43 protein-coding genes, 2 tRNA genes, 1 pseudogene and 1 CRISPR repeat array (1 of these 47 running past the window's edge) are annotated in these 57671 nt (G+C 65.3%); of the genes and pseudogenes, 16 read left to right on the top strand and 30 right to left on the bottom strand.

Features of this window, described 5'->3' with window-relative positions; translation table 11 throughout:
• Positions 1–779: pseudogene (locus tag ZAL01S_RS08375) on the bottom strand (hypothetical protein); the annotation flags it as partial.
• Positions 780–1296: 517 nt separating this feature from the next.
• Between ZAL01S_RS08375 and ZAL01S_RS08380 the strand changes: the two are divergent.
• The 4 genes from ZAL01S_RS08380 to trpS are packed head-to-tail and all read left to right on the top strand — an operon-like array spanning position 1297 to position 4938.
• Positions 1297–2670, top strand: coding sequence for a DUF6177 family protein (locus ZAL01S_RS08380; RefSeq protein WP_066082183.1), 1374 nt, complete (start codon positions 1297–1299; stop codon positions 2668–2670).
• Positions 2670–3038, top strand: a complete 369-nt coding sequence (locus ZAL01S_RS08385; protein WP_066082185.1) for a hypothetical protein — start codon at positions 2670–2672, stop codon at positions 3036–3038. Before ZAL01S_RS08380 ends, ZAL01S_RS08385 begins: the two co-directional genes overlap by 1 nt.
• 29 nt (positions 3039–3067) lie before the next feature.
• A complete protein-coding gene (locus ZAL01S_RS08390) occupies positions 3068–3913 on the top strand; it encodes an exodeoxyribonuclease III (protein ID WP_066082187.1) in 846 nt (281 codons plus the stop codon).
• Between the two features lie 14 nt (positions 3914–3927).
• Positions 3928–4938, top strand: coding sequence for a tryptophan--tRNA ligase (gene trpS, locus ZAL01S_RS08395; RefSeq protein ID WP_066082189.1), 1011 nt, complete (start codon positions 3928–3930; stop codon positions 4936–4938).
• Between the two features lie 250 nt (positions 4939–5188).
• Here the strand turns inward: trpS and ZAL01S_RS08400 are convergent, their stop codons facing one another.
• The gene (locus ZAL01S_RS08400) at positions 5189–6052 is read right to left on the bottom strand and encodes a type IV toxin-antitoxin system AbiEi family antitoxin domain-containing protein (RefSeq protein ID WP_110467157.1); all 864 of its coding nucleotides are present in this window, start codon (positions 6050–6052) and stop codon (positions 5189–5191) included.
• Positions 6053–6318: 266 nt separating this feature from the next.
• Here ZAL01S_RS08400 and ZAL01S_RS08405 point away from each other — a divergent pair, with 266 nt between their 5' ends.
• The 3 genes from ZAL01S_RS08405 to ZAL01S_RS08415 are packed head-to-tail and all read left to right on the top strand — an operon-like array spanning position 6319 to position 8101.
• Complete coding sequence (locus ZAL01S_RS08405) at positions 6319–7065, top strand: polyprenol monophosphomannose synthase (protein WP_066082193.1); 747 nt, start codon at positions 6319–6321, stop codon at positions 7063–7065.
• Positions 7062–7712 carry a GTP cyclohydrolase II gene (gene ribA, locus ZAL01S_RS08410; protein ID WP_066082195.1) on the top strand — a complete coding sequence of 217 codons (651 nt, stop codon included), beginning with the start codon at positions 7062–7064 and terminating at the stop codon, positions 7710–7712. Before ZAL01S_RS08405 ends, ribA begins: the two co-directional genes overlap by 4 nt.
• Before the next feature lie 32 nt (positions 7713–7744).
• On the top strand, positions 7745–8101 hold the full coding sequence (locus ZAL01S_RS08415; protein ID WP_066082197.1) for a hypothetical protein: 357 nt from the start codon (positions 7745–7747) through the stop codon (positions 8099–8101).
• 29 nt (positions 8102–8130) lie between these two features.
• Here ZAL01S_RS08415 and ZAL01S_RS08420 read toward each other — a convergent pair whose 3' ends face one another.
• Positions 8131–8802 carry an FMN reductase gene (locus ZAL01S_RS08420; protein ID WP_241179829.1) on the bottom strand — a complete coding sequence of 224 codons (672 nt, stop codon included), beginning with the start codon at positions 8800–8802 and terminating at the stop codon, positions 8131–8133.
• Positions 8803–8837: 35 nt separating this feature from the next.
• Positions 8838–10037 carry an LLM class flavin-dependent oxidoreductase gene (locus tag ZAL01S_RS08425; RefSeq protein ID WP_066082201.1) on the bottom strand — a complete coding sequence of 400 codons (1200 nt, stop codon included), beginning with the start codon at positions 10035–10037 and terminating at the stop codon, positions 8838–8840.
• A 429-nt stretch (positions 10038–10466) separates the two neighbouring features.
• Between ZAL01S_RS08425 and ZAL01S_RS08430 the strand changes: the two genes are divergently transcribed.
• Positions 10467–12479 (top strand): ABC transporter ATP-binding protein, encoded by a 2013-nt coding sequence (locus tag ZAL01S_RS08430; protein ID WP_066082203.1) that lies wholly within the window; start codon positions 10467–10469, stop codon positions 12477–12479.
• Positions 12480–12490: 11 nt separating this feature from the next.
• Here the strand turns inward: ZAL01S_RS08430 and ZAL01S_RS08435 are convergent, their stop codons facing one another.
• Both ZAL01S_RS08435 and ZAL01S_RS08440 read right to left on the bottom strand, forming a co-directional pair.
• Positions 12491–13090, bottom strand: a complete 600-nt coding sequence (locus tag ZAL01S_RS08435; protein ID WP_066082205.1) for an isochorismatase family protein — start codon at positions 13088–13090, stop codon at positions 12491–12493.
• 36 nt (positions 13091–13126) lie between these two features.
• A complete protein-coding gene (locus tag ZAL01S_RS08440) occupies positions 13127–14635 on the bottom strand; it encodes a D-alanyl-D-alanine carboxypeptidase/D-alanyl-D-alanine-endopeptidase (RefSeq protein WP_066082207.1) in 1509 nt (502 codons plus the stop codon).
• Between the two features lie 79 nt (positions 14636–14714).
• Here ZAL01S_RS08440 and ZAL01S_RS08445 point away from each other — a divergent pair, with 79 nt between their 5' ends.
• Complete coding sequence (locus tag ZAL01S_RS08445) at positions 14715–15227, top strand: pyrimidine dimer DNA glycosylase/endonuclease V (RefSeq protein WP_066082209.1); 513 nt, start codon at positions 14715–14717, stop codon at positions 15225–15227.
• A 505-nt stretch (positions 15228–15732) separates the two neighbouring features.
• On the opposite strand, the gene ZAL01S_RS10135 is transcribed toward ZAL01S_RS08445, so the two are convergent.
• The 9 genes from ZAL01S_RS10135 to ZAL01S_RS08485 form a co-directional block, all read right to left on the bottom strand.
• Complete coding sequence (locus ZAL01S_RS10135; protein ID WP_066082211.1) at positions 15733–24018, bottom strand: putative Ig domain-containing protein; 8286 nt, start codon at positions 24016–24018, stop codon at positions 15733–15735.
• A 735-nt stretch (positions 24019–24753) separates the two neighbouring features.
• Positions 24754–26733: a CRISPR direct-repeat array (repeat unit 28 nt; unit sequence GGATCACCCCCGCTCGCGCGGGGAGCAC).
• Between the two features lie 40 nt (positions 26734–26773).
• A complete protein-coding gene (gene cas2e, locus ZAL01S_RS09930) occupies positions 26774–27121 on the bottom strand; it encodes a type I-E CRISPR-associated endoribonuclease Cas2e (protein ID WP_083523209.1) in 348 nt (115 codons plus the stop codon).
• Positions 27118–28101 carry a type I-E CRISPR-associated endonuclease Cas1e gene (gene cas1e, locus ZAL01S_RS08455; protein WP_066082213.1) on the bottom strand — a complete coding sequence of 328 codons (984 nt, stop codon included), beginning with the start codon at positions 28099–28101 and terminating at the stop codon, positions 27118–27120. The genes cas2e and cas1e overlap by 4 nt, the downstream gene beginning before the upstream one ends.
• A gap of 7 nt (positions 28102–28108) precedes the next feature.
• Positions 28109–28786, bottom strand: a complete 678-nt coding sequence (cas6e, locus tag ZAL01S_RS08460; RefSeq protein ID WP_066082215.1) for a type I-E CRISPR-associated protein Cas6/Cse3/CasE — start codon at positions 28784–28786, stop codon at positions 28109–28111.
• A gap of 2 nt (positions 28787–28788) precedes the next feature.
• Complete coding sequence (gene cas5e, locus ZAL01S_RS08465) at positions 28789–29487, bottom strand: type I-E CRISPR-associated protein Cas5/CasD (RefSeq protein WP_066082217.1); 699 nt, start codon at positions 29485–29487, stop codon at positions 28789–28791.
• On the bottom strand, positions 29487–30611 hold the full coding sequence (gene cas7e, locus ZAL01S_RS08470; protein ID WP_066082219.1) for a type I-E CRISPR-associated protein Cas7/Cse4/CasC: 1125 nt from the start codon (positions 30609–30611) through the stop codon (positions 29487–29489). Before cas7e ends, cas5e begins: the two co-directional genes overlap by 1 nt.
• A 39-nt stretch (positions 30612–30650) precedes the next feature.
• Complete coding sequence (gene casB, locus ZAL01S_RS08475; protein WP_066082221.1) at positions 30651–31289, bottom strand: type I-E CRISPR-associated protein Cse2/CasB; 639 nt, start codon at positions 31287–31289, stop codon at positions 30651–30653.
• On the bottom strand, positions 31282–32967 hold the full coding sequence (casA, locus tag ZAL01S_RS08480; RefSeq protein ID WP_066082223.1) for a type I-E CRISPR-associated protein Cse1/CasA: 1686 nt from the start codon (positions 32965–32967) through the stop codon (positions 31282–31284). The genes casB and casA overlap by 8 nt, the downstream gene beginning before the upstream one ends.
• Positions 32964–35834, bottom strand: coding sequence for a CRISPR-associated helicase/endonuclease Cas3 (locus tag ZAL01S_RS08485; RefSeq protein WP_066082225.1), 2871 nt, complete (start codon positions 35832–35834; stop codon positions 32964–32966). The genes casA and ZAL01S_RS08485 overlap by 4 nt, the downstream gene beginning before the upstream one ends.
• 245 nt (positions 35835–36079) lie before the next feature.
• On the opposite strand from ZAL01S_RS08485, the gene ZAL01S_RS08490 reads away from it, so the two are divergent.
• On the top strand, positions 36080–36583 hold the full coding sequence (locus tag ZAL01S_RS08490) for a pyrimidine dimer DNA glycosylase/endonuclease V (protein ID WP_083523211.1): 504 nt from the start codon (positions 36080–36082) through the stop codon (positions 36581–36583).
• A 33-nt stretch (positions 36584–36616) separates the two neighbouring features.
• On the opposite strand, the gene ZAL01S_RS08495 is transcribed toward ZAL01S_RS08490, so the two are convergent.
• The 12 genes from ZAL01S_RS08495 to ZAL01S_RS10435 form a co-directional block, all read right to left on the bottom strand.
• Positions 36617–36689 (bottom strand) — tRNA-Thr (locus ZAL01S_RS08495).
• A 75-nt stretch (positions 36690–36764) separates the two neighbouring features.
• A complete protein-coding gene (locus ZAL01S_RS08500) occupies positions 36765–38348 on the bottom strand; it encodes an alpha/beta hydrolase (RefSeq protein WP_066082227.1) in 1584 nt (527 codons plus the stop codon).
• Positions 38349–38357: 9 nt separating this feature from the next.
• A complete protein-coding gene (locus ZAL01S_RS08505; protein WP_066082229.1) occupies positions 38358–39515 on the bottom strand; it encodes a DNA polymerase III subunit delta' in 1158 nt (385 codons plus the stop codon).
• Between the two features lie 6 nt (positions 39516–39521).
• Positions 39522–40157: a dTMP kinase gene (gene tmk / locus ZAL01S_RS08510; protein WP_066082231.1), complete on the bottom strand. Its 636-nt coding sequence runs from the start codon at positions 40155–40157 to the stop codon at positions 39522–39524.
• 3 nt (positions 40158–40160) lie between these two features.
• Positions 40161–42968, bottom strand: coding sequence for a type I DNA topoisomerase (gene topA / locus ZAL01S_RS08515; protein WP_066082233.1), 2808 nt, complete (start codon positions 42966–42968; stop codon positions 40161–40163).
• A gap of 178 nt (positions 42969–43146) precedes the next feature.
• Positions 43147–43509 carry an Rv3654c family TadE-like protein gene (locus ZAL01S_RS08520; RefSeq protein ID WP_066082235.1) on the bottom strand — a complete coding sequence of 121 codons (363 nt, stop codon included), beginning with the start codon at positions 43507–43509 and terminating at the stop codon, positions 43147–43149.
• Entirely contained in the window at positions 43506–43889 is a 384-nt protein-coding gene (locus tag ZAL01S_RS08525) for a TadE family type IV pilus minor pilin (protein WP_066082236.1), read from the bottom strand. The genes ZAL01S_RS08520 and ZAL01S_RS08525 overlap by 4 nt, the downstream gene beginning before the upstream one ends.
• A gap of 29 nt (positions 43890–43918) precedes the next feature.
• Positions 43919–44164: a DUF4244 domain-containing protein gene (locus ZAL01S_RS08530; RefSeq protein ID WP_083523212.1), complete on the bottom strand. Its 246-nt coding sequence runs from the start codon at positions 44162–44164 to the stop codon at positions 43919–43921.
• 134 nt (positions 44165–44298) lie between these two features.
• Positions 44299–45252: a type II secretion system F family protein gene (locus tag ZAL01S_RS08535; RefSeq protein ID WP_066082238.1), complete on the bottom strand. Its 954-nt coding sequence runs from the start codon at positions 45250–45252 to the stop codon at positions 44299–44301.
• Entirely contained in the window at positions 45249–46370 is a 1122-nt protein-coding gene (locus ZAL01S_RS08540) for a TadA family conjugal transfer-associated ATPase (RefSeq protein ID WP_083523213.1), read from the bottom strand. Before ZAL01S_RS08540 ends, ZAL01S_RS08535 begins: the two co-directional genes overlap by 4 nt.
• A gap of 680 nt (positions 46371–47050) precedes the next feature.
• The gene (locus tag ZAL01S_RS08550) at positions 47051–47524 is read right to left on the bottom strand and encodes a RidA family protein (protein WP_066082241.1); all 474 of its coding nucleotides are present in this window, start codon (positions 47522–47524) and stop codon (positions 47051–47053) included.
• Between the two features lie 3 nt (positions 47525–47527).
• A complete protein-coding gene (locus tag ZAL01S_RS10435) occupies positions 47528–47692 on the bottom strand; it encodes a hypothetical protein (RefSeq protein ID WP_169793686.1) in 165 nt (54 codons plus the stop codon).
• A 103-nt stretch (positions 47693–47795) separates the two neighbouring features.
• Between ZAL01S_RS10435 and ZAL01S_RS08555 the strand changes: the two genes are divergently transcribed.
• The 3 genes from ZAL01S_RS08555 (at position 47796) to ZAL01S_RS08565 (ending at position 51547) form a co-directional block, all read left to right on the top strand.
• Positions 47796–50300: a transglycosylase domain-containing protein gene (locus tag ZAL01S_RS08555; protein ID WP_066082243.1), complete on the top strand. Its 2505-nt coding sequence runs from the start codon at positions 47796–47798 to the stop codon at positions 50298–50300.
• An 11-nt stretch (positions 50301–50311) separates the two neighbouring features.
• Complete coding sequence (locus tag ZAL01S_RS08560) at positions 50312–51451, top strand: metallophosphoesterase (protein ID WP_159421656.1); 1140 nt, start codon at positions 50312–50314, stop codon at positions 51449–51451.
• 19 nt (positions 51452–51470) lie between these two features.
• Positions 51471–51547 (top strand) — tRNA-Pro (locus tag ZAL01S_RS08565).
• A 94-nt stretch (positions 51548–51641) separates the two neighbouring features.
• Here the strand turns inward: ZAL01S_RS08565 and ZAL01S_RS08570 are convergent.
• A complete protein-coding gene (locus ZAL01S_RS08570) occupies positions 51642–52256 on the bottom strand; it encodes a thymidine kinase (protein WP_066082247.1) in 615 nt (204 codons plus the stop codon).
• A 174-nt stretch (positions 52257–52430) separates the two neighbouring features.
• Here ZAL01S_RS08570 and ZAL01S_RS08575 point away from each other — a divergent pair, with 174 nt between their 5' ends.
• The 3 genes from ZAL01S_RS08575 to ZAL01S_RS08585 all read left to right on the top strand — a co-directional run bounded on the left by ZAL01S_RS08575 (position 52431) and on the right by ZAL01S_RS08585 (position 55298).
• Positions 52431–53273, top strand: coding sequence for an APC family permease (locus ZAL01S_RS08575; protein WP_066082248.1), 843 nt, complete (start codon positions 52431–52433; stop codon positions 53271–53273).
• A gap of 243 nt (positions 53274–53516) precedes the next feature.
• On the top strand, positions 53517–55100 hold the full coding sequence (locus ZAL01S_RS08580) for an MFS transporter (protein WP_083523214.1): 1584 nt from the start codon (positions 53517–53519) through the stop codon (positions 55098–55100).
• Between the two features lie 3 nt (positions 55101–55103).
• Positions 55104–55298: a hypothetical protein gene (locus tag ZAL01S_RS08585; RefSeq protein WP_066082250.1), complete on the top strand. Its 195-nt coding sequence runs from the start codon at positions 55104–55106 to the stop codon at positions 55296–55298.
• Between the two features lie 339 nt (positions 55299–55637).
• Here ZAL01S_RS08585 and ZAL01S_RS08590 read toward each other — a convergent pair whose 3' ends face one another.
• Positions 55638–57116: a malate:quinone oxidoreductase gene (locus ZAL01S_RS08590; RefSeq protein WP_083523215.1), complete on the bottom strand. Its 1479-nt coding sequence runs from the start codon at positions 57114–57116 to the stop codon at positions 55638–55640.
• A 170-nt stretch (positions 57117–57286) separates the two neighbouring features.
• On the bottom strand, positions 57287–57671 hold the end of the coding sequence (locus ZAL01S_RS08595; protein ID WP_066082252.1) for an aspartate-semialdehyde dehydrogenase. 674 nt of this gene lie beyond the right edge of the window; 385 of the gene's 1059 nt are visible here — the last part of the coding sequence; its start codon lies off the right edge, out of view — the gene reads right to left on this strand; the stop codon is at positions 57287–57289.

The following is a 57671-nucleotide window of genomic DNA, read 5'->3' on the forward strand; positions in this document are numbered from 1 at the left end:
CGACCCGCATCCGCGGCAGCATCCGCAACGTCAGCAAGCCGGCCAGCGTCAGCGGCGACATCGGCCACACGCCCCGCATCCGCCGCGACATTCGCCACCCGACCGGCGTCCGACACAGCGCCGGCCTTCGCGAGCATCTTCGCTTCACCAACACCGATGAACATCGAGCCGATGTTCCACGTCACCTTGCCCAGTGCCGCCGCCGGATCCGTCTTCCACATATCCCACGCCAGGAAGTCCTTCCCAACTTCCTTCCACGTGTTCCCAAGCGTGCCAAGCGACCAGTTGCCGTCCTGGTCAAACCCAACAAGACCACCCATGCCCCGCCAGGTGTTCTTCATGGTCTCCCACGACCAGCCGTTCTCGTCAATGCCCACGAGCGCACCGAGACCCTTGATGTCTTCCCAGATGCCGTCAACAAGAAGACCCTTGAAGAAGCCACCGATGGCGTTGCCGGCGTTCTTCAGACCATTCCCGATCGAGTTTGCGCAGCCTTCATTGCCATTGCCCGGCTGGCTCGCGTCCTCCTGGTCACCGGCCTGACGGTCAAGATCCGTATTGACGATCTCGAGTACGCCGCCGAGCTCGCTCAACTGACTCGGAAGAACCGTCCCCCAATTCGCCCGGTACAGCATCGCGTCCGGACCAAGCCACCGAACACCAGCGATCTCCGACCCCACCGTCGCAGCACTGGAGTCGAGGAGCCCCGCGGCCACACCAAACTCACCACCAACAGCACGAAGCTCGTCCGGGTGAGCACCAAACATTCCCGTCGCCATGTTCTGCATCCCCCTCAATCAACGACTCAAGCCGACCTCACATCGGTACCTGAGGAAGCCTAAGGACTCCCCCGAGAAAACTCATTGGGGAGAAGTCCCCATCCAGCGGAGCGTGGTCCCCGATGACCGGGGAATTCTCCCCAATGGCGCGTCGAGCGTGGCGTCGCACCTACCGACGGACGGCGTTGTCACCCCTCGTGACCGCTCCCCGGCTGGCTCGCGTCCTCCTGGTCACCGGCCTGACGGTCGAACTCCAGATGTCGCACCAAACTCACCACCGATGACGCGGAGTTCATCGGAGTTAGCGCCAAACATTCCAGTAGCCATGTTGCCCGCAGTCGCACCCTGATGTCTTCGACGATGGGCAGGCAGAGAGGAATTGCCAGGGAGCAGAAGTCCCCACGACCCAGGCGGGGACTTCTCCCCATCCAGGTGAACGAGAACGTCGCTTGAACGTTGCCTGAAGTCGCTACGATGCGCGCACAAGTGCCACACCGACCATGCAGGAGGACAGCCAATGAGTGACGAATCGCGAGCCAAGTCACTCGTGGATCCTCTGCTCAGCCCGCTCGTTGACCGCGTCGGCGAGGGTTACGTCGTCACTGAGAGCACGCGCAAGGTGCTTTATCTCGACCGCTCGCGTCGGCACCTGCTCGGCCAGTGCCTGCAGAAGAAGCAGCGCTGCATCCTCGTCACCGGCGAGCACACGGCCCTCACTCGCGCCTACCTCGAAGCGATGAACATGGCCGGCGCTCAGTGGGTCGTGCGTTCACGCCACGGCCTGCGCGATGCGCTCACCGGCCGCCGCCTTCACCGCGTCTCCGAAGTGCTCGAGGCGCCCGAAGCGCTCGAGCTCGCTGACGAGCACGCCCGCGAAACCGGCTTCGAATCCACCATCCTCGAACTCCACATTTCGCTGCGTCAGCGCAATGTCGAAACCGCCGACTACGGCGCCTCGATCGAAGTCATCGCCGAAGAACTCCTCGACGAACCCGAGCTCTCGTGGGGTTCGAACGAGCCCGCCATGGTGCCGTGGGATGGCGAAGAACTCGCCAACTGGACGCGTGGCCGCCTCGTCACCGTGCCGCACATCATCGCGAACGCCGTCGGTCAGGATGGCCGCCGCCTGAACGCCACGATGCAGGTGCGCCCCACCCAGCAGGGCTCCGAGGAGATCCTCTCGATCGCGGTCGACCTTGGCCCGACGGATGGCCCGGAGACCGCCGAGCGCCTCGAGTCCGCGCCCGACATCCTCGGCCTCGTTGCCGAAGAGACGACGCCGCTCATGGCCACCGCGCACGCCCGATATGGCCGCGCCGACCTGCTCAAGGGCTCGACGCTCGAGATGCCGCTCGTGCCGATGGCCCTCATGATTGGTGCGCCCGGTGTTTCGAGCTTCCAGATCGACTCGAGCCGCCTCGTCGAAGACTTCGACGCCTTCACCGTGGGCGAACCGCGCATGCCGGGCCTCGTCATCGGCCTTGGTTCGACGATCGACCCGGCGAACTTCCAGGAGCTTCGCGAAGCGATGGCAGAGCTTGGCCCCGAGAAGATCGCCGCCGAGTTTGGCGACGACTTCCTCGACTCGCTCCTCGGCCCCGGCTGGAGTGACTCGCTCGAGAAGGAAGCCAAGCAGCGCCGTGAAGAAGCAACAGCCGAGGGCAAGGCTGAGGGCGACGCGGCGGACGCATCCGGCGAGGATGCCGCAGCTGAAACGGCCGACGAGGTCGAAGCGAGCATCTTCAACGAAGTCGTCGAACAGCACGCCAGCGAAGGCCACGCGCTCCGCGAATCCGCACAGACCGAGATCGAAGAGTCGACCCTTCCCCCGCCCGAAGAAGGCTGGGAAGAGTTCAAGGCTGCGCACCGCGACGAGGAAGGACAGGCCTAATGCCTCGCGAACTGTCGATCGTCTCCCGCAAGCCCATCGGCCTCGACGAGCTCATCCGCCTCATCGACAACGCCCAGCGCCCGCTCGGTGTGCAGGGCATTGACGCTGGCATCTCGGCCGCCGTCCTCACGCCCGAAGGCGGAATCGTCTGCACGGTGAGTGCGCCGGTGCGCATCCTCGCACCCGCCGAATTCGACCGCATCCTCCCGGGTGAAGAGCTCGACGAAAGCCGCGACTTCTTCTTCCACAGCGCCACGACCCCCGTCCAGTCGGATGGCCTCGGGCACGAACTCGTCGAGCGTCTCGCCGACATGGTCGACGGCCGCGTCATCACGACGCCGCGCGCGCAGCTCGACGACGGCCAGTAGCGCCGACGCTCCGACCTACACTGGTGGGCATGTCTCGCACACTCCGCATCGCGTCCGTCAACGTCAACGGCATCCGTGCCGCCTACCGCAAGGGCATGGGCGAGTGGCTCGAGGGCCGCGGAGTGGACATCCTCGCGATCCAGGAAGTGCGGGCGAGCCGTGACGACCTCGTGAAGCTCCTCGGTGACGAGTGGACGGTCGTGAACCACGAAGCCCTCGCGAAGGGGCGCGCCGGTGTCGCGATCGCCTCCAAGCTCCCGATCGTCGAACACCGACACGAATTTGGTCCGGACGACTTCGACTCCTCCGGCCGCTGGATTGAAGCCGACTTCGACATCGACGGGACGCCGCTCACCGTCGTGTCCGTGTACGTCAACTCCGGCGAAGTCGACACCCCACGCCAGGAAGAAAAGTGGCGCTTCCTCGAGGCCATGACCGAGCGCCTCCCCCAGCTCGCAGGCGACGACGCCCGCGTGCTCGTCACCGGCGACTTCAACGTCGGCCACACGAAGCTCGACATCAAGAACTGGAAGGGCAACGTGAAGCGCGCCGGCTTCCTGCCCCGCGAACGCGCCTACCTCGACCGATTCTTCGGCGCCCTCGGCGAAGAGATCACCGGCGCCGACGAGACGATCGGCACCGGCCACGGCTGGATCGACGTCGGACGCGTCGCCGCTGGCGAGATCGACGGCCCGTACACCTGGTGGTCGCAGCGCGGCAAGGCCTTCGACAACGACACCGGCTGGCGCATCGACTACCACATGGCCACCCCGGCACTCGCGGCTGGAGCCAGCGGCTATACGATCGACCGCGCCGCAAGCTACGACACCCGCTGGTCCGACCACGCCCCCGTCATCGTCGACTACACGATCTAGAGGAACCAACCACCATGACCAAGCCCCTCCTCTTCTCGGGCATGCAGCCCTCCTCGGACTCGCTCCACCTCGGCAACTATGTCGGCGCCCTCACCAACTGGGTGAAGATGCAGGACGAGTTCCAGGCGATCTACTGCGTCGTCAACCAGCACGCCATCACGACCCCCTTCGACCCGGCCGACCTCGCCACCCGCACCCGCGCCACCGCCGCGCAATACATTGCCGCCGGCATCAACCCGGAGAAGTCGATCCTCTTCGTCCAGTCGCAGGTCCCCGCCCACGCAGAACTCGGCTGGCTCATGCAGTGCATCACCGGCTTCGGTGAGGCAAGCCGCATGACCCAGTTCAAGGACAAGGCGCAGCGCCACGGCACCGAGGGCACGAACGTCGGCCTCTTCACGTACCCGATGCTCATGGCCGCCGACATCCTCCTCTACAACGCAGCCGCCGTGCCGGTCGGCGAAGACCAGCGTCAGCATCTCGAGCTCACGCGCGACCTCGCAAACCGCTTCAACTCGCGCTTCGGTGACACCTTCCGCGTCCCGGAGGGCTTCATCCCGAAGGAGTCGGCGAAGGTGTACGACCTGCAGGACCCGAGCTCGAAGATGTCGAAGTCAGCGGAGTCGGACGCGGGCCTTCTGCGCATCATGGATGACGCCAAGGTGACGAAGAAGAAGATCATGCGCGCGGTGACCGACGCCGGCGCCGAGATCCGCTTCGACCGAGAAGCAAAGCCCGGCGTCTCGAACCTCCTCACGATTTACTCGGTGCTCTCCGGTCAGACCATCGCCTCGCTCGAGACCGAGTTCGCCGGACGCGGCTACGGCGACCTCAAGAAGAGCCTCGCAGAGGTCGTGGAGGCAACCTTCACGCCCATCCGCGAACGCACGAACGAGCTCCTCGCTGACCCGGCCGAGCTCGACCGAATCCTCGACCGTGGCGCCGAGCGTGCGGGCGAGATCGCGGAGGCGACGCTGGCGACGGTGTACGAACGGATCGGCTTCCCGCGCCCGCTTGGCCGCTAACGCTTCGCCGAGCGACGGCTCTTCCGTCAGTCCGACGAACGCTGGCTCAGCCTGACCAACGCTGTGGGGAATGCCCGTTGAGCGTTCGAGGGATCTGGTGTGCGTGCAGAAGTGCAGGAGATTTGCTCGCCGCTCGACCTGGCCTGCCCGATCTTCCGCGGAATTCCGGGCTTCGCGCTGATCTCCACTCCCCCGCCGCGGAAAATCCACTGCACTTGTGCACGCCCCGAGCGCCCTACGCCGCGACGCCTCACCATGGATACGCCCGCCATCCCTGGCAGTTCCGCGCGAGCCACCCCGGATCGCACCGCTCGAGCACGGCTCTCACTGCTTGAGCGACCTCCTCGGCGCGCTCCCAGAGCATCTCGTACGTGAAGCGCAGCGTCGCATGGCCGAGCCGCGCGAGCCGGAACTCCCGTTCGTAGTCACGCGCGACGTCGAGGTGGAACTCCCGCCCGTCCGCTTCAACCACGATCGGCCCAACGAGCCCGTCCACGCGAGTTCCCGCCCCGAGCCACTGTTGCGGCAGCATGTCGATTCCGTCCCGCCGAAGCACGCACCGCATCGCGCTCTCGAGCCCAGACTCCGCGCGCGGATCCACCCACTCGAGAATGCGGTGGTACTTCTCGGGCAGCGCGACGACGAGTTCCTCCCACTCGCTCAGGCTCAGCCGTCCGCTGTGGAGCGCGCTGTCGCACGCGGCCACCGCGTCGACGAACGGCAGGCACTGCACCGCTTGCCAAAGCGCGTTCCGGAGCCCCACCCCGTACTCCTCCACCTCGTCCGGGAACGGTAGCTGCGCCCAGTGCGAGATCTGGCCGGCTCTGCGGCGCTTGCACTGCAAGTGCAGGCACCGGTCGTCGCGAGTCCAGACGCCGTACGCCGCGAGCGCGGTGGCGCACGCGAGTCGTGAGCCCGTTGAGGCTGCTGCGGCAAGTACCGGGTGCGTGTCGGGGCTCGCGTAGATTCCCCGCTTGAGGCGTTTCAGGTCACCGCGGGAGAGCGCTGCTGCGATGTCGCGCCAGTTCATGCCAGCTTCCCGGAGTTCCTCGCGGGTGAAGATCTGGCCGAGGTAGCCGCCTCGACGTGCAAGCCAATCGTGTGGTGTGGTCATGAGTCCCCCTTTGCTCGGGAGCGAGCTTCGGGGAAAGCGGGGGCGGCCACTCGATCGGCGGCCAGTTCCTGTGGAATCGCGCGTTTCCACAGGCCGGGTGCGGGAACGACGCGTGCACGACTGCAGTGAAATTACCGTCAGGGCCGGCTCGGGCCCGGCGCGATCCGCATGACCACGGGCCCGGCGCCCCCGGCCCGCGGAGAATCCACTGCACTTGTGCACGCGCCCGCCACCTCACGATCACCCAAGCCGGATAGATTGGAAGAATGAGCACCGCCCTCGTCATCCTGCCGACGTACAACGAGCGTGAAAACCTCGACATGATCGTGCGCCGCGTTCTCTCGGCCGATCCGCGCATCGAGGTCCTCATCGTCGACGACGCCAGCCCTGACGGCACGGGCGAACTCGCCGACGAGCTCGCCGCCCGCGAGCCGCGCGTGAGCGTCATGCACCGCGCGGGCAAGCTCGGCCTCGGCAGCGCCTACCTCGCTGGCTTCGCTCACGCGATCGCCGAAGGCTACGACTACGCCTTCGAGTTCGATGCCGACGGCTCGCACCCGGCCGACCGTCTCCCCGCATGCCTCGATGTGCTCGACAACGGCGCGGACCTCGTCATCGGCACCCGTTGGATGCCGGGTGGCCGCACCGAGAACTGGCCGATCCACCGCCAGCTCCTGAGCCGCGGCGCCTCCATCTACGCCCGCGTGCTCCTGCGCAGCAGGCTTCGCGACCTCACCGCAGGGTTCCGTGGCTACCGCGCGGCGGCCCTCGCCGAGACAAAGCTCGACCGCGTCCGCTCGGCCGGCTACTGCTTCCAGATCGAGACGGCGTGGATGTTTGAGCGCCGCGGATACGACGTGGTCGAGATCCCGATCACCTTCGTCGAACGCGAACTCGGCTCCTCGAAGATGTCGAAGGCAATCGTGATCGAAGCGGTCTGGCGCGTGTTCTTCTGGGGCCTCGGTTCGCGCCTCGCCGACGTGAGCCGCGCAGCTGGGGCGGTCCGCCGATGAGCGGCACCGCAACAGCGCGTATCGCGTTCGAGACTTCGACGCACGTCCCCACGACCCACGGCCTCCTCGACGTCCGTGCCTACACCGACACCGTGACACGCGATTTGCACCTCGCGCTCTGCTCCGGCGAGCTCGGCCCCGATTCGCTCGTCCGGCTCCACTCCGAGTGCCTCACGGGTGAGGCCCTCGGCAGCCTCAAATGTGAGTGTGGCCCGCAGCTTGACACCGCACTCGACCTCATCGGCAAGCACGGCGGCGTCGTCCTGTACCTGCGCGGTCACGAAGGTCGCGGCATCGGTCTGCTCAACAAGCTCAAGGCGTACGCACTGCAGGAGCAGGGCATGGACACGGTGGACGCGAATCTCGCGCTTGGTCTGCCCGCGGATGCGCGGGAGTACGTCGCGGCGGCCGAAATCCTGCAGGACCTCGGCATCCCGAGCGTGCGCCTACTCACAAACAACCCGGCGAAGGCGGAGGCGCTCGAGCGGCACGGCGTCACGGTCACTGAGCGTGTCCCGCTCGAGGTTGGCATCGATGTCTCGAACGCTGCTTACCTCCGCACGAAGGCCGCCCGTATGGGGCACATGTTCTCGGAGCAGTTCCTCGACGACGGGGACACCATCGCGCACCAGAACGACCCGGTTTAGCGCCCGACACGCTTCATCGATAGGCTCGGAGCATGGAAATCCTGTGGTCTCTGCTCACGATTCTTCACTTCATCGGCCTCGCCTCGCTCCTCGGGAGCTTCCTCGTGCAGATGAAGGACATTTCTCGTGGTCAGGGCAAGATCCTTCCCGGCATGTTCCATGGTGCGCTCACGATGCTCGTGACGGCGCTCGGTTTCTTCGCGGTCGGGATGGCGGCTGACTACGAGCTCAACCACATGAAGCTCGGCATCAAGTTCCTCATCCTGCTCATCATCACGGCACTCGTGATCGTCTTCCGCAAGAAGGAGACCGCACCGAAGTGGACACTCTTCGCGATCGGTGGGCTCACGCTCGCGAACGTCATCATCGCGGTCGCCTGGCATTCCTAGGCCAGCAGAACTTCACGCAACGGCGGGGCTTAGGCCTCGCCGTTGTGGCGTTTGAGGAGGGCTTCGAAGGCCGTCGGACCGGATGCGATGCTCGTGTTCGAGCGGAGTTTGCGATGCTGCTGCCGATCTTCGTCGCGCTGCACAAAACCGTCGACGCCGACGGGTTCGGCGACGAGGAGCGCCGCGAATTGGCTCGCGCCGCGCTGGATGCGGGAAGCAAGCTCTCGGCCAGCTTCGCCACCGCCAAAGTCCTCGGTCGCGGCGAAGATCGCGGTCGGGACGGTCACGGCGCGCAGGTATGAGAAGAGTGGCCGCATGGCGTGCTCGATCATGAGCGAGTGGCGCGGGGTGCCCGCGGTCGCCCCCAGCAGGACGGGGGTGTCGGCGATCGACTTCGGGTCGATCACGTCGAAGAACGACTTGAACAGACCGCTGTAGCTACCCGAGAACACGGGCGAGACGGCGATGATGCCGTCGGCGGAAGCGATGAGGTCCTTCGCCCGTGTGAGCGCTGGCGTCGGCAGCCCGCCGGTGGCGAAGGCCTGGGCGATCTCACCGGCAAGCTCCCGCAGTTCGAGGTGGTGGACGTCGAGGGCTTCACCGCGCGCAGTGACGGCCGCATCGGTCGCGTTCGCCATCTGTTCGGCGAGTCGGCGGGTGGAAGACGGCGTCCCGAGCCCTGCGGAGACAACCACGATCATTCGCGTCACGGTGAAGTTCCTCTCGTTTCGGCAGGCTAGGCGCCGTGGCCGGGCAGTTCGATGCGGACGCGTTCAAGGCGTTCCGCCTCGGCAGCTGCGGCCGCACGCTCGGCGCGTTCTTCGGCAGCGCGGGCTGGTTCCACGAAGTGAATCGGGGCATCCGGGCCCTCTGCGACCATGCTCGCATGCGTGGGCGGGTCGCTGGGAACGTGGGCTGGACGTCGCGCCTCGAACTCGCGTCGCAGCACCGGCACGACCTCACGTCCAAGGATATCGATCTGCTCCAGCACGATCTCGAGCGGAAGCCCCGCATGGTCCACGAGGAAAAGCTGTCGCTGGTAGTCGCCCGCGTAGTCGGCGAAGCTGAGGGTGCGTTCGATGACCTGTTCGGGGGTGCCGACGGTGAGCGGGGTCGTGCTCGTGAACTCTTCGAGCGACGGCCCGTGGCCGTAGACGGGCGCGTTGTCGAAGAAGGGGCGGAAGATGCGCTTCGCCTCCGCCTCGGTTTCTGCCATGAACACCTGGCCACCGAGGCCGACGATCGCCTGCTCTGCCGCGCCGTGGCCGAAGTGCTCGAATCGTTCGCGGTAGAGCCGCACCATCTGCTGGGTGTGCTCCTTGTTCCAGAAGATGTTGTTGTGGAAGAAGCCGTCCGCGTAGTAGGCGGCCTGTTCGGCGATTTCCGGGGTGCGGATGGAGCCGTGCCACACGAACGGGGGGACGTCATCGAGCGGGGCGGGGGTCGAGGTGTAGCCGTGGAGCGGGGTGCGGAATTCGCCCTCCCAGTTGACGATCTCTTCGCGCCAGAGCTTGCGGAGCAGGTGGTAGTGCTCGATCGCGAGGGAGACGCCCTTGCGGATGTCGTAGCCGAACCACGGGTAAACGGGGCCGGTATTGCCGCGGCCGAGCATGAGGTCGTTGCGGCCGCCGGAGAGGTGCTGCAGCATCGCGTAGTCTTCGGCGATCTTCACGGGGTCGTTCGTCGTGATGAGCGTCGTCGAAGTGGAGAGGATGATGCGATCGGTCTGGGCAGCGAGAAAGCCGAGCATCGTCGTCGGGCTTGAGGGCACGAAGGGCGGGTTGTGGTGCTCGCCGGTCGCGAAGACGTCCAGCCCGACTTCTTCGGCCTTGCGTGCGATCTGCATGATCGCCATGAGCCGCTCGTGCTCGCTCGGGGTCTTCCCAGTGGTGGGGTCGCGGGTGACGTCACCGACCGACATGATGCCGAACTGCATGGTTCCTCCTTGGGTGCCGGTGGGGAGTCCGGCTCGCTCACGAGCCCGTTCTATGCGAACTCATAGACTTCAACGCCGCTGTCGGTGAGGTATTCCCACCTGCTCGCTGGCGTGTCGGCCTCGACCAGCATCCGCCACAACCCTTGGGACGGCACCGATCGTACGCGGCGCTCCCCCAAATCGGCCGATGGGCGCCGCGGCGTGTGTGCACAACTGCAGTGGATTTGCCGTGCCGGTTCGCGCGGGCCCGCGGCTGCAGGCCGTGGTGCCCCGGAATACCGGGCTTCGCGAGCCTCGGCCGCGAGCCCCGCCCCACGGGCTGAGCGAAATCCACTGCACTTGTGCACGCCACCACACGGACCCCAATTCCGCTCGCGGCGGCGACGGCGTACCCTCGTAGCTCGAGTCTCACGCAGGTGAAGGAGCGGCATGGCCAAGGACACGACGACGCGGACGGCACAACGCAGTGCCCGCACCCTCGGCTTCCGCAGGCGCGCCGCCAAGGCCGCCCCGGCCACGCCTCGCGCCACCTTCCGTCAGCTCCTCGCCCACCTCTTCGCGAACCCCGGCATGATGGCCGCCATCATTGCGATCTCGGTCGTGTTCGCCGGGTTCGAGCTCGCGCAGCCGCTCCTCGTGAACCTCCTCATCACGAACGTCGAGCACGGCGAGGTTCCGCAGTGGATCATCTGGACGCTGCTCGCGGTCGTGCTCATCGGCTCGCTCATCCAGGGTCTTCAGCACTACCTCCTGCAGCGCACGGGCGAGTCGATCGTGCTGCGCACGCGCCGCCGCCTCATCGCGAAACTGCTCCGGCTTCCTATTTCCGAGTTCGATGCCCGGCGCACCGGCGACCTCGTCTCACGTGTCGGCGCCGACACGACGCTCTTGCGCGCGGTCCTCACGCAGGGCCTCATCGAAGCGGCCGGCGGCTCGCTCACCTTCCTCGGTGCTGCCATCGCGATGCTCATCCTTGACCCGGTGCTGCTGCTCGTCACGGTCGCGGTCATTGGCAGTTCAATGGTGCTCGTCGGAGTCCTCGCGCTGCGGGTACGCACCGCAAGCGCCGCAGCTCAGGCGCAGCTCGGCACGCTGACGAGCGCGGTCGAGCGCGCGGTCACCTCCGTGCGCACGATTCGCGCGGCGGGCGCGGTGGAACGTGAAGAGGCAGTCATTTCGCGGGAGGCGCGCACCGCGTACGAGCGCGGCCTCGACGTTGCTTCCGCCTCCGCGTTCATCGTGCCCGTATCGGGATTCGCGGTGCAGGCGGCGCTCATCGGCGTGCTCGGCGTGGGTGGTGTCCGCGTCGCGGCGGGTCTCCTCTCGATTGCCGATCTCATCACCTTCATGATGTTCCTCTTCATGATGATCATGCCGCTCGGCCTGTTCTTCGGCGCCGTCACGGCCGTCAGCACGGCGCTTGGCGCGCTCGGCCGCATCGAGGAGATGCTCGCGCTGCCCACCGAGGACGAACTCGACGCCGCAAACACCACGGCCCCAAAGATCACGCTCCGCGGACCCGCAAACACGGATGCGGCACCTTTCTCGGCGACGATCGCCTTCGACGGCGTCTCCTTCCGCTACCCGACGAGCGTCGTGAACGCGCAGCGCGCACGCGAGGCTGCGATCGAGCGCCTCGATTCCCTCCAGCGCACAATGGGCAGCGGCCGCCCGGGCGCCGCCGCACCGACCCTCGACGAAACCCTCTTCCGGGCGGATGCCGGACTCGAGGTGGAGGCCCCGCTTGTCCTCGACCAGGTCACCTTCTCGGTGCCGCGCGGCACGCGCACCGCCCTTGTTGGCCCCTCCGGCGCCGGCAAGTCGACGACGCTCGCACTCATCGAGCGCTTCTACGACCCGACGGCTGGCGCGATCACGCTCGGCGGGGTCGATCTCACGCGCATCGACCGCTCCGAGCTGCGCACGCACATCGGCTACGTCGAGCAGGATGCGCCGGTGCTCGCGGGCACGCTCCGCGACAACCTCCTGCTCGGCAAGCGCGAAGCGACCGACGACGAGTGCGAGGCGGTACTCCGTGAGGTGAATCTCGCGCGGGTGCTCGACCGCTCCCGCGAAGGCCTCGACGCGCAAGTCGGCGAGGCGGGAGTCATGCTTTCGGGCGGTGAGCGTCAGCGTCTCGCGATCGCACGCACCCTGCTCGCCGCTCCCCCGATTCTGCTGCTTGACGAATCCACGTCGGCACTCGACGGAGAGAACGAGGCGCTCATGCGGGATGCCCTTGACCGCGTCGCTGAGGGTCGCACCGTCATCGTCATCGCGCATCGTCTGTCGACCGTCGTGGATGCCGACCAGATTGTCGTCATGGACGGTGGCCGCGTTGTTGGGCGTGGACGTCACAGCGAACTCGTGACGACGACACCGCTGTATCGGCGCCTCGCCGAGCACCAGTTGCTCGTCCCGGGGCGGTCACTCCGCCAGTAGCCGCCCGTACGTTATGCGGCAGCAAGTTCCGCGAGCGTCGTCACGGTGATGCCGTGCGTTTGCAGCGCCGTGAGCGCCGCGTCCCGCGTCGCGTCGGCAACCGCCGAGGTGAGGTCGTGGATGACGGTCACCTGAAGCCCCGCGCGACAGGCGTCGAGCGCTGTCGCCTTCACGCAGTAGTCGGTGGCGATCCCCACCACATCCACCTCGTCCACTCCTACGTCGGCGAGCACCGCCTGGAGCGTCTCGCCGTCGGAGGTGGCTCCTTCGAATCCTGAGTAGGCGGGCTCCCCCATCCCCTTCACCACGTGGATGTCGATGTGCCGGGTCTCAAGCGACTCGTGATATTCAGCACCCGGCGTGCCCGCGACACAGTGAACAGGCCAGGTGTCGACGAAGTTCGGCTCGGTCCCCTCGGCCGCGAAGTGGCCGCCGTTGTCACCGTCAGCGTCGTGCCAGTCGCGTGTGGCGACCACGAGGTCGTAGCGGTCGCCGTCCTCGTTAAGGTGCCGGGTGATGGCTGCTGCGACGGCTGCGCCGCCGTCGGTCGCCAATGCACCGCCCTCAGTAAAGTCGTTCTGGACGTCAACGATGATGAGTGCGCGGGTCATGGTCCCTCCGGATCGGCGCGGTGCTCTACTCGGACGCTACCAGCCGGCGAGGTCCTCACCGCAGTTGTAGGTGGCCGCAGTGATAGCGTCGAGCGCGTCTTGGTTGGTTTTCGAAGTCGGATCGCCCACGACGAAATACGCAAAGGTGATCTCCGTCCCCTGGTCGCCGTGAAGATACCCGGCCAGGCCGAGCACCTGGTTGAGGGTGCCGGTCTTCGCTCGGATCGAACCAATCGGCAGGTTCGTCATCCGTTTGTCGAGTGTGCCGGCACCACCGTTCGCGGGAAGCGCGTCAAGGATCGGCTGCTGGTGGCCGATGCCGGAGGTGATGACCTGCAAGAGCTCGACGACAAGGCGCGGGCGAAGGCGCGTGTTGCCGCTGAGTCCAGAACCATCCGTGATCGTCATGTCTTCGACGTCCAGCCCGAGGTCTTTGAGCGACTGCTTGATCGCCGGGTGGATGGCGGTGAAGGTGTTGCCGGTACCTCGCTTGATCGCGGTGAGGCGCGCGAGTGATTCGGCAAGCGTGTTGTCGGAGTCGCGGAGCATGTAGCCGACGAGTGCCGACACGGGTTCCGAAAGCACCTCACCAAGCTGCGTCGCCCCCTCAGGGGGCTTACCGTCCTTCACTTCGGTGACGGGGACGCCGAGTCTCTCGGCAAACGCTTCACCTGCTGCAATCGACGGTTTCTCACTGCGGGGCGAATGCTTGACCTTCGGATCCTTTCGGTCACCGTTGACCTGCAGTGCGGTGACGGGGCTGATGTAGCCGTTCGTGCGGTCGTCCTGGTGCCAGTTCTCGTTCCAATCCCCGTCAAAGAGGCTGTCATCGATCAGGATTCGTGAGATCTTCACGTCCTTCAGGGCGGGGTCCTTGCTGCGGGCGGTCTTCACCTGCTCGGCGAGGTCGCTGAGGAACGCGGTCGCACCGGAGTAGTAGCTCGGGATGCCGGGGGCAAGGGAGGACAGGGTTGGGTCGCCGCCGCCGACGAGCACCACTTCGCTCGGGTCGGCGCCCTGATACACGCGGGTGGGGATGCGATGGTCGGGGCCGAGCGTCGCGAGTGCGGCGGATGCGGTGAGCAGCTTCATCACGCTCGCGGGCGCGTTGGCCTGCTCGCCACGGTCATCGACAAGGACCTGGCCGGTGGCGGTGTCGACCGCGTAGCCGTGGAACTCGAGCGCCTCCGCCTTGTGCGAGAGCGCCTCGATCGAACAGGTGCGGTAGCCGTCAGCGCTTGCGGGGTTGTTCGGGGTGTCGGAGACGAGGGCGTGGGTCTTCGTGATGGGTGCCTGCTGGGCACGGTCTGCCGCGGTGACGACAGCTCCTGCGGCTCCTCCGCCGAGGAACCCGAGCGCGGCGAGCGCGAGCGCTGCGGCCCCGCCTGCGGCTTTCCTCCACACGGGGACGCGTCGGGCTTCGTCGCGACGCTGCTGCTTTCGACGTTCGGCTTCTCGCGCGGCCTGCTTCGCTTCGGAGCTGTACCCCTGCGTGCTCGCGCGTTCGCGGTCCTGCTTGCGAACGCGGCGGAGGGGGTTGAACACGTGCTGCTCCAAAGGATCGGTGAGGCGCTCGCATCTTAGGCGTTCGAAGTGACTGACGGGCGGCCTCTAGGCTCAGTGCATGCGCCTTTGGTCACTGCATCCTGCCCACCTCGACGGGAAGGGCCTAGTTGCGTTGTGGCGTGAGGGGCTTCTCGCGCAGGCGGTGATCCTTGAGCGCACGACGGGGTACCGGAATCATCCGCAGCTCGAGCGATTTCGTGCGTGCCCGAAGCCGCACGCCGCGATCGTGAGCTACTTGCTCGCGGTGCACGACGAGGCCACTGCTCGTGGCTATCGATTCGACCGAAGCCGCATCGAACGTGGTACCGACGTGCTTCTGGGTAGCGACGCTGTGTCAGCGGCCTCCGAATCGTTCAACACTGCCCACCGCCGGAATTGCCCGGACGACGCGACGATTCCGCCGATTGAGGTGACGCGTGGGCAGCTCGACTACGAGGCGCAACATTTGCGCGCGAAGCTCATGACGCGTTCACCCGGCGATCTCTCGCGGCTCGACGGTGTACCGATTCGTGCGCACCCGCTCTTCGTCGTCGTGCCTGGAGCAGTCGCCGCCTGGGAACGGGTGAGCTAGCACCCAGGCCCCAGGCGACCGGCGACGCAGACTCTGCGGACTCCCGCTCGGGCGGATCCGTGACGCCGCGTGCACAACTGCAGGAGATTTCCGCGCACGCTCGAAGGCAGCCCCGCTCACCCCGCACCCGGTGACGCGACGCGGCGCGTGCACAACTGCAGTGAATGCGCCATCCGCCTCCCGTGAGATGCCACCGCTTTCCGCAGAACGCCGGGGCTCGTGATGGCCACTGCCCCGCACGCGATCTCGCCGGTACTGCAGTTGTGCACGGCTCTCGAACGGAAGCCCCGCACGGATGCTGACGCGCGTGCCGACGAGATGCACTGCAGTTGTGCACGCAGCGGCGCGCGAGGACAAGCCGCGCCGGGTGCTGCACCGACGCGGCAGCAGAACAGGCCGCGCACGACGACGGAGGCGGTGGTGGGGCGGGCATTGCCCGCCCCACCACCGCCTCCGTGTCACATCCTCACCGGTTCGGCGAGGCGAAACGCGCGCGCGAGAAGGACTACTCGGAGGCTCCCGAGCGGCGTCGACGCACCAGGAGCAGCGTCAGGCCAAGCCCGAGCGCGAGCAGCGCTCCGGCGAGTGGCAGCGCGTTGAAGACGCCACCCGTCGAGATGAGCCCGTCGAAGAACCCGTCACCTGCCTCGTGGATCGTGAGCGTGAAGGAGCGGGTAATCACCGTCCCATCCTCGAGGGTCACCGTCACGGTCACCGGGAAGGTCCCCAGCTGCGTGGGTGTGCCTTCGATGACACCCGTTTCTGGGTTGTACTCGAGCCCACCAGGCAGGCCGCTCACATCGGTCGTACTGCCACCGGGAAGCGGTCCCACCGGGATCGGCGTGATCGGTTCACCGATCGTGCCGTCGGTGTCCGGGATACTCGGGAGCTCGGTCGTCGGCTCAGCAGGGTTCGTCACCGTGATGACGAAGGTCTCCGAGGAGGTGTTGCCCGCCGGGTCGGTGACGGTCACCGTCACGAGGTAGTCCCCGGGCGTCGTCGGTGTGCCCGTGATCGTGCCCGTAGCCGGGTCGAACGTGGTCCCGTTGGGAAGACCGGTCACCTCGATGGTGGCGTTCGGGTCGTCAACCTTCACCGTGACCGTCGTGATCGGCTGGCCAGCGACGACCTTCTGGTCGCTGATCGGGGTGATCGTCGGCGCGTCGTCATCATTCACGGTGATGACGAACACTTCGCTCGAGCTGTTGCCTGCTGCATCAGTCACGGTCACCGTCACCGGGTAGCTTCCCGGCACCGTCGGGGTGCCCGAGATCGTGCCCGTGGTCGGATCGAAGGTGACGCCGTCGGGCAGACCCGTCACGACGATAGTCGCGGCAGGGTCATCGACGGTGATCTTGACCGGCGTGATCGGCGTGCCAGTCGTGGTCGTCTGGTCTGCGATCGGGTCGATCACCGGCGCGGTTTGGTCGAACACGGTGATGACGAAGGTCTCCGTCGTCGGGTTCCCCGCTTCATCCGTCACCGTCACCGTCACCGGGTAGGTGCCCGGGATGGTGGGGATGCCGGTGATGACGCCGGTTGCCGGGTCGAAGGTGACCCCGTCTGGGAGGCCGTTGACGATCGGCGTGACGGGCGCGTCGGTTACGACCGTGATCGGTTCGATTGCCTGACCTGCAGGAACCTTCTGGTCAAGGATCGCACCGATGGTCGGCGGGGTGACGTCGAGCACGGTGATCGTGGTGGTCACGGTGGTCGTGTGGCCGCTCGCGTCGGTTGCCGTCACGGTGACGGGGTACGTACCGGGCGTCATCGGGGTGCCGATGATGCCGCCAGCAGCCGGGTCATACACGGTGCCTTCAGGAAGGCCCGTCACCTCGATGGTCGCGGTGGGGTCATCCACGGTCACCGGGATGGTCGGCATCGCCTTGTCCTCTGGAACGGTGACGGCAGGGATCGGGTCAAGGACCGGAGCCGCATCGTCAAGCACCGTGATCGTGAAGTGCACGCGGGAGGTGTTCCCAGCAGCATCCGTCGCGATCACCGTGATCTGGTAGGAGCCGGGCGTCGTGGGGGTTCCCGTGATGAGGTGCGTCAGCGGGTCGAAGCTCACGCCATCCGGGAGCCCAAGCACCGTGTAGATGGCGAGCGGGTCATCGCTCGACACCGTGACCGGCGCGATGGCGTTCCCGACGACAACCGTCTGGTCGGTGATCGGCGCGAGCTTCGGGGCTCCTGCGTCGTCCACCGTGATCGTGAAGGTGATCGAAGACATGTTGCCTGCAGAGTCGGTTGCCGTCACCGTAACCGGGTAGGTGCCGCTCGTGGTGGGGGTTCCGGCGATGAGGCCGGTGGCCGGGTCGAAGGTGACCCCATTGGGGAGACCGTCGACGACGACCGTGGCACTCGGATCGTCCGTCACGACGTTGATCGGCGTGATCGCCGAGCCGACGATCCCGTGCTGGTCATCAATCGGCGTGATGACGGGCGCGGTGGCGTCAGTGACGGTGATCGTGAAGTACTCGGTGCTTGAATTTCCAACAGCATCCACGACGACGACCGTGACCGTCGTCGGGTAGCTGCCCGGCGTGGTCGGTACGCCGACAATCGCGTGGCTGTTCGGGTCATAGACGAGCCCCTCGGGAAGGCCCGTGACGATGACCGCTGCGTTCGGGTCGGACACGGTGACCGGGATCGGCGTGATCGCCTGGTCTTCTGGAACCGACACGTCCGCGATCGGCTGGATCGTGGGCGCGAGCTGGCTGATGACGTGGATGACGAAGGGCTCCGTGCTCACATTGCCCTCTGCATCGGTCGCTGTCACGCTCACCGGGTAGTCGCCGACTGCGGTCGGCGTGCCAGTGATCGTTCCGGTCGCCGGGTCGAACGTCGCACCGGCGGGGAGACCGTTCACCGTGATGGTCGCGTTCGGGTCGTCCGTCTGCACCTGGATTGGGGCGAGTGCGGTTCCGAGCGGAACCACGACATCGTCAATCGGGGTAATGGCGGGCGCGTTGGGGTCGTTCACCGTGATGATGAACGTCTCGGTGGAGGTGTTTCCTGCCGGGTCGGTTGCGGTCACGGTCACGGAGTAGCTGCCGACGGTGGTCGGGGTGCCTGAGATCGTGCCGGTGGTCGGGTCGTAGTTCACACCGGTAGGGAGTCCATCGACGGTCACGGTCGCGGTCGGGTCATTTTGGACGACCGTGACGGGCGTCATGGGCGACCCAGCGTTGACGGCCTGGTCGTCGATCGGGGTGATGGCCGGTGCACTCGGGTCGGTCACGGTGAAGACGAAGGATTCGCTCACCGTGTTGCCGCTCGGGTCGGTCACGACGATGACGACGGGGAAGGTGCCGATGACGGTCGGGGTGCCGACGATCGTGCCGGTGGCCGGGTCATAGACGAGACCGTCTGGGAGGCCGTTCACCTGGACGCCCGCGCTGGGGTCGTTGACGACGACCGGGATCGCGGTGATAGCCGATCCTGCCGGAGCCGTTTGGTCAGCGATCGCTTCGATCGTCGGTGCGGTGGTGTCGAGCACCGTGATGGTGAATGTCTCACTGGAGGTGTTCGCTCCCGCACCGGTCGCGATGACGGTCACCGGGTAGCTTCCCGGTGTCGTCGGGCTGCCCGAGATCGTGCCACTGGCAGCGTCGAAGGTCACGCCATCCGGCAGGCCAACCACCGTGTACTGCGCGGCCGGGTCGTCACTGGTGACGGTAACGGAGGCGATTGGTGTGCCCTCATTCACGGTCTGGTCGCTGATCGGCGCGATGACGGGCGGCGTTTTGTCGGTCACGGTGATGACGATTGCTTCGTAGGCGGTGTTGCCCTGCTGGTCGGTGACACTCACTGTGACCGGGTAGGTGCCCGGTGTGGTCGGCGTCCCGATGATTTGCCGGGTTGCAGCGTCGACGAGAAGACCGTCAGGCAGACCCGTCACGCTCACGGTTGCGGTCGCGTCATCGGTCACGATCTGGATCGGCAGGATGGCAATGTCTTCCGGAACCGTGAGGTCGTTGATCGGCGCGAGTTGCGGAGCGGTCGCGTCGTTCACGGTGATCGTGAAGGTCTCGCTCGTGGTGTTGCCTGCCGCGTCACGCGCAGTGACCGTGACCGGATAGGCGCCTGACGTGGTCGGCGTCCCGGAGATGACACCCGTTGCTGGGTCGAAGGTGACACCTGCCGGGAGACCGTCAACGGTCACGACCGCGTTCGGGTCGTCGACCTTCACGGTGACGGGAGTGATCGCCTGGCCCTGGTTGAGGGTCTGGTCGTCGATCGGGGTGATCGTCGGCGCATTCTCGTCGGTGATCGTCATGATGAAGGTTTCGCTTGATGCGTTCCCTGCAGCATCCACCGCGGTGACGGTGACGACGTAACTTCCCGGTGTGGTCGGGGTGCCCGAGATCACGCCGGTGGCGGGGTCGAAGGTGACACCTGCCGGGAGGCCGTTCACCTGAATCGTCGCGTCAGGTTCGTTCACCGTCACCGGGATGGGTGCGATGGCGGTACCTGCCGGAGCGGTCATGTCGTCGATTGGCGTGATCGCGGGAGCGTTCGCGTCGATGACGGTGATGGTGAAGGTCTCCACAACCGTGTTGCCCGCGGCATCCCGAACGCTCACGCTCACCGGGTAGCTTCCGGGGATGGTGGGGCTGCCAGCGATGATGCCGGTGACCGGGTTGTACGTCACACCATCCGGAAGGCCAGTAACAGTCGTTTCGAGCGTCGGGCTGTCCGGGTCGCTTGCGACGACCTGGATGGGGGCAATGGCGCTGCCCGCGTTGACGTTCTGGTCAGTGATCGGCTCGATCACCGGCGGGGTGCTGTCGAACACGTTGATCGTGAAGGTCACGAGCGTTGTGTTGCCGGCAGGGTCGATGGCGAGCAACTGCATGGGGTAGTTGCCCGGCACGGTCGGCGTGCCGCTGTAGGTGCCGGTGGCCGGGTCGAAGGTGATGCCAGCGGGCGGGGCGGACGTCACCCAGCTCACGTTCGGGTCATTCGAAACGGCCGTGATCGGGGTGATCGGGGTGCCGCTCGGGACGGACACGTCGGCGATGGGCTGCACCGTCGGAGCGGTCGTGTCGAGGACGGTGATCGTGAAGTCCTGCTTTGAGGTGTTCCCGGCGGCATCCGTTGACGTCACCGTGACGACGTACTCGCCCAGTGTCGTCGGGGTGCCGCTGATCGTGCTCGTCGCGGGGTCGTAGCTGAGTCCATCCGGCAGGCCCGTAAGGGTCGTGGTTGCACTCGGATCGTCGACGGTGACGGCGATGGGGACGATGGGCTCGTCTTCCGGGACTCGACGGTCGGCGATGAGCTCGATCACAGGCGGCACCGTGTCGGTGACCGTGATGATGAAGGTTTCCGTGCTCGGGTTGCCCGCTGCGTCGTTAGCGATGACCGTGACGGGGTAGCTTCCGGGTGTGGTCGGGGTGCCCGAGATCGTGCCGGTCGTCGGGTCGAAGGTGACGCCGTCGGGGAGGCCGGTGACGGCGATGGTCGCGTTCGGGTCGTCCGTCGTGACCGTGATCGGCGTCATCGGGCTGCCGCCGGGAGTGGTGACGTCATTGATCGGCGTGATGGCCGGAGGCGTGACGTCCACGACGGTGATCGTGAAGGTGGTGCTCGTGGTGTTGCCCGCCGGGTCGGTCGAGGTGACCGTCACCGGATAGGTGCCGGGTGTGGTCGGGGTGCCGGTGATGTCACCGGTCGCTGGGTCGAAGGTGACGCCTGCGGGCAGACCGGTGACGGTGGTCGTGGCCGTCGGGTCGTCCGTGGTGACCGTGATCGGTGTCATCGGGTTGCCCACGGGGGTCGTCACGTCCGCGATCGGCGCGATATAGGGAGCAGTCTCGTCCGCGACGGTGATCGTGATATCGCGGGTGGCGGTGTTGCCAGCCGCATCCGTCGCGGTGATCGTCACGGTGTACACGCCCGGAGTGGTCGGTGTGCCCGAGATTTCGCTGTTGGCGAGGTCGTAGCTGAGCCCATCGGGAAGTCCGGTGAAGGTGAGCTGCGCACCCGGGTCATCGACGGTCACACTGATCGGTGTGATCGCGGTGCCAGCGACGCCGCTGCCGTTGTTCGCCGTGATGACCGGGGCGGTGGTGTCCGTCACGGTGAGGATGACGGTGCCGTTCGTCACGGTACCGTTCTTGTTCCGTGTCGTGTAGTCGATCTGGTAGACGCCCGGCTCGGTGGGAGTGCCGGTGATCTCGCCGGTGGCGTCGTTGAAGGTGAGGCCCGTGGGCAGCGTCGTCACCGTCGTTGTTGCAGCCGGGTCGGTCTCGATCGAGATCGGGGTGATAGCGACATCCTCAGGGACGGTCACATCCTGCGTGGCCGCAGTGTTGATCGGCGTGACCTCGTAGGTGATCGTGGTCGTGGACGTGTTCCCGGAGGGGTCGACTGCGGTGAAGACGACCGGGTAGCTGCCGACCGTGGTCGGCGTGCCGGTGAGAAGGTTCGTTGCCGGGTCGAAGGTGACGCCCGCGGGAAGTCCGCTCACGGTGATGGTAGCCGTCGGGTCGTCGATCGTAACGAGGTACGGCGTCATCTCGTAACCGACCGGGTTCGTAATGTCGGTCATGACACCGAAGGCCGGCAAAATGTTGTCGTACACCTCGATGGTAAACGTGGTCGTTGAGGTGTTGCCCTTCGCGTCCGTTGCAGTGACAGTGACCGTCGACGTGCCGAGGTTGTTCGGGACGCCGGTGATCTCGCCGGTCGCCGGGTTAAAGGTGAGCCCCGCTGGAAGACCGGTCACCGAGTAACTGGCGGCCGGGTCGTCACTCGTGACGGGGATGGGCGTGATGGCGGTGCCGACCGGCGTGCGGACATTCGAAATCGGCGTGATCGCAGGCGGAGTCTTGTCGGCAGGGTTGATCGTCACTGGCACGATGTCGTGCGCTTGGACGGTTGAGCCGTCGGCACGCGTCACTGTGTACGTGATGTCGACGTTGAAGGTGCCGGCTGTCGTCGGGGTGCCGGTGATGAGGCCGGTTGCCGGGTCGAAGCTGAGTCCCGCTGGGAGACCAGAGTTCACCTTGAGGCCGGAGAACACGGCGCCCGCCGGAAGACCAGTCGGGATGACGTTGCCGAGGTAGCTGTCGCCAACGGTTCCGCCTGGAAGCGGCGTATCGGTGATCATAATGTCCCCAGTGAGCGGAATCGTGCTCACCGAGCCGTCGGCCGCAGTAATCGTAGCGGTCACCGTCACGGGCACTGTGCCAGCAACGGTCGGCGTACCCGTGATCTTGCCCGTCGCCGGGTCGAGCTTGAGGCCAGCAGGCAGCGTGCTCGACGTGTAGTTCACGCGTGCACCGCTCGGCGGCGTGACGGAGAACTGAGCGCCAGCGTAGGGTTCACCAACTGACCCGGCCGGGGTCACAATCTTGGACGGGAGCGCGATAAAGGAGTCAGCGCTCATGCGCGTGCCAGATGGGTTATAGAGTGTCGCGGTATACGTCGTTGGGGCGGTCAGGCCGTCAGGCACGGTGAAGTTGCAACTGGACAGCGTGCCCGTACTGGTCGTGCTGAGGTTCAGGCAGTCCTTCACCACGTTGCCTGCCGGGTCCGTCCACAGGATCTTGAATCCGCTCATGTTTGGCGGAAGGCCAACAGTGGAGGTCGGTGCCGTGTTGCCGTTGATCGCTGGCTTCGTCGTGGTGTTGTAGTTCAGAACGTCAAACTTCGGGTCGCCGGGGAGGAGCGCAAACTTCACGTTGCTCGCACCGCCGATCACACCGCCGTTCGTTTGGTACGCGGCGAGCTGGGATGACGGGGAGGCCCAGTTGTTGTTGTCCCACGGCCCATAGACAATGGTCCCGTTGGGAGCGTCAATGCGGACGTTCATGAACGTCTTATTGACGTCTGCCGGAGCCGCTTTCCAGGTCATGTCGAATTCGCCGTTGGCGTTCGTGTAGCTGTAGATGGTTTCCGCAATCCACGCGGTCGGGTTCGCAGCAACCTGAGCCTGGATATAAGTCTGAAGCTGCTCTTCGGTCCATCCCGGATGCAGACTCTTCCACTGGTTGATGAGGTTGATCGCGCCGTTGGTGAGGTAGGAGGCAGTGACCTTCACGCCGGCTGCGGGCTTGTCGCCGAGTGCCGGGTCATAGTTCGCGCCAACGGTCGCGCCCCAGGTGTGTGCCCAGTCCCAGAACACGGCACCGGAAACATTGCCGGGGTCGATGGCGGAAGCGCCGCTCGTCCCTGAGCGGTCGACCTGGAGCGCGTCAGGAAGTTCCTGCGAGGCGAGCGGGATTTCACGGAGGGTGATATTCCAGTTCTCGACGTAGTGTCCCGCCATGTTCCAGGCGTTGGCGTCGCGTTTGGTGGAAGTGCCGAGCACGTACTGCGATTCACCGAAGGAAATCTCGTACTTGGTACTGTCCGGGTTGTCGATCCACACGCGGAGCTGCTCGGCCGGGCCGGCTGCGAAGGTGTGGAGCGTGCCTGCAGCGTCGCGGTAGTCATCGAGTTCGATCACGAAGGAGCCGGTCGCGCCATTGATCGTGCGGGTGACGTCGTAGTAAGTCGGGCTCACCGCGCCGTCTTCATCCACCCAGTAGGCGTACACCTTAGCGCCGTTGATGGGGGTGTCGAGCGGGTTGATGACCGTCACGAGACCTTGCTGGTCTTGATAGACGCTTCCGGCGACGGTGTGGATCGCTCCCGGCGCCGTGCCGGGCGAGTAGATCGCGGTATCGGCGTCTGCCGCGCGTGCAGGCGCAAGCAGAGTCGGGCTCATGATGAGGGGGATTACGAGCGCTGCCAGGAGGAGGAGCGCGAGACGACGAAGATACCGAACTGCTGGCATGCGACTGCTTTCCTTCGTACGGGGCTGGGTCGGCCTGATCCGAAGTATTACATCAGCGGCCATGGATGCCGCTTAAATTACAGGCTAATGCGAAACGCTCCGACACGCGAGAGATTTTCACGAAGATCGATTGGTGAGGTGGAACCGTCTCGTCGTGGGTAGTTGGAACGAGATAACAAGCCCTCAACTCGCCGTGAGCTTTGGGCGTTCATGGGCCTGGCCCGGAGGTGCGCGGAGGGTCGCAAAGGTTCACACCGTGAAGAAAGTTCCGCTGCACGGCCGCTCCGAACGCTCGCTCCTGTCGATGCTGGGACAGGAGGGGTCTGGGGACGTGCTGTCTGCGCTGGACCGGAGTGTTCTAGGCACCCTGCTGCCAGCAGGGTGCCCGGGGATTGCCGGGGCGCCGCCGTGCACAACTGCAGTGGATTCTTGAGCCAGCCGCTTCGTCTGCCGCGCCGAGCCGCGTCAGTCCGCGGATGCACGAGGGCTCGTCACGCCATAGCTCGCGGATCTCCTGCAGTTGTGCACGCGACAGCGGGGTGGCTTGTCGCGGGCATCTCGCCGCCCAGCCGAAATCTCCTGCAGTTGTGCACGACCGGCGCGTGATCGCTTCGCCGGATTTCCGACCTCGGGCGGTCATGACTCTGCGAGGCCGGGACATCGCGCCGCGGCCTGAGCCGTACTCAGGCCTCAGCAGGAACGTGCTACCTGATGAGCCTTCAGCTGCCGCAGCCGGCAGGTTCCCCGCTCGCGCGGGGAGCACCAGTGGGCCGAGCTCAAGCAGTCCGAAGTGCCGGGATCACCCCCGCTCGCGCGGGGAGCACTCGCCCACGAGCGGGAAGGTGACGTCGGAGGTGGGATCACCCCCGCTCGCGCGGGGAGCACCTCGTCGAGAAGCGCCGTCGCGTCATGCAGTGGGGATCACCCCCGCTCGCGCGGGGAGCACCTTCGTCGAAATCGTCTTCTTCATGCTGCTTCCGGATCACCCCCGCTCGCGCGGGGAGCACACGCATCTGGCTGGTCGTCTCGCGCACACGGATGGATCACCCCCGCTCGCGCGGGGAGCACTCAGGGTGGCTTTGCGTGCCGTGAGTCGGGATGGGATCACCCCCGCTCGCGCGGGGAGCACACCTCGGAGTGCCACCATCCCTCGTCGACGAGGGGATCACCCCCGCTCGCGCGGGGAGCACTTGCCTTCGTTGCATTGCATTGCCCGCCTGGCAGGATCACCCCCGCTCGCGCGGGGAGCACTCGATGAGCGTGCCGCGCGTCTACGGCAGGAGAGGATCACCCCCGCTCGCGCGGGGAGCACGAGGGTGGCCTGCGTCTCGGCCTGCTTGAGCGCGGATCACCCCCGCTCGCGCGGGGAGCACAGCGCGCCGCCTCGGTCCGTGAAAAGTCGCCAAGGATCACCCCCGCTCGCGCAGGGAGCACGTTATGGCGACGGGTGCGGCTTCGTCCGGTGTGGGATCACCCCCGCTCGCGCGGGGAGCACCAGCCGACGCCAACACCACAAGCTGCGCACGCCGGATCACCCCCGCTCGCGCGGGGAGCACTGCACGGTGTAGGTGATGAGCTGGCCGCTGGGGGGATCACCCCCGCTCGCGCGGGGAGCACTTCGGCGGCCTGCTCGTCGTCCTCGTCAGCATCGGATCACCCCCGCTCGCGCGGGGAGCACCCAACCGCAGCGATGAGCCAGCCAAGGCCGAAGGGATCACCCCCGCTCGCGCGGGGAGCACCCTGGTATCGCGTACAGGCTCCCGAGCACCGCGGGATCACCCCCGCTCGCGCGGGGAGCACTCCAAGAGTGGCGCGCACAGGCGTGGTGTGAGCGGATCACCCCCGCTCGCGCGGGGAGCACAGCCTTTCTCTCCGACGGGGTTTCTCGTGCTGCGGATCACCCCCGCTCGCGCGGGGAGCACCTAATCGGCCCCTGCTCGCGGTCCTCGGAGCGCGGATCACCCCCGCTCGCGCGGGGAGCACTCAGTGCTCACCGTGCTCCGGCAAGTGTTCGCGGGATCACCCCCGCTCGCGCGGGGAGCACGCTGTCGTGGGCTCAAGCTGCAGCTCATACTGGGGATCACCCCCGCTCGCGCGGGGAGCACGGATGCGCTCGCCAAATGTCCAATCGGGAGGGGGGATCACCCCCGCTCGCGCGGGGAGCACCACCACGGTCGAGATGATGAGTCGGCGAGTGTGGGATCACCCCCGCTCGCGCGGGGAGCACAACCCAAGTAGCTCCGACCCCCCATCCCCAGGCGGATCACCCCCGCTCGCGCGGGGAGCACTTCATCCCAAACCTCGGATACCCACCGTTTGAGGGATCACCCCCGCTCGCGCGGGGAGCACTACGACATCGAGGACGAGCGCGAATGGCGACGCGGATCACCCCCGCTCGCGCGGGGAGCACTCTTCGCGCAGCTCGGAGCCTGGATCGACAGTAGGATCACCCCCGCTCGCGCGGGGAGCACAGAAAGTGAGCGCCCCCGGTGCATGGATCGCGGGGATCACCCCCGCTCGCGCGGGGAGCACGCCGTGTCACTTGACACGTAGGTAGACGTGTCGGGATCACCCCCGCTCGCGCGGGGAGCACATCGTCGCACCCGGCGGGCGTGGCTCGTTTCTGGGATCACCCCCGCTCGCGCGGGGAGCACTCCATTTCGAGCCACTTAGACGACATGCCCCGGGGATCACCCCCGCTCGCGCGGGGAGCACACTTCTTGATCAGGCTTTTTGATCCAATCCCGAGTCGACCCTAATGACTTTTCTTGCGAAGTCGCGACGCGCCGGACCATCCAGTTCTCATTTGCTGGCTTGACGGCGGAGCTGACCGTGGACGGAACAGCACCGTCATCCCCTCAACATCACGAGGCGTCCACTCGTGCCGATGAGTGCGATAGCCAAAGCCCTGCTCGACGGAGTGGTCTTCAAAGACGAGGAGGGCCCCGCCCGTCGCTGCTTCCGCAACGACGAGTTCCCAAAGACTGTCACGCAGACGCGGGTTCACTCGCCCAACGAAAACTCCGGCAGATATCTCGGCCAACCACCTCGTGAGGTGTCCGCGAAGGCCCACGGGGCAAGCGCGCAGTACCAAGACAATCATTTGAGCGACTCAGGGTCGAAGTAGTTCACTCCAGCGGCGACGACGTCTGCCCGGTCATCCCAAAGGCCGAGCGATGACATGTCTTCCTCTTGCGACATAACCAACAAATCTGGGTCCTCTGGCGACATGAGCTGAATCAGGTCGTCGACAATACGTTCCATAAGTCGGCTCGTGAGAATTCGGTCGCGCATTTCCCGTCGAACGGTCGACGCTAGATCATTCCCACGCGACATCCGCTCATCACCAAACTGCCAATTCGCAACGACTTCAAAAGCAGCCGGAATCGCCAATTCAGCCTTATACAAATCAGCGATGTCATACACAAAACTTCGATCATGGCCCGTGTGGACAAAGCCGAGCCCCGGCGACAGTCCCAACGCCGCGACAACGCCGTGCACCACCCCATAGAGGCAGGCATTCGCGGCCGACAAGGCTTGATTGATCGGATCGGCGTCAGCAAAGTCATGAGGGTCATACGTTCGTCGCGTCCATTCGACTCCGGTCTCTCGAGACCATTGACGATAGATACGGCGAACACGGGCGCCTTCCCGCCCACGCAATTGCTGCATCGTGAGCGCAGAAACGTCTTCTCCCGGAAAACGCCTGGAATACATCGCTCGGGCCACAGCAAGGCGAGAGTGAGTGTTTGACACTAATCTCGCCTGCCGTTCGAGCAGTCGCGTTGATCGCCCCAGCGGTCGCCCACTGGCGTAGTAACGCACGCCTCGCTCACCCACCCAGACGACCGCACATCCACCGTCAGCCACCACTGACATTGCCGCGTGAGTTACGCGCGTGCCAGGCCCAAGCATCAATACTGCGAGACCTGCGCTCGGAATGTACATGGTCCCGTTCTCGTCACTCGCGGTCACCGCATTGTCGTCACGAGCAATGGTGCATTGCTCGAGATATAGGAAGCTCACGCGATCTTCAACTCGAGCGAGCTCCCCGGGCGGTGTCGGTCGATACGCCAGCGACATGTCAACGTCACACAGTCAGCTGCTGAGTCGGAGCGAGCGTCAGCAGGCCACACCCGTAAGCCTTTCCTCGACCGACACCCGCGACAAGCGCCTGGCGGAGTCGGTCAACGTTCGTCACTTCGATCAGCCCATCGAACCGAGCCACACCGAGCGTGACGGTCTTGCCGTCGCGGGGAAAGCGAAGCGTTGCCCGTTCGGTGACGGTAACAGCGGCCTCAGCACCCTCGTCGCCTTCAAGCTCGACGCCCGCTGGCGGAAGAAACCGCACGCCCAACGTGTCGGCACGCTCACTGAGCCACCGCGTCTGCTGGGAAATTGTGACGTGTGCATATCGACGCTTCCGCCCCTCCGCGTCCGTCACCACATGGCTCGGGTTCGCGACGAGACGAAACGCAAATCGTTGCCCCACCTGGAGCCGAGCGAGGAGCCCGGCGTAGTCGCGAGACTCCCATGTCACCTGCTCCGACCATCCGGCCTGTTCCTGCACATGTTCGAACGAAGGCCGACCGCTGCTCAGCACATACAGCTTCACACCGTCACGGTCTCGATCGATCCGCCACAGCGGACGCGACTCAGTTCCGTGCGGAAACGCCGCCAAGACTGCCGCGTGCATCGCCTGCGGGTTAGCGAGCAGTTTCTGCGTGCCGCGTCTTGCCGGATTCAATTCCATCCGTGAGAGATACATGGTTATTCCTCTCCCAAAAGGGCCAGTGCATCGTGTTCGAGGACACGGCGCCCCACTGGGTTCGCCACCTCGAGCCACTCGAGGCGAATCTTGCGCCACGCATATTCACGATGACGCTGGTCAAAACTGATCGGCTCGTCGCGAACACGACCGTCAGCGATTTCACCTGCTTTGACATCTCGAGAAATCGCGAGTCGGACTGTCTGCGGCTGGTCGCGTCGGTACCACTCGGCGGCACGCCACGGCTCGCTCCGAAGAGCTTCAGACAGATCCGCGTCACGAACACCGAGCACCAATCGGGCGGACGGCGGGCACGCCCGACGCCCCAAATAGAGCGGAAAGACCGGTGAAGAAATCGCGTGTGCAAGACCCTCAAGCAGGCTGCTTTCACCTTCGAGACCAACGGTGAACTTCGCGTCGGTCAGGTAGTCACGGTAGGTCAGCGGCTTCGACTCACCAGTGCGCTGATGATGCACTGTCTGAAAGTCAGTGAGTCGGCGCCCGTGCTGGTCCGCACGTACACCGAACTTGAGTCCAGCTAGCTCGGTAAGAGGTTCGCTTCGACGAATACCCTTAGCCGCGGCAAGGAGACCAATCACGCCACTCTTTGTTGGCATCGCTTCAGTCGCGCGATGCACAAAGCGACTCCCGCTCCCCCAGGCCTGCAATGGTCCTGCGAGCTCAAGAACGAGAGTTGGCATTACTCGCCTCGGCCACTTGTCACCACGTCGCGGAGCTCTTCCAAGAGCTCCGGCATCGTGCATCGAGTGGCAATGCCCTCAGCACTTTCAATGGCGTCAGCACCGACGACATTCTCCGTTGCGATGAAGAACGCAGCCTCCGGAGCGGTTCCAAATGCCTCGTCCCCCGCTGCAGCCGTTTGAACCAGGCGTTCAACAGCCTCGGGCAACACACCCTGATCACTGCGGATCGCCGACTCGAATGCACCAACCAGGTTAATTGACTGGTCGCGACGCACTTCGACAAGGACAAAGCCCGGACGTGTGCGGTTCGCGAACGTGTTCTGCTTACCTGTCGGCATGCTCATGACAAATGATTGAACGAACGCACGAAGTCCGCGAAGCGCGGCTTCCTCATCCCCGAGCGAGTATTCAAGTTCAGTCATGTCGACGGTCGCGTACCGGTACAGCGTCGCCGAAGTGAACTCCACCGTGCCGAGCACGCCGGCGCCTGCACCCGTCTCTTCGGCGATGGGGTTGTCGTCCATGGCGGTAAAGAAGTCGAATTCGTTCACGGCAGGGTGCACGCTCAGTGCGTGACTGACCTGGCATGCCGCATCCACATTGAGTTCCGGGTCCTCGGCGACCATGCGACCAAACAGGGCAAGGTCAATCGAGCGGTCTTCAAGGAACGCTGCCTTGACCTCCTTCTTCACAAGCGCCGTGCCGTTGTGGGCGACGACCGCCAACTCCGCCAAACGCTCGATTTGCTTCCGCGCAAGAAAGAGAAGGTAACCGGTCTTCGTCGCAGTGCTGTTCTTCTCCGCCTTATCCGTCTTGATGTTCGCTGCAGCGAAGACTGCCTTGGAAAGGTCCAGGGCGGTGTCGGCGTCGATCGAAGCGTCGATCTCCTGAATCTTGGCGGCAACACGGTCTGCAGCCACACGCGTGCGCTCGCCGAGGTCGCTCATGTCGAGCGTCGACTGGAAGTCCCGACGAACGGCGTTCTTCCAGGCCTGGCTGGAAACGCGGGCACGGGTGACACCGCCGAAGACGGCAGTCTTCGGTGATCCGTTGTCGTCACGGTTGATGCAGGACGGCGGAACGGTCTGGAGGACGTGGATGTCGACAAAGGTACGAGTCATGATCTGCTCCAAAGGATTCTGCGCGGAGGCGCGAGATGGTTACGCGTGTGAGGTTTCGGTGGCGATATCAGCGGGGCGAGAAGCGCGGGCAATTGCGTCACGGCTCCATCGCAGTCGCGCCCGGTCGCGCGTCGCAGGGGAAGCGAAGTCGTAGAGGTCTGCTGCGAGACGCCCATAGTCAAGGCCGATTTCGGCTGACCGGAACTGACGAATGAGCCCGGTGATGTGACGGACAAGTTCCTCGTTCGTCGTGGAGGTCACGAGGGCGGAGAACCGTCGCATCGTGGGCTTCTCGCGATCCGCAGCATCATCGGGACGAGCCAGACGGCGAAGGGCTGCGCCAAGAGGAATGCCCGGTTGGTGCGCAGAAAACTCGCGTCCGCCTTGCTGGTGGAGTCCGAAGAGACCAAGCGATGTTGCGATCGCAAATTCCGCTCGACTCGGCTCGTGCCCATGCCCGATCAGACGCTCATCGATCCCATCGAACATGGCTCTGTAGGCGAGCGGGTCACGCCCCACAGGACCTGTCAGGCTCGCACGAAGCGCGGCAAGCTCTGCACGGGCAGCGCTCTCGTTACTCGCGCTCCCCGTACCGTGATAGCCACGCATGAGTTCGGTGGCTCGTCGCTGCACATGCTCACTCACGCCGTGCCGCGGCGAGAAGGTGTTCTCAGTCATCCCCGTGCTCCTCGTGTTCAGGGGTTGTGGGTGCGGAAGAATCTGCATTCGAGATCACGTCTCCGAGGGCCTTTCCAAGCTGCCAGCGGAATCGAGACGAGGCAGTACCGACCGTGAGCACTTGACCCTCTGGATGGAATCGGCTGTCAACCACACGCCCTACCCAAGCACCAGGTGGGGCTGCAGCCACCAATCGCTCAGCCGACGCCTGTGCAGCACCACGAACGTGCTGCGTCCACCGCGCAAGTGAACTGTTGAGATCGGAATCAATCCGAAGTGTGCCCAGCCATTCCGGGTAGCTTCGATCAAATTCCGCGAACAGTTCCGCTTCGGCACGAGCGCCCGCCCCGACAGCCTCACCACCCGCCGCCTGAGCAATGGCATTGGCCAGTGTCCGCACGGCTCGCGCAGCTTCCTCGGCACGCTGTGCCGCCTGAACGGCGAGCGACCTCAGCTGCTCTCCTTCAAGGGCAGTCAACCCGGCAACGAATCGCAACTCATCGGAGACAATGCGCTCATAGCTTGCGCTCTGCGTCCCATAGACAAACGACACCACACGAATATTGAGGAGCTTGTCTGCTTCGAGCGCCCCTGCTTCGATCAGGTGGCCAGCCCACACGAGGACGCCAGCGGGCGCTGAGGCCGCCACCGTTCCGTACTTCGTCTTGCGCTGTTCGATGTTGCCGTGCGGCAGCAAAGTCGATAGACCACGCCACATTGCACGCTCCCCAGACAGAGCCCGCGGCATGTAACGAACCGCCTTCGCCTTCGTCGTCTGCGGCTCGCTGAAACGCCACGGAGTCATGACCTCATTGACGTTTTGGGTGAGGTAGTCAATGGGATCGCCGTTCGCAACGAGGACCGCTGTGGCGACACCATCCTCAACACGAAGACGGAGCCGGCGCTGCGGCCAAGTAAGGAGACCGAGCAGGCCGTGCGGGCCACGTTCCTCGACGTCACGTTCGGTGACCGGGAGGGACGTTTCTTCCCAAATCGGGATGTCGCGCCGCGACCTCGGTTGACGGTCGAGGACAAGGTTGAGGAGGAGCGTCTCTCGGAGCGTGTCACCCTCGATCCACGTCCCACCGAGCCATCCGCACCACCCGATGCCGATTGGGTAACCCTTGCCACCCTTGACTCTCGGGTCTCCAACCGCGCCCATCTTGATGCCCGATGGGTCGTAGGCCTGACAGTGGACGAGCCAACGTGCTGCTTCTGCCAGCGACAATGTATTGAGTTCGCTCCGCATCGTGAACAGCGCACCGTCGGGATCGCTGTCAGGAACGATGAGACTCAGCGACTTCCATTCGTCCTTACTGTTGCGCAGCTCTGCGGTCTGCAGGAAGGGCGTTGGACCGCACAGGTCAAATCGTTCACGCCAGGTCTCGAGGTATGTGACGATCGGATCGATCGGCAGCTCCTCCAAGTGATAGAACTCATCCCACCCGCCGATGGGGTCGCCCTGAGGCACCGGATCGAGAGCTCGATACAGGATGGCAAGGAGCACGCGCAGCATGGCGAAGTCTTGGCTTGCCAGTTCCCCCTGCAAACGGCGAATCTCGTGGGCCTGCGAAAAGACCTCGGCAAGGCCAAGTTCACTCGTCGAGCCGTCCAGCAGTTCGACCAAGACCCAGGGCTCATCAATGAGGTTGAACGAAATCTCCTCTGTCGACGTCATGCTTGCTCCTTCACAACGACATGCTGGAGTCCGAGTTCTCGGTCGTAGCTGAGACGAACATTACTCAGCTCAAGTGAACCTTCCTCGTCGAAAACGAGGGGAATTGCGCCGCGGAGCCATCGTGAGTTCTGCCAATTCTGCTGGCCATTCGCCTCGAGTGCGTCGATGACAGCATTGATGTGCGCGGCATCACCGCGAAGCACGGCTGCGGGGAGTACCACCGAGCACTGCGCAACAGCCTTCGCGAGTTCGTCAGCCACCTCGAGGTCGTCGAGTCGCGCACCCCCGTAGGGTGCAGGTAGCCACGGCATTGCGTGGAGGACTCCATTCAGACGTTGCACGGCCACAACGGTGATCGTCTCGTCGGCATCGCGCACCTGTGCGCGACCGACGTCTTCCTGGGCTTCGCCCGCAGACAGCCGCGACCAGTCTTCAAGTCGCCCGGCCTGAGGTGCCGGAATAACGAAATTCGACGCGCTATCACGCTTGGCCTTGGTCCGGGCCTTGTGCCGTTCGTCAGCCATTCCCCAGGCTTCCTCCCAGCCGACCGGGCACTGAGTTGCCGGGTCGTACGCCTCACGAACCAGTGCTGCGACATGATCTGGCGACACGAACACATTGCCGTTGGCTCGCATGTGTCGTCCGAGGGCTGCAGCCGACCGCAGCAGAGTCGCGTCACCATAGATCGCTGCCGACCCCCGCTCGAGCCGAGGAGGCGTGGGAGCATCAAGCGAGTCAACACCTGTGATGACCAGCCGTGCATCCCGAAGACGTTCTGGCCGGGCGTTGACCGGACGAGCATGGCGGTGGACGCGCCCCGCACGTTGAATCACGAGGTCCATCGGCGCCCAGTCTGTGTACATCCGGTCGAAGTCGAGGTCCAGGCTCTGCTCGATCACCTGCGTGGCACACACGATGAGTCGATGCGGCCGGTCGCCGGGTGCCCCGAGTGCCGAGACAATGCGCTGTTCGAGCTCTCGGCGATCTCGCGCGAGGAACCGCGAGTGCAGCAAGACGACCTCGTTGCCGGGGAACCGCTCACGCAGTTTCGCGTAAACCTCCTGCGCCCGCGCGACTGTATTCCGCACGACAGCAACACAACCGCCGCCCTCGACGTCGTCGCACACACGGGCAACAAGGTCGTCGAGTTCGTCACCGATGACCTCAATGTCGAACTCACTTCGACGGGTTGACGGCTCGCAGGTGATGGCTCGGGAGTTCATTCCATCAGTCACGAGGACGAGCGGATAGTCACGACGGTCAGTAATTTCGTCGATCTCGTGCGTCATTGCGTCATCATCAAAACACGCCATGCCGGCGGCCCGTGCTCGTCCGCGCTCATATGCCGCAAGCAGCGAGCGGCGACGCTCTGGTGGCAGCGTTGCCGACAGGCCGATCACCGGAACACCTTCTGCCGCGAGCCATTCAAGTGCGCGCTCCAGGTAGACGAGCATGAAGTCATCGGCTGCGTGAAGCTCATCCAGGATGACCACTTTTCCGCTCATTCCCAGGTGCCTCAACACGAGATGCCGGGACTTCAACGCCAGGAACAAAAGCTGGTCGATCGTGCCGACAACGAAGTCAGCGAGAGCCGACGTCTTTCGGCCACGGAGCCACCAGTGAGCAACCGCGTTGTCGTGACTCTTGTGCGTGGCAGCCGAATCGTTGGCGTCATAGATCGGCGCGAGCTGTCGGGCCGTGCGGGCCAGCCCCGCGAATTCATCATTGAATTCAGCGAGCCCGTGACTCAACATCGTGGACACCCTCGCACCCACGGGAAGAGCACTGCCCATCCATGACAGCACACGAGAGAACATCGCGTCAGATGTCGCCCGCGTCGGCAGTCCGACAAACACGCCCGCAAGCCCAAACTTGGCCGCCAGCACTTCGGCCGCAGCAAGTGCGGCCTCGGTTTTTCCCTCACCTGTCGGGGCCTCCAAGATGAGCAGCGAGGGCGCCGTACAGCTCTCTGCAGCCCGAATGAGCGCAAGCTGTGACGGCCGGGGAACAGCGTCCGAAGGCAAACCAAAGCGGTTTCGGAACCAAGCCTCATCGATGGTCTGAGCCTCCGGACACCATGGCGCGGGGAGGTCAATTGCCTCGATTGCTTGCTTCGCCCGTCGTGTCGCTCCACCCGCCATCCAGTCGACGGCTGCACCACGAGCACCTAGCGGAAAGTACTCAGCGTTCGAGGCAATCCAGTCGCACTGAATCAAGAACCCTGCGAGGATGACTTGTGACGCTTGTCCCAGGCTCCTGTCTTGCACGAGAGAGAAGTCCAGCCCAGCCACACGGGCTGCTCGCTCAAGCAGCTCGAACCGGACTTTCGCCCACTCTGCAGATTCTCCTTGGACGGCGATCGGACGACGGGCGAGCCCCACCGGCACTTCTGGGAACACGCCGTGGTGACCACCCACAATGGTGGCCAGCACCCGAGCGGTGGCGGTTCGAACACCCTTCTGCGCGAACCATTCTTCGATCGCGAGTTTTCCGACGAGGCCATGTGGTGCGGCACGGCGTTCATCCTCGGTGATCGAGTGAAACCCGTAGCCAGCAGATTCCATTGCGAAGCGCAACTGAGGAACCTGGAGAGCAAAGGCCGCCGAGGCCTTGCCGATGTCGTGAACATTGGCAAGCCAGATGGCAATTCGGCGCGCAACATCCTCCGAGCCGAAGTCGGTGGCAAGGAGCTGCCGCTGCGATGTGCTCAGTCGCGTCGACCACAGTTGATCGGCCACAGCTGCTGTGTCGTCGAGGTGTCTCCACAGGGGCATCCAGCTCAGCCCATCATCGAGCGACTTCGCCCACGCGAACGCTGCTAACCCTTCCGGTTCAGGCTGCTCAGAAAGCGCGCTGCAATCCGCCACGAGGAACTCCTTTTGAGCAGGAGATTAGCAGCACCACAGGATGCTGAGAAGCAGTGACGCGTAAAGGGCAAAGGGAGTGAAGACGTGCCTGTTCTCGACACATCAGCAATGCGCCGAGAACTCCCACTGGTATGAGGAACAGGCCATACCGACACGGCGCCGAGGGCCACCCCGCAGACACGGGAAAGAGAAGTGATGGCGAACGAAGTCCAGGAAGCATGGTTCAAGTCCATGACCCATCCAGGGTGCCTCATGAAGGGGCTGCGGTAGCCTCTGCAAAACGCACGCCCCTAGGCTCATCCCATGCGCTCTGGTCACTCCACCCCCGCCACCTCGACACGAAGGGGTTTGTAGCGCTCTGGCGAGAGGCGCTCCTCGCACAGGCCGTGCTGCACGAGCGCACGCGCGGCTACCGAAACCATCCGCAACTCGAGCGCTTCCGCTCGCATCCTGAGCCGCTTCACGCGATCGCGCAGTACCTCGAGGTGGTGCACGCAGAGGCCGTGACTCGCGGCTACCGCTTCGATGCGAGCAAGATCGTGCGCCCCGAAGGGACAACACGATGCGAGCTCATCCCGGTCACCACCGGGCAACTCGCGTACGAGGCTGGGCACCGTCGCGCAAAGCTCATCGAACGCGCACCCGAGCAGCTGGCCCGGCTCGCTGGCGAGGCCATCACCCAGCATCCGATGTTCACGGTCATCGACGGACCTATCGCCGACAGGGAACGCCCCTACGCAGCCGAGTGACGCGAAAACCCCCACCGGAGTGGGGGTTGACAGGGCCGCCTGCGGGAATCGAACCCGCGACCTATTCATTACGAGTGAATCGCTCTACCGACTGAGCTAAGGCGGCCTACACGCGCTGCACAGCGCAGCGACAGTTCAGCGTACACCATGGTGCGTGCACGCTCAAGCTGACGGCGAACCGCTATCCGCAGACCGTGCCGTTTGCGGGCGGAGTGCCGGTCGTGAGGTATTCGTCCACGGCACCAACCACGCACTTGTCGCCCTCGTCGTAGGCGATGTGGCCTTCACCGTTGTAGGTGAGGAGGACACCCGACTCGAGCTGCGCGGCAACGGCCTCTGCCCACTCGACCGGGGTTGCTGGGTCGCCGGTCGTCCCGACCACGAGGATCGGCTGCGCGCCCGCCGCGGTCACCTTTGCAGGTTGCACGCGCGACTGGTACGGCCACTGCTGGCACTGCACATCCCCGAGCGCTTCCGGGCTGTCGACGCCGATCGGCGTCGCCTCTTTGAGCTTCTTGTTGTACTCCTTGATCTTCGCCGGGTCAGTCTCGACCGGGTAGTCGAGACAGTTGATCGCCATGAACGCCTCAAACATGTTCGAGTCGTAGTGGCCGGTATCGTCACGCCCATAGTAGAAGTCGCTGAGCAGGAAGAACGTGTCGGGGTTGCCCTGCAGCATGTAGTCGGAGAACGCCTGCGTGAGGTATTCCCACGACGATTCGTCGTAGAGGGCCGCGTTGATGGCGGTCGAGATGACACCGCTCGAGAGCTGACGTCCGTCGCTCGCGAGAATCTTGCGCTTGTCGGCGTCTTCCATGATGCGGTTGATCTGCTTCGTCGCCTGGTCGACGTTGCCGCGGAACGGGCACTTCTTCGCCTGGCTCAGGCAGTCTTCGAGGTACGCTTCTGTGGCTTTCCCGAAGGCGCCCTGCTGGGCGAGGACAACATCAAACTGGCCCAGCGACGGGTCGGTGGCCCCATCCAGCACGATCCGCCCCACATGTTCGGGGAAGGTGTCGGCGTAGTGCGCACCAATGTCGGTGCCGTACGAGAAGCCGAAGTAGTTGAGCTTCGCATCCCCCACGACCGCACGCAGCAGGTCAAGGTCGTGCACGGTGCTCATCGTGTCGACGTAGTTGAGCAGCTCGCCGGTGTTCTCCTTGCAGGCGTCAGCGAACGTCTTCGCCTGCTCTTCCGCGTGGGCGATCTTCTCGTCGTCGGTCTTCGGCATCTTCTCGGGGACGCCGTAGAAGTACTCGTCCATGCCGGCGTCGTCGTAGCACTCGACCGCGCTCGAACGGCCGACGCCGCGCGGGTCCCACCCGACGATGTCGAAGGCGCTGCGAAGGTCGCTCGAGAAGCTGTCTTCCCCGCTGTTGTACACGAAGTCGTAGCCAGATGCGCCCGGTCCACCCGGGTTCGTGAAGAGTGACCCCTGACGGTCGCCGCTCGCGGGGATGCGGGTCGCCGCGAGCTCAATGTCGCCCATCATTGGGTCGTCCCAGTTCATCGGTGCAGTGATCGTCGCGCATTCGCGACCGCCGCCACAGTCGCTCCAGTTGACCTGCTGCTGGTAGTAGCCGCGCAGGTTCTCGGGCACATTGCTCACGTCCACGGATGCCGGGTCGGCAGCCTGCTGCGAGTCGAGCACGTGCTGGACGGCGGTGCAGCCCGACATCGACAGGAGCGTTGCGGCGGCTGCAAGCGAGGCGACGAGAGCGCGGACACCGCGCGGGGCCTTCCGATTGGATCCACTTCGGAACACGGTTTCCCCCTAGGGTCGCGGCATCAGGTCCAGAGCGAGGGCTTCGAGCGCGAGGGCAGGTGGCACGTTCGCGGCCAGCCGCGCTCGAGCGGTCGCAATGGCATCAATGCTAGTGAGCGTCGACTCGGGGCTCCTCCCCCGGGCGACGGAATTGAGCTCATCCTCGCGCTCGGCGTTCACGAGGGGCGCTCCCATGCCGAGTTGCACGGTGAGCAGGTCGCGAAGGAGCGACTGGAGATCGGTGAGAATGCGGTCGACGCCGTCCAGGTGGGCGCGCTTGGCTCGACGCTTCTGGTGCTCCTCGAGGTCGCGCACGAGCGAGCGCATCTGCCGCGGCACGGCCTGCCCCTTCGGCACACCCATCGAGTGCAGGAGCTCGTCGCGCTCACGCGCATCCCGGTCAGCGGACTGCGCTTCACCGTCGGCCTGGGCAAGCTCCACCCATTCGGCAGCCTTTCGCACGGCGGCACCGGTCGTCGACAGTTGCAGCACGCCATCGAGGGCTTGCTCGCGCCGCTGGGCAACTTCGGGTGCGGTCGCGAGGCGCCTCGCCATGCCAATGTGCGACTGCGCGAGGCGGGCGGCGCGTTCGGCGAGGTCGGCTGGGATGCCGTCGCGTGCAGCAAGGAGTGCCGCCACATCCGCCACGCTTGGCACCTTGAGTGACACGGTACGCACGCGCGAACGAATCGTCGGGAGGAGGTCCGCTTCGCTGGGTGCGCAGAGTACCCACACGGTCGTGGCGGGCGGCTCTTCGATCGCCTTGAGGAGCGTGTTCGAGGTGCGAGCGATCATGCGATCGGCGTCCTCGACGACGATGACCCGGTAGCGCGCGTGCATGGGCTGCATGGATGCGCGGTCGACAAGGGAGCGTGCGGTCTTGATGTCGAGCAGCAGCGTCTCGGTCGCGACGGCGGTGAGATCGGGATGCGTGCGTGCGCGCACTTGCTCGCAGGAGTCGCAGCTGCCGCAGCCGCCGTTGGGGCATAGGAGTGCCGCCGCGAAGGCGTAGGCGCAGTTGCTTCGGCCAGATCCGGCCGGCCCGGTAATGAGCCATGAACTCGTCATCCCGGAGCGGTCGTCGGTGCCGCGCGTGGATGCTTCAACGGCGCGCTGGAAGAGCGCAACCGCTTCGTCTTGCCCGATGAGCTCGTCCCAGACGCTCACGGTTCGTTACGCCTCGGTGGTGAGGATGCCGGAGCCCTCGAGACGCTCACGGATCGCCACGGCGAGCGCCTCGGGCGACTGCGTGGCGTCGAGCACGAGGAAGCGCTCAGGTTCTGCAGCGGCAAGGTCGAGGAACGCCTGACGCACGCGCTCGTGAAAGGCGGCGGCTTCGGCTTCGAGGCGGTCGAAGCGCTTGCCCAGGGCTTCGAGTCGTGCGCGTCCGTCTTCGACGCTGAGGTCGAGGAGGATCGTGAGGTCGGGCAGGAGGTCGCGCGTTGCCCAGAGGGACAGGCCGCGCACACGGTCGGCACCGAGATCCCGTGCAACACCCTGGTAAGCGACCGAGGAGTCGAAGTAGCGGTCCTGGATGACGACCTTGCCTTCCGCGAGCGCGGGGCGCACGAGCGTTTCGATGTGCTGAGCACGGTCGGCGGCGTACAGCAGGGCCTCGGTACGTTCGTCGATGTGGCCGCGCGAGTGGAGCACCATCTCGCGGATCTCGACACCGAGCGGGGTACCGCCCGGTTCGCGGGTCCGGACGACGTCGCGGCCCTGGCTCTGGAACCACTCCTCAAGCAGGCTCGCCTGGGTGGTCTTGCCCGCTCCGTCCCCGCCTTCGAGGGTGATGAAGATGCCGCGCATGGGCTACTCCGTGCCCTCGCTGGCCGGGGTGGCCTTGGCAGCCGTGGCCCGCTTCGTGGTCGTCTTCTTCGCAGTGGTCGTCTTCTTTGCAGCCGTCGTCTTCTTTGCAGCCGTCGTCTTCTTTGCAGCCGTCGTCTTCTTGGCAGCGGGCTTCTTCGCGGTCGTCTTCTTGGCCGTCGTGCGCTTCTTCACCGGGCCCTTCGCGCGCTTTTCCGCGATGAGTTCGACCGCACGCTCGAAGGTGACCTCTTCGGGGTTCTCGCCGCGCGGCACCGTCACGTTCGTTTCACCGTCGGTGATGTACGGACCGAAGCGGCCGTCCTTGACCTTCACGGTCTTGCCGCTCACCGGGTCGGGCTGCTCGTAGTCCGTAATAACGGTCTTCGACTGGCGGGAAGCGTACTTCGGCTGCGCGAAGAGTTCCTGCGCCCCAGCGAGGTCGATCTCGAAGATCGCGTCTTCGCTCGGGAGCGAACGCGTCTCGGTGCCACGCTTGAGGTAGGGGCCGTAGCGGCCATTCTGCGCGGTGATGTCGGCGTCGTGCTCGTCGTCGTGGCCGACGATGCGTGGGAGCGAGAGCAGCTGCAGCGCCTGTTCGAAGGTGACCTGCTCGGGCACCATCGACTTGAAGAGGGATGCCGTGCGGGGCTTCACCGCGGCAGCCTTCTTGCGGCCGGTCGCCGGCTGCTCGGGCTCCGGGAGCACCTCGGTTACGTACGGGCCGAAGCGGCCGTCCTTCACGACGATCGGGTGGCCGGTTTCGGGGTCGTTACCGAGCACGCGGTCGGTGACGATCGGTGCCTCGATGAGCTCCTTCGCCTTCTCGGCGGTGAGCTCGTCGGGTGCGAGATCCTGCGGAATGTTGATGCGGCGCGGCGTCTCCGAACCGTCCTCAAGCACCTCGAGGTAGGGGCCGTAGCGGCCGATGCGGAGGGTGACGCCATCGGCGATGCTCACCGAGTTCACTTCGCGGGCGTCGATGTCGCCGAGGTTGTCGACGACGGCGCGGAGGCCGCGGTGGTCGTCGGTGCCGAAGTAGAAGCCGTTGAGCCAGTCGACGCGCTCGCGCTCACCTGCGGCGATACGGTCGAGGTCGGCTTCCATGGCGGCGGTGAAGTCGTATTCGACGAGGTCGTGGAAGTGCTCTTCGAGGAGGCGCACCACCGAGAATGCCGTCCAGCTCGGGACGAGCGCCGAGCCGCGGTTCGTGACGTAGCCGCGGTCCTGGATGGTGGCGATGATCGCCGCGTAGGTGGAGGGTCGGCCGATGCCGAGATCGTCGAGGGCCTTCACGAGGCTTGCTTCGGTGTAGCGCGGCGGCGGGGTGGTCTCGTGGACGCCTGCGGTGGCTTCGCTCGCTTCGAGCGCCTGACTCTCAGAGAGTTCGGGGAGCTTCGCTTCCTTGGCGCTCGCGTCGGCGTTGCGGGCCTCGTCCTGGCCTTCTTCGTAGGCAGCGAGGAAGCCACGGAAGGTAATGACCGTGCCCGAGGACTGCAGCTCGACGGGGGCGGTGCCGAGTTCGGGGAGCTCGATCGCCTCGCTCGCGATCGTGACGGTCGCGGTGTGCCCCTTCGCGTCAGCCATCTGCGAGGCGATCGTGCGCTTCCAGATGAGTTCGTAGAGCTTGAAGTCGTTCGGCGAGAGCTTCGAGCGAAGCTCAGACGGGGTCTGGAATTCGGATCCCGAGGGGCGGATTGCTTCGTGAGCTTCCTGCGCACCCTTCGACTTCGTGCCGTACACGCGCGGCTTCTCGGGCACCGTCTCGGCGCCGTAGAGCTTGGCGGCCTGCGTGCGGGCGGCGTTGATCGCCTGGCTCGAGAGGGCCGGCGAGTCGGTACGCATATAGGTGATGTGACCGTTTTCGTAGAGCGACTGCGCGACCGACATGGTCTGGCGTGCCGTGAAGCGGAGCTTGCGGGCAGCTTCCTGCTGGAGCGTCGAGGTTGTGAACGGGGCTGCTGGGCGGCGGGTGTAGGGCTTGGTTTCGAGGCTCGACACGGTGAGCTTCGAGGTGCCGCTCTCGAGGGCGGTGGCGATGGCCTTGGCGGGGGCTTCGCCGAGCACGAGGGCGTTGCCCTTGAGCGTGCCGTGGTCGTCAAAGTCGCGGCCGGTGGCGATGCGCTTGTCGTCGACGCGGACGAGGCGGGCGGGGAAGGCGTAGCCGGTGCCGTCGGCGGGGAGGGCTTCGACGTCCACGCCCCAGTAGCTGGCGGCGATGAAGGCGCGGCGCTCGCGTTCGCGTTCGACGACGAGGCGGGTGGCGGCGGATTGGACGCGTCCTGCACTCAGGCCCGTTCCGACCTTGCGCCAGAGGACGGGCGAGATTTCGTAGCCGTAGAGGCGGTCGAGGATGCGGCGGGTTTCCTGCGCGTCGACGAGGTGGGCGTCGATGTCGCGGGTCTTGTCCTTGGCTGCGGTGATGGCTTCTTCGGTGATCTCGTGGAAGACCATGCGTTTGACTGGCACCTTGGGCTTGAGCACCTCGAGGAGGTGCCAGGCGATCGCTTCACCTTCGCGGTCTTCATCGGTTGCGAGGATGAGTTCGTCGGCGTTCTTGAGGGCCCGCTTGAGGTCGGCGACCGTCTTCTTCTTCGAGTCAGAGACGACGTAGTACGGCTCGAAGCCGTCGTCGACGTTCACGGAGAACTTCCCGAAGGGGCCCTTCTTGAGCTCGGCGGGAAGGTTCTTGGGCTCGACGAGGTCGCGAATGTGCCCGACGGAGGCGAGCACTTCGTAGCCTTCACCGAGGTATTTCGAGATGCTTTTGACCTTGGTGGGCGACTCAACGATGACGAGCTTGCTGGGTGACACGAGTGGGATATCCCTCAAAAGTTGCGGCTTGGCGGCGTCTGTTCCGCCACCAAATTGCTCAGGCCGAGGCTGACGCAGTGGCAGCCCTCTCTGGGGTCAGTATATGGATGACCTCCCTCAACGCCCGCGGCGCGCGGCGTGGAGCAGGGCGAGAGAACGCTCATGGTTGGCTCCTTGGTCACGTGCGTGGTGGCCCCGCGAGGGCTCGTTCGCGCAGCCACATCCCCGCGAAACTCGAGGTCATCTCGACGTAGACCTCGGCGCCGCGAATCTCACACACCACAAGCTGTGCGTCGTGTGCCGCGGCGACGAGCTGTGCTGCAGAGCACGGCTCGCCGGGGTTGCGACCGGAGGCAATGTCGGCGGCCGCGAGCGCTCCGGCATCCGCTGCACCAGCGAGCCGCTGGGAGTGCGCGCCAAGCTGCATGACCCCGAGCAGCACGCCACACACGGCGAACATGACGGCAATGATCCCGACAACGAGGCCCGATCCAGCGCCGCGTTCGTCGCGCCACCGCACGCGGGTCGTGCCCCGCATCATCGCCCCTCTCCGAGCGCACAGGCACTCGCCTCGAGGCTCACACCGAGCTCGCGCCCCGCGATTCGAGCGGGTGCCACCGCCGTCACACAGATGAGCTCTCCCTCCGAGACGCTGAACGTGGCGGCGGGATCGACCTGCGCGACCCGCGCATGGGCGAGGGCTGCATCGTCGCCACGAGCGAGGGCTCGCGCCGCGTCGGCTGCCGCATCCGCCAGCGCGAGCTGGGTGGCCCCGAGCGTGAGGGCGCCAAGGCACAAGCCCAGCACGGCAATCGCGGCGGGGAGCGCGACGGCAAGTTCTGCTGCCGCAGCACCGTCGTCGCACCGCAGGAAGCGGGTGGCTCGCGCGGTGCGTGCGGCCGCGGATGGGGATGTCCCCACTGCCCCCATCCGCGGTCGACGCTGCCGCATCAGCCGTTGTAGGTGAGGGCCTGGCGGACGAGTTCCTCGAGCATGCTGCGCACTTCGTCGCTCTGCATGATGACGACGAGGAGGCCGGCAAAGGCGACCGAGGCCATCGTGGCAATTGCATACTCGGCGGTGGCGGCGCCGGTGTCGTCGCTGAGTCGGCGGCGGAGGCGCTCGAGGAGGCTTGCGGGTGCCTCGTCCGCGATGAGCGCGAGATCGACGTTGGCGCTCTGTTGGGTGGCGTTCATAGCTGGGTTCCGTTCTGTCGTGATGGGCGAGTTGTGAAGAGGGGTAAAGAGGTATGGATGGGTGGACTCGGCGCCTACTTCGGGCGGCCCACGCCCCCGCGCAGCCCCGTTTGGCTCAGCAACCGCGAGCGCGTTCATCGCGCACCCACCGTCGAGGCGATGACCGAGATAACAAGCGGCGCAACCCCGAGCAGCATGAAGGCCGGGAGCGTGCAGACCCCGAGCGGGAGCATGAGCTTCACGCCCAGCTCAGCGGCGCGTCTCGCAGCGGCGGTGCGCGCTTCGCGCCGGGCAAGCGCGGCTTCGCTGCGGAGCAGCACGGTGGCCGGGACACCGGCAGCGCTCGAGAGGGCAAGGACCGTGTCGACGTGGCCGAGGTCGCCGCTTTCGATTCCGCAGCGCGAGAGCGCTCGCTCGACACCCGCGCGAACCTCGCTCGCCGCGCCGCCGCCGAGCATCCCGAGGGCCGCCAAATCGAGAGCAAGCCCCGGATGGGGTGGCCGTTTCGACGCGGTGGCCACGAGGCGCCGATTCCACGCGTGCCCGGCAGCAAGGAAAGCGAGGCCGAGCACGAGGCACGCAATGCCGAGCGGGTTCGTGAGGAGCGTCTGCACGGAGCCGAAGCCGAGCATGACGCCAAGCCCGAGTCCAGCCAGCGGCAGTGCAGAGACAAGTCGAGCGGTCATCTGCGGCCCCGCGAGCGCGATCGACACTTCTCGCTCGGCGAGACCCACATCGCGAAAACTCTCGGCGAGGTCGCCGAGGCATCGAGCGAGCGGCGAACCGGTCCGCTCTGCGAGCGACCACGCGCACGCGAGAATGCGCCAGGCTGGTTCGGGATGCTCCTTGAGAAGATCAGGCAGCGGAACACCTCGCGCAAGACCTCTCGCGACGGTGCGTTCAGTGGCTTCACGCACAGGCACTCGCCCTCGGAGTCGCTGCCAGAACGTGGCATCCGGACCATCGTCGTCAGCAAGCTGCGCGAGGTGGCGCCAGGCGGAAGCGGGCGTCGTGCCGCCCTCGAGGAGGATCGCGAGCCGTTCCACGATCGTCGCGGTGTGTTCGGCGGGATGGCGTTGCGCGCTCATCGCGTCTCCCTCCCGAGCCGCTGCCCCGTTCGGATGGAGGCAATCGCGAGGCGACCCCGGTCATCCAGACAGAACTCACCTGTGTCGACGAGGCGTCGACGGCCGCCTCGCCGCTCGAGATGCAGCACAAGCCCGATTGCCGAAACGGTCTGCCGGGCAACAGCTTCGGGTGACATCCCGGCGAGCGCCCCGAGCGCTTCGAGACGAGACGGGACGTCGGCGAGAGAGTTCGCGTGCAGCGTCCCGGCTCCCCCGTCGTGACCAGTGTTGAGCGCTGCGAGAAGCTCGCGGAGCTCTGCGCCACGACATTCCCCGAGCACGAGTCGATCCGGCCGCATCCGAAGCGCCTCCCGCACGAGCCGCTCGAGCGAGATCTCGCCAGCGCCCTCAACGTTCGCCTGCCGCGCCTCGAGGCTCACGACATGCGGATGTTGGATGCGCAACTCCGCGACATCCTCAATCGCGACAATCCGCTCGTTCGCGGCGGCCAGCCCAAGCAGTACAGAAAGGAAGGTCGTCTTCCCGGAGCCACCGGCTCCCGTCACGAGCACGTTGCTGCGCTCGCGCATCGCATGACGCAGGAGTTCTTCGTCTTCCATGTCAAAGAATCGCTGCTCGATGAGGTCGTCGAAGCTCAGCTGCGTCGGCCGAGGCAAGCGGATCGACAAGAGCGTCCCGCGGGGTGAGATGGGCGGGAGCACCGCGTGCACGCGGATGGCTTCACCGATGCGCACATCCACGCACGGCGACGCCTCATCCACGTGACGCCCGCCGAGAGCAATGATCCGCACAGCCAGTTCCCGCAGCGCTTGTTCCGACGGCACACGCCACGCCTCGACCGGTTCGAGCCCGCGCCCGCGGTCGACGATGAGCCCCTGCATCCCGTTGACGAAGATGTCCGTCACTTCGCCGTCCGCGACCCACGGCGCAAGCGGCCCGAAGGCGTCCGCCTGCCCCTGGGTGAGTTCGCGAACAGGATGGTCACCGTAGCGGGGTGTGCCCGGCGGTAGGGGCACGCTCGCAGGGCGCTCGGATGCTGGGCGCGCAACGAAGCGCGCTCGGGAACTGGCGGGTTCGGCGTGGGCACGTGCGGCGCTGGCAGAAGTGATCGTGGACATGGCCGCGAGCGTAGGAATCCGCACACACGGGCGCACCCAGAGCCTTGAAATCCTGTGAGCGCGGCCATACGTTTCGGCCTGTGGATGGACGCCGACCCCAGAAGCGACGCGATGTCACCCCAGACATGCGTGAAGGCGCCGAGCAGGGGGGAGCTCAGGCGCCTTCACTGTCCGCTCGCCTACAGGGGGGTGGGCGACAAGCGGAGGGTCAGAGAGGGGGATCTCCGACACGTATTACTGTAACGGCACTCTCGGTTCGTTTGAAACGCAAGCAAGTGCTTGTGACAGAAAATTCACCGAATTCGTGCTGTTCCTTGATGGCTTGGTCAGCTTCAGGCCACGAGCAACATCTCGCAGCCACGAGGGCTGGCATGTTCAGCCCAAATCCGTATGATGCCCTTCACAACGGCACGCGTTCTCAGCGGTGAGATTCGCGGCCACAGCTTGAGACCTCGCAATGACGCGAAGGAGCAGCAACATGGTGTCCGAAACGAAACCCACCCTGCGCGGCATCTCGGCCCTGACGTCGCACTGCAGCTTGGGCGCGTAAGCGCGCCCGCGTGACGCGGTGCGAAGGCGCGGGGCCGCGCACCGCCTGCGCTCGGCGGCTGTGGGGAGCGCCCGAGCGCGAGGGGTGACCGGAAGCATGGATCTGGTCACCCCTCACCCTTTGTTCTGGCTTATTCGTAGGCGACGACGAGCTCAACCTCGACGGGCGAACCCATCGGAAGCTCAGCAACACCGACCGCCGACCGGGCATGCACACCAGCATCCCCAAAGGCAGTTCCAAGGAGTTCCGAGGCGCCGTTCGCGATCTTCGGCTGAGCGGTGAATCCAGGCGCCGAGGCGACAAAGACCGTCACCTTGAGGACGCGGGTGACGCGGTCGAGGTCGCCAATGATGCTTTTCACCGCGGCGATCGCGTTGAGGCAGGCGATACCGGCCATCGCGATGCCAGCATCCTCATCAAGCTCGGCACCAAGCTTGCCCACGGCCTGCAGTTCACCGTCCACGAAGGGCAGCTGGCCGGAGGTGTACACGACACCAGCGTGCTCGACGGCCGGCACATAGGCTGCGACCGGTGCGGCCACCGGCGGCACGGCAAGCTGCATGGCGTTCAGGCGCTCTTCAACGCGCGAAAGCTGCTCCGTCATCGTCTACTCGCCCTCTGCCGTGAGCGGACGCTTGAGGTAGGCGACCGAGCCACCCTCAGGACCGGTCATGACCTGAACAAGCTCCCAGCCCATCTTGCCGAGGTTGTTGAGGACAACCCCCGGAGTGTGCAGCGGCAGCGGCGTAATGAAGTATTCCCACTGAGTCATAGCGTCCTCTCGATCTCTCCACAGACGGATTCTTGTTCTCATGCTCCCAGATCTCAGGCGTTCCCCGCTGACACCTTGAGAACGGTGATCTACGCTGGACGCTATGTCTGCCTCGGAAAACGCTGTGCCCTCAAGGAATCTCCTTGGCGGCCTCCTCGGCCTGCTCGGGATGAGCGGCATCGCTGGTGTCCTCATCGCGGTGCTCATCACGCCGATCGTCGCGGTCGCGGGTGTCGCAACCAACAGCACGATCACACTGTTTGAGAGCCTCCCCGATTACCTCGAGATTGGCGACCTCCAGCAGAAGACGGAGCTCTACGCCAAGCAGGGCGGCAACGACGTCAAGTTCGCTGAGTTCTACGCACAGAACCGTGAAGAGGTCGACCTCGACCAGATCTCGCAGTACGCGATTGACGCTGCGATCTCCACGGAAGACCCGCGCTTCTACGAGCACGGCGGCGTGGACGTCATCTCCGCAACCCGTGCACTCTTCGCATCCGTCCTCTCGGACTCCGGCGCCGGCGCCTCGACGATCACGATGCAGTACGTCCGAAACGTCCGCGTGCAGACCGCGGAATCGATTCTGGACCCGGCCAAGCGTGACGAGGCCTACAAGGAAGCGACTGAGCAGTCGATCGGCCGAAAGCTGCAGGAGATGCGCCTCGCGATCGGCGTCGAGCAACAGTACAACAAGCAGGACATCCTGCGCGGTTACCTCAACATCGCGCTCTTCGGTGGCCAGGTGTACGGCATCGAATCGGCAGCGCAGTACTACTTCGGCAAGCCTGCGAAGGACCTCACCCTCGCTGAATCGGCGAGCCTCATCGCGACGGTGCAGAACCCGAACGTGTACCGCGTCGACTACCCCGAGAACCTCGAAAACAACAAGATGCGCCGTGACTACGTCCTCATGCGCATGCTCGACGAGGGCAAGATCACGCAGGAAGAGCACGACGCGGCCGTCGCCGAAGAGGTCAAGCCGAACGTGCAGCAGAGCAAGCACGGCTGCCAGAACGCGGAGGGTAACGCGCAGTACTTCTGCGACTACGTGCGCAATGTCATCCTCAACGACCCCGCCTTCGGCGAGACCTTCGAGGAACGCCTCTTTAACTTCCAGACGAAGGGCTACCAGATCCACACGACCATCGACCTCGATCTGCAAGCGGCAACACAGCAGGCAATTTCTGAGTCGATTAACTCGTATTACGAAGGACTCAACATTGGTTCCGCGAGCAGCGTGGTTGAGGTAGGTACCGGCCGCGTCCTTGCAATGGCACAGAACACGGTCTTTGACGAGACTGCCGAAGCTGCCAACAACCCGGGTCACACCTCGATCAACTACAACACCGACTACGCCTATGGCGGTTCAACCGGATTCCAGGTGGGTTCGACCTACAAGATGTTCACGCTCGCCGAGTGGTTCGCGAGCGGTCACGGTCTCCAGGAAACCATCAACGCCCAAAACCGCACGTTCAATCTGGCGAACTTCCGTACCTCGTGCAATGAGCCTTTCGGCGGAACCTGGTCACCGACGAACGAAGGCGGCGTGAAGGTGGGAGCCACGAACGCGGTCACCGCCACCATGAACTCGACGAACACCGCCTTCGTCGCGATGGCAGAGAAGCTCGACCAGTGCCGCATCCGCGACACGGCAATGGCGCTCGGCGCCCACCGCGCAGACGGTCAGATCAACCAGGACAATCCGGCCGCCGTGCTCGGTACGAACGAAATTTCGCCCCTTGCGATGGCGGTCGCGACTGCCGGGCTCGCGAACAAGGGCAAGTCCTGCTCGCCGATCGCGATCGATTCGATCACCCTCCACGACGGCACCGAGGTCCCAGCCCCAAAGTCAAGCTGTGTACAGGCCGTGACACCCGAGGTTGCCGCCCAAGCCAACCACGCGCTGGAACGCACCGCCAACGGGGGTTCAGCGACCTCGGCCAACCCCGGCGTCGTCCCCATGATGGGCAAGACCGGTACTTCGGAAAACGCGAACCAGACCTGGCTGGTCGCATCGACCACCAAGACGGCAGTCGCCACGTGGATTGGTAACGTGACGGGACAGTCCGACATCGAGTCGAGCGGTCTCAGCCAGCGTTGGACGATCGTCCGCAAGATCATGGAGTACGCGATGCCGGCGTATGGCGGTTCAGCCTTCGAGGCGCCGCCTCAGCGCCCGACACCGCCACAGTCAGCAACGATCCCCGACCTCACCGGCCGCACGGTCGACGAGGCGAAGACGGCGCTCGAACAGCTCGGCTACACGGTGAACGTCGGCCAGCCGATCTCCTCGCAGCAGACCGCGGGCACGATCGCCGCGCAGCTGCCGAGCCCAAACACGACCGTGAACAAGGGCACCACCGTGACGATCACCCCGTCGGCTGGTTCGACCGAGGGCGCTGGCGAGTTCACAATGCCGGATGTCACCTCGATGCCGATCGACACGGCGATTGCGGAGCTCACAAAGGCGAACTTCTCGGGCACGATCCGTCAGTTCACGGAGCCTGCCACCGCTGAGTCGCCTGCAGGCACGGTCGTCCGCACCGACCCGGAGCCGGGCATCAACATCCCCGGTGACTCCGAGATCAAGATCTACGTGGCGCAGTAACCGTGTTCACGTTGACACCACGCACCGGGGCCGGTCGCGCACTTCGCGCTGCCGGCCTCGCCACCCTCGGCCTCACCTGGCTCGGCACCGCAACGCTCAGCTGGGCGAGCCTTATCGAGCGCAACGCCTTCACCCTGCGGCGCATTGAGCTCAAGGCCCTCCCTGCAGGGTCGGAGCCCATCCGCATCCTGCAGCTCGCAGACTTCCACCTGCTCCCCTGGCAGCGCCGCAAGCAGCGCTTCGTGCGGAGCCTCGCGGCGCTTGAGCCCGACCTCATCGTGAACTCTGGCGACAACCTCGGTCACAAGAACACCCTCGAGGAGCTGCGCGAGATGCTCGAGCCGTTCCGCGGCATCCCGGGCGTTGTCGTGCACGGCTCAAACGACTACTACGCGCCGATCTTCAAGAATCCGCTCTCGTACCTCTCGACGAAGCCACGCAAGAAGCGCTACGCCCCGAAGCTCGACGTCGAATCCATGGACCGCATGTTCCAGGAGGAATTCGGCTGGATCATGCTCGACAACCGCGCCGAGGACGTTGTCGTCAAGGGTGTGCGGATGCGCTGGCTTGGCCTTGGTGATCCGCACATCGAGCGCGACAACACCGAGCTTGCGCTCGCGCACCTCATGGAGCTCGACGCGAGCGCCCCGACGCCGGACATCCGCCTCGGTTCCGTGCACGCACCGTATCTCGGTGCCGTCGACAGCCTCGTCCGCCACGGCTGCTGGCTCGTGTTTGCGGGCCACACACACGGCGGCCAGGTGTGTGTGCCGGGTTACGGCGCGATCATCACGAACTGCGACCTACCGCCAGCCAAGGTGAAGGGCCTCAGCGAGTGGTCACTTGGCCCGGGCCGCGATGAGTCGCGCACGGCGCTCTCGTGGGCGAAGGCTCGCGCTGCGCGCGAGGAACTCATGGACGGTCCGGGCGCGGAAGAACGCCTGCGCTCCACGCGCCCCGCGACGGGTTTCCTGCACGTGTCGGGCGGCCTCGGCACCTCGCCGTTTGCGCCGTTCCGCCTCGCCTGCCGTCCCGAAGCGAACCTCATCACGCTCCTCCCCCAGGACGCCGGGAAGAGCGGTAGCCGAGTGTCGCGAAGCGTTTCCGCCACGCCACTGGCAGCCGGTCGAGAAATCCGGTACTCTAACTGAGTTCCGCTTCGCGAAACATCGGGATGTGGCGCAGCTTGGTAGCGCGCCTCGTTCGGGACGAGGAGGTCGCAGGTTCAAATCCTGTCATCCCGACCAACAGCAGACGCCCCCAGGTTTCTGGGGGCGTTTCACATTCGGGCGTGTGTGCCGCGGCGGTCAACGAGCCGCGGCCGGGACGGCCGCTTCGCCGCTAGAGCGCGACGACGTCGCTGCTCAGGCGGCCACCGGACGCCTCGAGGTAGCACGCACCGCACATCGACTCGTACGTCACCTCGCCGACGTGATCGATCGCGACCTGCTCACCGTCAAAGACGAAACCGCCGTCAACCATGCGTGCGTTGAAGATCGCCTTCCGTCCGCAGCGACAGATCGTCTTGAGCTCTTCGAGCGAATGAGCAATCTCGAGCAGGCGCTGGCTGCCAGGGAACGCAACCGTCTGGAAGTCGGTACGAATGCCATAGGCCATCACCGGGATGCCGTCGAGCACGGCCACGCGCAGGAGGTCGTCAATCTGACTCGGCGCGAGGAACTGCGCTTCGTCGACGAGCACACAAGAGACCGGCTCGTGGTCGGTGTCGCAGGCGGCGAGGATCATCTCCCGCACCTCGTCGTCATCATGGAACAGGAGGTCGACGTGGCGCTCGAGCCCGATGCGCGAGGAAATGCTCGTGTCCGCCTTCGTGTCGATCGCGGGCTTCGCGAGGAGCACCCGGTGTCCGCGCTCTTCGTAGTTGAAGGCGGCCTGGAGGAGGGCGCTGGATTTCCCTGAATTCATGGCTCCGTAGCGGAAGTACAGCTTGGCCATGGTGCTCCTTCAGGTGTGCGCGGTCGGGCGACGAGCCCGGAACGATGCTACCGGGCCGACGCCGTCCCCCTCGGAAGACCGGGCCTGCACATGGCTGGGGCTGGTTGCCCGAGGCCCGACACGAAGGCGTCGCATCCGCGCGATACCCTCGCAGCACGAGCATCAGGAGCGAACATGGCACGGGCGCACACTCCCCAACCGGCGGCGCAGCAAGCAGGCGCTCCATCCGCTGGGGCCCCGGCCCTGGAACGCCGTATCGGGATCTCCGGTGCCCTCGTCATCGGCCTCGCATCCATGGTCGGCGCGGGCCTCTTTGCTGCCTTTGCGCCGGCTGCTGAGGCTGCTGGAGGTGCACTCCTTGTTGGTCTGGCGATCGCGCTCGTCGCCGCCAGCTGCAACGCCCTCGCCCCGGCGCAGCTCGCCGCGCAGTACCCCTCCTCGGGCGGCAGCTACCTCTACGGCCGCGAATGCCTCGGCGAATGGGCTGGCTGCACTGCCGGGTGGGGTTTCGTCATCGGCAAGACCGCCTCCACGGCCGCCATGGCGCTCACCGCCGCCGCGTATCTCGCGCCTGCGGGATGGATGAAGCCTGCCGCCATCGTCGCCATCGTGCTCCTCGTCGGCGCCAATCTCCTCGGCATCACCCGCACGGCGCTCGCCATGTCGCGCAACAAGGACCTCCCGGGCGTCTTCGGCCACATCAACACCCGCAGCTCCGTGCCCGACTACTCACTGCTGCTCGTGGGCCTTGCCGCGATCGTGCTCATCGTCCTCGGCGACATCCGCACCGTCATCGGCTTCTCGAGCGTCGGTGTGCTTGCCTACTACCTCATCGCGAACCTTGCGGCGCTGAGCCAGGATGACACGCACCGTTTCGTGCCAAAGTGGCTGCAGTGGATCGGTGCGGCACTGTGCACCATTCTCATCGTGACGCTGCCCTGGCAGTCGATCGCGGCAGGGGTCTTCGTTCTCGCGGTGGGCCTGCTCGGCCGAGTCATGGTCCTTCAACACCGCTAGCGAGCAGGCGGCGAGACTTCGACAAGGCGCTCGAACCAGACATTCCGTACCGGGGTTTCACAGTTTCAATTCGGCAACGCAATGTCGGAGCCGCGTGATTCGCGAATTCCCGCGCCCGACTCCCCCCATGCCAACGCGTGCGCGCGCGAGTACCACGCAAACGTCCGATTCGCAGCGGAAGATTCCTGATGATGGCCTGAATGTACTCGCTAGCGTGGATGACTTAGCGATACAGGGAGAAGCATGCCTTCATCACATGAACCATCCGCTCGCACCGATTTCGGGTCAGTCAAGGGGGGACCGACCAACACCGCAGCTGACGCCAGCGTCGCCACTGAAGCGAACGATCCGCGACTTGAGGTCGACCACGTCCTCGTCGTTGACAAGAAGAACGTCCGAACCGCAATTGGCGGCACCGTCGTCGGCAATTTCATGGAGTGGTTCGACTTCGGTATTTACGGCTACCTTACGGTCACGATGACCGCCGTCTTCACGGAGGGGATGCCGGAGCAGTTCAAGCTCCTCGCCACCCTCTTCGGTTTCGCCGTGTCCTTCCTCGTCCGCCCGATTGGCGGCCTGGTGCTTGGGCCCCTCGGCGACAAGTTCGGACGCCAGAAGGTCCTCTTCTTCACGATGGCCATGATGGCCCTCTCGACGGCTCTCATTGGCACGCTGCCGACCTCACACGACATTGGCCTCTGGGCGATCGTGCTGCTGTACCTCCTCAAGATGGTGCAGGGATTCTCGACCGGTGGTGAGTACGCCGGCGCGACGACCTACGTCGCCGAGTTCTCGCCCGACAAGCGCCGCGGCTACTACGCGGCCTGGCTCGACGTGGGTTCGTACCTCGGCTTCGCCGTGGGTGCCTCGACCGTCGCGATCACCTCGTTCCTCGTTGAGAACGCGTGGGGCCCGACCGGCATGGTCGACGGCGGCTGGCGCATCCCATTCTTCCTTGCGCTCCCCCTCGGCATCATCGCGATCTTCTTCCGCCTCCGCATCCCGGAGACGCCCGCCTTCGACTCGGCTGAGGACTACCACGAGACCCTCGAGAAGGATGACCCGATGGCCCGCCACGGCATCCTCGGCATCCTCCGTCACCACTGGAAGGTCGTGCTCATTGCGATGGCGCTTGTCGCCGCGACGCAGTCGGCAGGCTACGCACTCACGAGCTACATGCCCGCCTACCTGGAAGAGACGATCGGTCTTTCGAGCACGGAGTCGGCTGTCGCGACGGTGCCGGTGCTAGTCGTCCTGAGCCTCAGCCTCCCGTTCATCGGCATCCTGAGTGACCGCATTGGCCGCCGCGCCGTGTACCTCATCGCGGTGGGGACGACGCTCCTGCTCATGGTTCCGGCGTTCTGGATCATGCAGCAGGGCGGCTTCTGGAACGTCCAGATCGCGCTCTTCCTCGTCGCGATCCCGGTCGCCTGCTACGTCTCGCTCGGCGCTTCGGCACTGCCTGCGCTCTTCCCGACTGCCTCGCGCTTTGGCGCCATGGCGCTCGCTTTCAACCTGTCGGTGTCGCTCTTCGGTGGTACGACCGGTTTCTTCAGCCAAGCGCTCATCGAGATGACGGGCAACACCTACATGCCGGCGTTCTACATCATGTTCTTCGCGGTGCTCGGCGGTATCGCGGCGTTCAAAATGGAGGAGACCGCGCAGCGTCCACTTGTGGGCTCGATGCCGACCGTCGAGACGAAGGAAGAGGCTCGCGAGCTCGTCGCCACGCAGGACGAAAACCCGCTCATCGACACCTCGACGATGCCGATCATGACGGTCACGCCTGAGGAACTCGAGAAGGCCAAGGCCGACGCAGGGAAGTAGTTCATGTCGAAGCCCCAACCGCAGCGAGTACGCACGCTTGGCGTTGTCATGTGCGTCGCAGCTGGGCTTGGCCTGCTGCTGCTTGTGCTCAAGGTCTCGGGTCTCGTGCCGGACCACATCGCAAGCGTGATCATTGCGTGTGCCATGGCTGTCGTCATCCCTTGTTCACTGATCCTGGCCTGGATGAAACACCGCTAAAGCTCGCGGGGAAGCGGGGTGGGACCGACCGGTCCCACCCCGCTTCCCCGTGCACAACTGCAGTGGATTTCTCCGCCGCCCCTCGCTCACGCCGGTGCACAACTGCAGGAGATATGCCGGGCAGCCGCACGATGACGGGGCGCACGCCGCGTGTATCCGCGCCACGTCGCGCACGTCCTTACTGACCTCCGTTTAAATCCACTGCAGTTATGCACGCCCCTCGGAGGACGCACTCCCGCAAATCCACTGCAGTTGTGCACACAACACCTCGCGCACCGCAGACAGCAACAGCGGGTGGCAGCCGTGAGGCTGCCACCCGCTGTGGTGACTGAGAGAGGCTTAGCGGTTGAGGCCGAGCGCCTTGTTCGTGCGCTCCTCGATCTGTTTCGTGAGCTCGGGGTCGGCGTTCACCGAGGTACCGAAGCTCGGGATCGCCTCGCGAATCTTCGGCTCCCATGCGGTGAATTGCTCCTGGAAGCACTTATTGAGCAGGTCGATCATGACCGGAACCGCAACCGAAGCACCCGGCGAGGCACCGAGCAGACCCGCGATCGTGCCGTCGGCCTTCGAGACAACCTCGGTGCCCATCTGGAGCACGCCGCCGCGCTTGGCGTCCTTCTTCATGACCTGGACACGCTGGCCAGCGGTGATGAGGCGCCAGTCCTTCATCTCGGCCTCGGGCATGAAGTCCTTGAGTTCCTTGAACTTCTTCTTCTTCGAGGCGGTGAGCTGGCTGAGCAGGTACGTCACGAGCGAGAACTCGTCGTTCGCGACCGCAAGCATCGGGATGATGTTGTGGAAGCGGAGCGAGGTGAAGAGGTCGAGGTACGAGCCCTTCTTGAGGTACTTCGGCGAGAAGCCTGCGTAGGGGCCGAACATGAGGGCCGGCTTGCCGTCGACAACGCGCGTGTCAAGGTGCGGGACCGACATCGGCGGGGCACCCACCGAAGCCTTGCCGTAGACCTTTGCGAGGTGCTTGGCGACAACCTCGGGGTTGTCGGTGCGGTAGAACTGGCCCGAGATCGGGAAGCCGCCGAAGCCGCGGATCTCCTTGAAGCCTGCCTTCTGGAGGATCGGGAGTGCGCCACCACCGGCACCCACGAACACGAAGCGGCCGCGGACGACCTGCTTCTTGTTCTCGGCGCGGTCGTTGATGCGGAGTTGCCAGACGCCGTTCGACTGCTGGCGGAGAGCTTCGACGCGGGTCGAGAGGCGGACTTCTGCGCCCTGCTTCTCGGCGTTCGCAACGAGGGCGCGCGTGAGGGCACCGAAGTCGACGTCGGTACCGCCAGCGACGCGGGTCGCGGCGACCTGCTCGTCTTCGGCGCGGCCGACCATGAGGGCCGGTGCCCACTCGAAAATCTTGGCGGGTTCGGTCGTGAACTCCATGTCCGCGAACAGCGGCTCGTCCTTGAGGAGCTCGTAGCGGCGACGGAGGAAGTCAACATTCTCGGCGCCACGCACGAAGGTCATGTGCGGGACCGGGTTGATGAAGCTGGAGGGGTTCGACAGCTCACCGTTCTCGACGAGCGTCGCCCAGTACTGGCGCGAGATCTGGAACTGCTCGTTGATCTTGATTGCCTTCGAAACGTCGATCTTGCCGTTCTTCTCGGGCGTGTAGTTGAGCTCGCAGAGTGCCGAGTGGCCGGTGCCAGCGTTGTTCCAGGGGTTTGAGGACTCTGTCGCGAGTTCGGCTTCCTTCTCGACGAGGAGGATGCTCCAGGTTGGTTCGAGTCGGTGCAGGAGGGAGGCGAGCGTTGCGCTCATGATGCCTCCACCGACGAGGACAGCGTCGTAGATCTTCTTCGAGTCAGTCACCCGAACAGTTTACGCCCGCCTTCGGGGAGCGCGGGCTGTGCTCAGGACTTGTGCAGGCACCGAACGTGATGCCGACGGCGTGACAACTTGCGCGCAGAACAGCAGCGACGCGCCACGGCGTGCGGAAACGCGTGAGGGGGGCTGGCGCGAACCAACCTCACGGCAGGAAACTAGGAGAGCTTCGCGGCGACGAGCTCGGCAAGCTGCACCGCGTTGAGCGCGGCACCCTTGCGGAGGTTGTCGTTCGCGACGAAGAGCACGAGACCTCGGCCCTCCGGGGCAGCCTGGTCGCGACGGATGCGGCCCACGTACGACGGGTCGTTGCCGGTCGCATCCTGCGGGTTCGGGACGTCGGCGAGCTCGACACCGGGTGCTGCAGCGAGCAACTCAGCAGCACACTCCGGCGTGATCTCGCGCGCAAACTCGGCGTGGATCGCGAGCGAGTGGCCCGTGAAGACGGGAACGCGCACGCAGGTGCCGCTCACGCGCAGCTCCGGCAGACCAAGAATCTTGCGCGACTCGTTGCGAAGCTTCTGCTCCTCGTCGGTCTCCCCA

Origin of the sequence: [Zimmermannella] alba NBRC 15616, from assembly GCF_001570905.1 — a bacterium.
Lineage (GTDB): Bacteria > Actinomycetota > Actinomycetes > Actinomycetales > Microbacteriaceae > Pseudoclavibacter > Pseudoclavibacter albus.

Coding starts and splice junctions, on each gene's coding strand:
- ZAL01S_RS08380 (WP_066082183.1), top strand. CDS start 1,297: ATGAGTGACGAATCGCGAGCCAAGTCACTCGTGGATCCTCTGCTCAGC.
- cas7e (WP_066082219.1), bottom strand. CDS start 30,611: ATGACTCGTACCTTTGTCGACATCCACGTCCTCCAGACCGTTCCGCCG.
- ZAL01S_RS08520 (WP_066082235.1), bottom strand. CDS start 43,509: ATGATGCGGGGCACGACCCGCGTGCGGTGGCGCGACGAACGCGGCGCT.
- ZAL01S_RS08445 (WP_066082209.1), top strand. CDS start 14,715: ATGCGCCTTTGGTCACTGCATCCTGCCCACCTCGACGGGAAGGGCCTA.
- cas1e (WP_066082213.1), bottom strand. CDS start 28,101: ATGTCGCTGGCGTATCGACCGACACCGCCCGGGGAGCTCGCTCGAGTT.
- ZAL01S_RS08555 (WP_066082243.1), top strand. CDS start 47,796: ATGTCTGCCTCGGAAAACGCTGTGCCCTCAAGGAATCTCCTTGGCGGC.
- ZAL01S_RS08425 (WP_066082201.1), bottom strand. CDS start 10,037: ATGCAGTTCGGCATCATGTCGGTCGGTGACGTCACCCGCGACCCCACC.
- ZAL01S_RS08550 (WP_066082241.1), bottom strand. CDS start 47,524: ATGACGGAGCAGCTTTCGCGCGTTGAAGAGCGCCTGAACGCCATGCAG.
- ZAL01S_RS10135 (WP_066082211.1), bottom strand. CDS start 24,018: ATGCCAGCAGTTCGGTATCTTCGTCGTCTCGCGCTCCTCCTCCTGGCA.
- ZAL01S_RS08405 (WP_066082193.1), top strand. CDS start 6,319: ATGAGCACCGCCCTCGTCATCCTGCCGACGTACAACGAGCGTGAAAAC.
- ZAL01S_RS08540 (WP_083523213.1), bottom strand. CDS start 46,370: ATGTCCACGATCACTTCTGCCAGCGCCGCACGTGCCCACGCCGAACCC.
- casA (WP_066082223.1), bottom strand. CDS start 32,967: ATGACGTCGACAGAGGAGATTTCGTTCAACCTCATTGATGAGCCCTGG.
- trpS (WP_066082189.1), top strand. CDS start 3,928: ATGACCAAGCCCCTCCTCTTCTCGGGCATGCAGCCCTCCTCGGACTCG.
- ZAL01S_RS08580 (WP_083523214.1), top strand. CDS start 53,517: ATGCCTTCATCACATGAACCATCCGCTCGCACCGATTTCGGGTCAGTC.
- ZAL01S_RS08570 (WP_066082247.1), bottom strand. CDS start 52,256: ATGGCCAAGCTGTACTTCCGCTACGGAGCCATGAATTCAGGGAAATCC.
- ZAL01S_RS08530 (WP_083523212.1), bottom strand. CDS start 44,164: ATGAACGCCACCCAACAGAGCGCCAACGTCGATCTCGCGCTCATCGCG.
- ribA (WP_066082195.1), top strand. CDS start 7,062: ATGAGCGGCACCGCAACAGCGCGTATCGCGTTCGAGACTTCGACGCAC.
- ZAL01S_RS08390 (WP_066082187.1), top strand. CDS start 3,068: ATGTCTCGCACACTCCGCATCGCGTCCGTCAACGTCAACGGCATCCGT.
- ZAL01S_RS08575 (WP_066082248.1), top strand. CDS start 52,431: ATGGCACGGGCGCACACTCCCCAACCGGCGGCGCAGCAAGCAGGCGCT.
- ZAL01S_RS08415 (WP_066082197.1), top strand. CDS start 7,745: ATGGAAATCCTGTGGTCTCTGCTCACGATTCTTCACTTCATCGGCCTC.
- cas2e (WP_083523209.1), bottom strand. CDS start 27,121: ATGATTGTCTTGGTACTGCGCGCTTGCCCCGTGGGCCTTCGCGGACAC.
- ZAL01S_RS08430 (WP_066082203.1), top strand. CDS start 10,467: ATGGCCAAGGACACGACGACGCGGACGGCACAACGCAGTGCCCGCACC.
- ZAL01S_RS08385 (WP_066082185.1), top strand. CDS start 2,670: ATGCCTCGCGAACTGTCGATCGTCTCCCGCAAGCCCATCGGCCTCGAC.
- cas5e (WP_066082217.1), bottom strand. CDS start 29,487: ATGCCAACTCTCGTTCTTGAGCTCGCAGGACCATTGCAGGCCTGGGGG.
- cas6e (WP_066082215.1), bottom strand. CDS start 28,786: ATGTATCTCTCACGGATGGAATTGAATCCGGCAAGACGCGGCACGCAG.
- ZAL01S_RS08585 (WP_066082250.1), top strand. CDS start 55,104: ATGTCGAAGCCCCAACCGCAGCGAGTACGCACGCTTGGCGTTGTCATG.
- ZAL01S_RS08400 (WP_110467157.1), bottom strand. CDS start 6,052: ATGACCACACCACACGATTGGCTTGCACGTCGAGGCGGCTACCTCGGC.
- ZAL01S_RS08420 (WP_241179829.1), bottom strand. CDS start 8,802: ATGATCGTGGTTGTCTCCGCAGGGCTCGGGACGCCGTCTTCCACCCGC.
- ZAL01S_RS08535 (WP_066082238.1), bottom strand. CDS start 45,252: ATGAGCGCGCAACGCCATCCCGCCGAACACACCGCGACGATCGTGGAA.
- ZAL01S_RS10435 (WP_169793686.1), bottom strand. CDS start 47,692: ATGACTCAGTGGGAATACTTCATTACGCCGCTGCCGCTGCACACTCCG.
- casB (WP_066082221.1), bottom strand. CDS start 31,289: ATGACTGAGAACACCTTCTCGCCGCGGCACGGCGTGAGTGAGCATGTG.
- tmk (WP_066082231.1), bottom strand. CDS start 40,157: ATGCGCGGCATCTTCATCACCCTCGAAGGCGGGGACGGAGCGGGCAAG.
- ZAL01S_RS08435 (WP_066082205.1), bottom strand. CDS start 13,090: ATGACCCGCGCACTCATCATCGTTGACGTCCAGAACGACTTTACTGAG.